This window comes from Pseudomonas sp. Choline-02u-1, from assembly GCF_002836515.1.
Taxonomy (GTDB): domain Bacteria; phylum Pseudomonadota; class Gammaproteobacteria; order Pseudomonadales; family Pseudomonadaceae; genus Aquipseudomonas.
This window is the reverse complement of record NZ_PJBC01000001.1, coordinates 112,458-168,111: the sequence shown is the minus strand read 5'-3', so window position 1 is coordinate 168,111 and position 55,654 is coordinate 112,458. Positions and strand designations below refer to the sequence as shown.

Genomic DNA, 55,654 nt, shown 5'->3' with positions numbered 1-55,654 from the left:
GCCGGCGATGCCGATCAAATGCGCCGGCGCGCCGCAAAAAGCCCTGTACCTGTCCTGCGACCATTGGCGCAAAAGCGCGGTGCTGCACAACATCAATGTTGAATTCAATCTCGCCGGCGCCGCACTGTTTGGCGTGCCGACCTTCGTGCCGCCGCTGATGAAATATATCGAACAGTACAACGCGCAACTCGCGTTCAACTCAAACCTCGTCAAGGTCGATGGCCCGGCGCAAACCGCGTGGTTTGAAGTCAAAGATGCCGATGACAACGTCAGCCGCGTAGCGAAAACCTTTGATCTGCTCCACGTCGTCCCACCCCAGGTGTCGCCGGACTTCATCGCGCAGAGCCCGCTGGCCGATGCCGGCGGGTGGTGTGAGGTCGATCCGCACAGCCTGCAGCATCCGCGCTATCGCGAAGTGTTCGCCCTGGGCGATATCTGCGGCACCAGCAACGCGAAAACCGCGGCCGCGGTGCGCAAGCAGGTTGTCGTCGTTGCGCAAAACCTTCTGGCCGCACGCAAAAAACAGCCGCTGCCACTCAAGTACGACGGCTACGGCTCGTGCCCGCTGACGGTGGAGAAGGGCAAGGTGATCCTCGCCGAGTTCGGCTATGGCGGCAAACTGCTGCCGACTTTCCCGCTGGATCCGACCGTACCCCGGCGGTCGGCGTGGTGGCTGAAAGCAACATGGCTGCCATGGTTCTACTGGCACGGCATGCTCAAGGGCCGCGAGTGGCTGACGCGTCTGTCCAAGGTCGACTGAGAAAACCCTATGTTGCTGGCAAGTCTGTTTGGCGTAGTGATGGGGTTGGTCCTCGGCCTGACCGGCGCGGGTGGCGGGATTCTCGCCGTGCCGGCGCTGGTGCTCGGGCTGGGCTGGACGATGACGCAAGCGGCGCCGGTGGCCCTGTTTGCGGTCGGCAGCGCGGCGGCGATCGGGGCCATTGACGGTTTGCGACGTGGTCTGGTGCGTTACCGTGCGGCGTTATTGATCGCAGCATTGGGCGCGGTGTTTTCGCCGCTGGGGATCTACTTTGCACATCAGTTGCCGGAGAAGGTTCTGATGATCCTGTTCAGCCTGCTGATGGTCCTGGTGGCCTGGCGAATGTTGCGTAAAGAGCGTCAGCAAGCGGGACCGAGCGATCACGGCCATGCCAGTTGGGGCCAGAAGAACTGCATGCTCAACGAGCAGACCGGACGCTTCGACTGGACCACCAAATGCACCGCCACGCTGGCTGCTCTGGGGGCGATTACCGGTGTGGTCTCGGGATTGCTCGGCGTCGGTGGCGGGTTCCTGATCGTCCCGGCCTTCAAGCAACTGACCGATGTGCAAATGCGCGGTATCGTCGCCACGTCCTTGATGGTGATCAGTCTGATTTCAGCGATCGGCGTGATCGGCTCGTTTCAGGCGGGCGTGCGCATCGACAACCAGGGCGCAGCCTTCATTGTCGCCAGCATCGTCGGCATGATCATCGGCCGCAGGCTGTGCGCGCAGGTGCCGGCGCGGGCGTTGCAGGTGGGGTTTGCCAGTGTCTGTCTGGTGGTGGCAGGGTACATGTTGTTGCGGGCGTGAAGAGCAAAAGATCGCAGCCTCCTTGCACGAGGCTGCGATCTTCTCAGCGGTTTACAACACCAGGTGCGGCAGCCACAGCGAAATGGCCGGCACGTAGGTGACGAGCAGCAGCACCATGAACAGCACGGCGTAGAACGGCAGCAGTGCTTTTACGGTGCTTTCGATGCTGACTTTGCCGATCGCCGAACCGACGAACAGCACGGCTCCCACCGGCGGTGTTATCAATCCGATCCCCAGATTGACCAGCATGATCATGCCGAACTGCACCGGGTCGACTCCGATCCCCAGAATCACCGGCATCAGGATCGGTGTAAGGATCAGGATCAGCGGCGCCATGTCCATCACCGTGCCCAGCAACAGCAGCATGACGTTGATGCACATCAGGATCACGTAACGATTGTCCGACAGGGTCAGAAACAGCGTGGTGATCTTCGCCGGGATCTGCATCAGGGTCATGACGTAGCCGAAGCTGGCAGCGAAACCGATCAGGATCATCACGATGGAAATCGTCCGCACGGTGCGGTGCATCAGCTTGGGCAGCTCGCTCCATTTGTAATCGCGATAAATGAACATGGTCACGAAGAACGACCACAGCACCGCGATGGCTGCCGATTCAGTGGCGGTGAAAATCCCCGAGAGGATGCCGCCAAGAATGATCACCATGGCCATCATGCCCCACAGCGCTTCACCGACGATTTTCAGCGCCTGGCGCATCGGGATCACTTCGCCCTTGGGGTAGTTGCGCTTTTTCGCGAAGATCAGGCACAGCACCATCAGGCACGCGCTCATCATCAAGCCCGGGACAATGCCGGCCATGAACAGCGAAGCAATCGACACCGTACCGCCGGCAGCCAGCGAGTAGAGCACCGAGTTATGGCTTGGCGGCGTCAGCAGGGCTTGCACCGAACCGCTGACGGTCACGGCGGTGGAGAAGTCTCGTGGGTAGCCCTTGCGTTCCATTTCCGGGATCAGTACTGAACCCACCGAAGCGGTGTCGGCCACCGAAGAGCCGGAGATCGCACCGAAGAAGGTTGACGCGACAATGTTGACCAGTGACAGGCCACCGCGCACGAAACCGACCAGCACCCCGGCACACGCCACCAGACGGCGGGACATGCCGCCCTCGGCCATGATCGCACCGGCCAGTACGAAGAACGGAATGGCCAGCAGCGAGAATTTGTTTACCCCCGAGGCAACCTGGATCATCACCGCCTGGAATGGAATGTCGATCCACCATGCACCGATCAGCGCGGCGGCGCCCAACGCGTAGGCGACGGGCATGCCAACCAGGATCAACACGATAAAACTGCCCAGCAGAATCAGAGCGTCCATTAAACGGCACCTTCACTTTCTTCAACCAGGTCGAACTGCACGACCCGACGTTTGCTCTGGTCACCGAGCAGGAGTTTTTCCAGGACGAAAATCAGCGTCAGCAAGCCGCCCAGCGGAATCGGCAGGTAGGTCACGCCAACCCGCAGATCGGGCAGGGCGGCCATGAACTGGTTCCAGGTGGACATGCACAACTTGGCGCCCCAAATGGTCATGAAGATGCAGATTGCCGCCATCAGCAGTTGGGAGAAAATCGCCGCTGCGGATTTCAGCTGCGCTGGCATACGGTCGGTGAGCATGGCCACGGCCATGTGCGCACCGGCGCGGTAACTGGCGGCAGCACCGATGAAGGTGAACACCATCATCAGCAGAATCGCCGTGGGCTCAGGCCAGCTCGAGCCAGTGCCGAGCACGTAGCGGGCGAACACGCCCCAGGGAATCATCAGGGAAATCGCCAGGACGGAAAGGCCGGCGACCCAGATGCACGTCATGTAGATCTTGTCGTTGATACGCAGCAGCAAATTCTTCATCGGGTTCCACCGTAACCGGGCGCGCCTGAGTCATCAGGTGCGCCGGGCCTTTTTCAAAAGTACGAGCGGGGGGCGTTACTGAACGGCTTCGATTTTCTTGATCAGGTCGGCGTATTTCGCGCCGTATTTTTCCCGTACTGGAGCGGTGGCGTCGTAGAAGGGTTTCTTGTCGACTTCGATGAACTCGACACCGGCGGCCTTGAGCTTTTCTTCACTGGCAGCGGACTTCTTGTCCCACAACACGCGTTCTTCAGCCTGGGCAGCCTTGGCGGCTTTCTTGACCAGGGTCTGCTGATCCGGGGTGAGTTTTTCCCAGGTGATTTTCGACATCACGATCGGCTCTGGCAGGATCAGGTGACCGGTCAGGCTGTAGAACTTGGCGTTCTGGAAGTGGTTGTGTTCGAGCAGGGTCGGCGGGTTGTTTTCCGCGCCGTCGATCACGCCGGTCTGCAGGGCGCTGAAGATCTCGCCAGTGTCCATGGCAATGCCGTTACCGCCCATGGCGTTCATCATGTCGATGAACATCGGGTTGCCCTGCACACGGATTTTCATGCCCTTGAGGTCTTCGAGCTTGCGCACTGGTTTTTTGGTGTAGATGTTGCGCGTGCCGCCGTCCATCCACGCAAGAGCCACCAGGCCGAATTCGGAGTTGGTGATTTTATCGAGGATCTCGTCGCCCACCGGGCCATCGATGACGTTACGCATGTGTTGCTGATCGCGGAAAATGAACGGCATGTTGAACACGTTCACGTCCGGCACCACCGGGCCGACGATCCCCAGGCTGACGCGCGACAACTGGACAGCACCGACCTGCATCTGCTCGATGACTTCCTTTTCCGAACCCAGCACGCCGCCCGGGAAGTATTGGAACGTCAGCTCGCCGTTGGTTTCCTTGGTCAGGGTATCGCCCATGGATTTTTCGGCCACTACGGTTGGATAACCGGCGGGGTGAATGTCAGCAAATTTGAGTTTCATTTCTGCCTGAGCGCCACCAGCAAAGGTGAACATCAGCGGGAGTGCAGCGGCGAGCAAGGTGCGTTTGAAGTTCATGGGGGTGAGTCTCCAGTCTTGTTATTTTTGTGTTCAGGGCGCAGCGGTGCAGCAGAGGGTCTAAAGCAAATCGTTGAATTGCGGTTCGGCGAGGCCCTTGACGCCAGGCTTCAGGGCGAACACGCCGCCGGCCAGGGATTGCGGATCATGGTCGTCGCCGGGACGAATCGAGGCGACGAACAGGGTGCTCATGTCGCTGCCGCCGAAGGCACACATGGTCGGTTTCTTTACCGGCACTTGCAGTGAAAAATCCAGGCTCCCGTCCGGGGCGAAGCGGTGGATCAGTCCCGCGTCGTTGGCGCAGATCCAATAGCAACCTTCGGCATCCACGGCGGCGCCATCGGGGCGGCCGGGGAAATGATTCATGTCCACGAAGATTCGGCGATTCGATGGCGTGCCGGTTTCGCTGTCGTAATCGAAAGCCCAGATCAGTTGCACGTTGGGGTGCGAATCCGACAGGTACATGGTTTTGCCGTCAGGGCTGAAGCCGAGGCCGTTGGGCACGATGAAGCCGTCGAGTTGCGCTTCGATCACGCCGGACTGGCCAGCGCTGTAGCGATAGAGCCGGCCTTCAGGCGCGTTGAGGCCCATGTTCAGCACCATGCTGCCGGCCCAGAAACGCCCCTGACGGTCGCAGCGGCCATCGTTGAGGCGCATGTCGGGGCGACTGTGCTCGACGGTTGCAAGCAATTCGCTGTCGAGGCTGCCATCACTGTGCGGGTGCAGGCGAAAGAAGCCGCTTTCCATGCCGGCCACCCAGCCACCGCTGCGGTGGGGCGTGATGCAGGCGAGCATTTGCGGGGCTTTCCACGACGCAACATGCCCGGTGTCGGCGCTCCAGCGTTGCAGTCCGCCGTTGGGGATATCCACCCAGTACAGCGCGTTTTCCTGCGGCACCCAGACCGGGCTTTCACCGACCGCATTGCGGGCGTCGACGATCAATTCGGCTTGCATACTCATTCCCATGGTTTTTATTGGAGGGGGATCAAGTCGAGCGGTCAATCGCCAAAAGGCCCTGCTGCAACAAAGGCGCCGCCCTGGTAGATCCGCGCTGGATCATCGTCGGCCGGCATCGGCTGCGCTTCGACCTTGTCGCGGAACACCTCGGAGGTGTCCTTGGCTTCGAAACCGAGGTGGTTGGCGTAGCGGTTGTCCCACCAAACGTCTTTGTTGGCTGACATGCCATAGATCACGGTGTGGCCGACATTCGGTGTGTACAGCGAGCGTTCGAGCAGTTGCGTGAGGTCGTCGAAACTCAGCCAGGTGTGCATCATCCGGCGGTTCTGCGGCTCGGGGAACGAAGAGCCGATGCGGATGCTGACAGTTTCGATGCCGTAGCGGTCGAAGTAGAAACTGGCCATGTCTTCGCCGTAGGACTTGGACAAGCCGTAGTAACCGTCGGGGCGGCGTGGAGACGTGGCGTCGAGCTTCTCGTCCTGCTTGTAGAAACCAATGACGTGGTTGGAGCTGGCGAAGATCACGCGCTTGACGCCATGGCGGCGTGCGGCCTCGTAAATGTGGAAGACGCCGCTGATGTTGGCGCCCAGAATTTCTTCAAACGGACGCTCCACCGAAACGCCGCCGAAGTGCAGGATCGCATCGACGCCTTCGACCAGTTGATGCACGGCTTGCTTGTCGGCGAGATCGCAGAGCACGACTTCCTCGTGTTCATCCACGGCCGGGGTGAGTGCGGCAATGTCGGACAGGCGCAACACGTTGGCGTAAGGGCGCAGGCGTTCGCGCAGGACTTTGCCCAAGCCTCCGGCGGCACCGGTCAGCAGCAGGCGATTGAAAGGAGCGCGGGGGGTAGAAGTAGACGTCATGGCAATACCTGAACACATTGTTATTAGGTTTGTTGTAGGTTGTCGTATGACTGCGCTGAAGTATCGGTAGGGTTTCCGGATCTTGTCAACGCGACTTTTGGTGTAGATGACGGAAGGGGTGATTCAATTTCCGTCGTCGACTGCGCTGCAATGCGATTCTCCTGTGGGCGCGGGCTTGCTCGCGAATGCGGCGTATCAGTGAACACATTCATGACTGACACGCCGCTTTTCGCGAGCAAGCCCGCTCCCACAGGGAGATGCGCGATTTTCGGACCCGTTACAACAGCGAAATCGGATAGCTGATGAAGATCCGGTTCTCGTCAAATTCGTTGGTGCTGAAGTCCCGGCGAATCGTCGCATTACGCCATTTCACGTTGAGGCTTTTCAGCGGCCCACTCTGCACTGTGTAGGCCAGTTCCGATTCGCGGCCCCATTCCTTGCCGTCATCGGTGGTGGCGGTGTGCACGTTATCACCGCTGATGTAGCGGTTCATCAGGGTCAGGCCAGGCACCCCGAGTGCGGCAAAGTTGTAGTCGTGACGCAACTGCCAGGAGCGCTCCTTGGCGTTGTCATAACTGGCGTTGTAGCTGTCGTTGGCCAGGGTGCCACCGCTGGTGCCGTTAACACGCATCCAGGCATCATCGCCGGTGAGTTTCTGCAGGCCGACGTAGAAAGTGTTGCCACCGTATTTGGCCGAGAGCAGGGCAAATGCGGTCTTGTTATCGAGGTCGCCGGCCTGGGCGCTGCCGTCTTCCTTGCCAGTGAAGAACCCGAGGTTGGCGCCAAGAGTCCAGTCGCCCATCGGCTGGCTGTGGCTGAGGTTGAAATACTGCTGCTGATAGATATCAGTCAGCTCGGCGTACCACACACCGACCATGGTGCGTTTTTCGTTGAAGCTGTATTCGCCACCGCCGAAGTTGAAGCGATCGGAGGTGAATGCACCGCGGCCGTTCATCGACATGTCTTCCATGCTCGCGTCGTTGCGCGGGCTGTTGCCACGGAACTGGCCGCCGTAAACGGTCAGGCCGTTGATTTCGGTGGACGTGATCTGGCCGCCGCGGAAGGTCTGCGGCAGGGAGCGGCCATCGTCGGAGCGCAGGATCGGCAACACCGGCATCCATTCGCCGACTTTCAGTTCGGTCTTCGACACCTTGGCTTTCAGCGCCACGCCGAGTCGACCGAAGTTGTCGGCCGGGCGGCCGTCATCGTGGATCGGCAACAACTGCGTGCCACCGGTGCCTTTACCGCCATCGAGCTTCTGCGAGTACATGCCAAGGATGTCCAGGCCGAAGCCGACCGTGCCTTGAGTGAAGCCGGATTTGGCGTCGAGGATGAAGCTCTGTGTCCACTCTTCAGCCTTGCCTTGCGGGTTGGCCGGGTTGACGAAGTTACGATTGAAGTAGGCGTTGCGCAGGTTCAGCGTGGCTTTGCTGTCTTCCAGAAAGCCTTCAGCACCGGCGCTCATCGGCAAGGCCAGGGCGAGGCTGCTGCAGCCGAGCAGGCTGAGGGTCGAACGCGGCTTGAAACTGGCAAAACGTGAAGGGCGGACGGAATTGCGGGCGAGTGGGCTCACTGTGATGCTCCCTGGATCGTTGTTGTTTTTATTATTTGTCATACGTCGTCGTACAACATCGATGCGGATATTTCCCAGATTTACAGGGAATGTCAACTGGAAGTTATACGACGACCCTGCAAATCGGCGCGTTCTCTTACAGACGTGACCTTTTACGGCAAGACCCGGCACTCGCTGATATGCGAGCCGCGTACGAAACCCTGTGGGAGCGGGCATGCTTGCGAAAGCGGTATGTCAGCCATAGACGAGTCGTATGACCTGACGCCTTCGCGAGCAAGCCCGCTCCCGCAGGGGTATTTTCAATGCCATGGAGTGTGTGTTGCTCGTGAAATTGCGGCAAACTTCCTCCACCCCCAGCACCAGGCCGAACCATGGATAAATACGCCCCGCGCAACTGGCAGCCCCACGAAAAGCCCAGCCTGCCCGGTTCTCCTTCGACGCCGCTGCACTCCACGCCCAAGCGCCTGGCCTACGCGGCGGTTGGTGTGCTGGTGGCGGTAACCGGTGGGCTGGGGAATTCACTGGTGGTAGCCAACCTGCCTTATCTGCAAGGCTCGCTCGGCGCGACCACAGCGGAAATGGCCTGGCTGCCGGCGGCGTACGTGATGACCAACGTGTCGATGAACCTGCTGCTGGTGAAGTTTCGCCAGCAGTTCGGCTTGCGGGCGTTCACCGAGGTATTCCTGGTGCTCTACGCGCTGGTGACCTTCGGCCATTTGTTCGTCAACGATCTGAATTCTGCGGTAGCGGTGCGTGCTGCCCACGGCATGGTCGGTGCGGCGTTGAGTTCGCTGGGTTTGTATTACATGGTCCAGGCGTTCCCGGCGAAGTGGCGGCTCAAAGCGTTGGTGCTCGGCCTCGGTACTTCGCAATTGGCGTTACCGCTGGCGCGGTTGTTCTCTGAAGACCTGTTGCAGATCGCCGAATGGCGCGGCTTGTACCTGTTCGAACTGGGCATGGCCCTGCTGTCACTGGGCTGTGTCTTGCTGCTGAAGCTTCCGCCCGGTGACCGCTTCAAGACCTTTGAAAAACTCGACTTCCTGACCTTCGCCATCCTCGCCACCGGGGTGGCATTGTTGTGCGCAGTGCTGTCGCTGGGGCGGATCGACTGGTGGCTGGAGGCGGACTGGATCGGCGTGGCGCTGGCGTGCTCGATCGCGCTGATCATCATGGGGCTGGCCATCGAGCACAACCGCAGTAACCCGATGCTGATGACCCGCTGGCTCGGCAGCGGAACGATGATCCGCCTGGCGCTGGCGGTGACCCTGATTCGCATGGTCACCTCGGAGCAATCGACCGGCGCGGTTGGCTTCATGCAGAACCTCAACATGGGCTATGAGCAGTTGCACAGTCTGTACGTGGTGATGCTGATCGGCAGCATTGCCGGGCTTGCCACCAGCGCGCTGACCATCGACCCGAAACACTTGTTGATGCCGTTGATCATCTCGCTGGCGCTGATGGCCACCGGTTCGGTGATGGACAGCTTTTCCAACAACCTGACCCGTCCCGCCAACATGTATTTCAGCCAGTTCCTGCTGGCGTTCGGCAGTACGTTTTTTCTCGGCCCGACCATGGTCTTCGGCACGCGCAACGTGCTGACCAATCCGCGCAACCTGGTGAGTTTTTCCGTACTGTTCGGGATCTGCAACAACCTCGGCGGACTGCTCGGCGCGGCGTTGCTCGGCACTTTTCAGATCGTGCGGGAGAAGTACCATTCCAGCCACATCGTCGATCATCTGGTGATGTCCGACCCGTTGGTGGCCGCGCGGGTGCAGAGCGGCGGCTCGGCCTTCGGTTCGTTGCTCGCCGACCCGAGCCTGCGCAATCTGGCCGGCATTCGCAGCCTCGCCAATGCGGCGACACGCGAAGCGAACGTGCTGGCCTATAACGATGTCTTCATGCTGATTGCGGTCATTGCCGTCCTGACCATGATCTGGCTTTCGATTCGTGCGTTGTGGCTGGTGAGCACCACCAAAGCCATTGAGCCGACACCTTCCGTACCACCCAGCGGTGCCACTTCTTCATGACCGAACCGACCACCACAACCACCAACGCCATCGCCGCCACACCTGAAGGGGAGGCGCCGCCTGCATCAGCCAACACCGCACCACGTTCGCTACGGGTGCGGATCATTTCTTCGCTGGGCTTTGCCGCGATCGCTATCGTTGGCGTGCTGATCGTGTTGTATGCCTGGCAATTGCCGCCGTTCAGCAGCGCTGTGGAAACCACTGAAAACGCCTTGATTCGCGGGCAGGTGACGATTATTGGCCCACAGCTCAGCGGTTATGTATTCGAGGTGCCGGTGCAGGACTTCCAGTACGTCAAGGCCGGGGATCTGCTGGTGCGTCTGGACGACCGCATTTATCAGCAACGCCTCGACCAGTCCCTGGCGCAACTGGCGGTGCAAAAGGCCGGGTTGGCCAACGTCGTGCAGCAGCGCAACAGCGCCGAGGCAACGATCAAATTGCGCCAGGCGGTATTGGCCGACAGCCAGGCGCAGTTGCGCAAGAGCGAGGCCGATCTGCGGCGTAATCAGGAACTGGTGCGCGACGGTTCGGTGTCCAGACGCGAGTTCGACGTGACCCTCGCTGCCAATGCGCAGAGCACGGCGGCGGTGGCGCAGGCCAAGGCCAATCTGGAAATTGCCCGCCAGGATCTGCAAACGGTGATCGTCAATCGCGGCTCGCTGGAGGCCGCCGTGGCCAGCGCGGAAGCGGCGGTGCAACTGGCGCGGATCTACCTGTCGAACACGCGCATCGTCGCCCCGCGCGACGGCCAGCTCGGGCAGATCGGCGTGCGCCTCGGCGCCTACGTCAACTCCGGCGCGCAGTTGATGGCATTGGTGCCGGATCAGAAATGGGTGATCGCCAACATGAAGGAAACGCAGATGGCCAACGTGCGTGTCGGGCAGCCGGTGCGCTTCACCGTCGACGCCTTGAACCACCGCAGATTCACCGGGCATGTGCAGCATATTTCGCCGGGCACCGGTTCGGAATTCGCCTTGCTTCAGGCCGACAATGCCACTGGCAATTTCGTCAAGATCGCTCAGCGCGTGCCGGTACGCATCACCATCGACCCGGATCAGGACGAGGAGGAACGTCTGCGTCCGGGGATGTCGGTGGTCGTCAGCATTGACACTGCCGCAGGCGATACCCAACCCCACTGAGCTCTACACCCGATATAGGGTTTTCGGCGATTTCAGGGGCGCCGCACGATCCCGAGCCGCTGCGGTCGTACTCATCACCTAGCCGCATCACAGTGTGGAGATCCAATGAGCCAGGAAGTCCTGACTACCGAAACCAACCGTCGCCAGTTGCAGCAGATCATCGCCGGGCTGTCGGACGGGGTGATTCTGCTGGAGCTCGACCAAAGCATCCTTTGGGCCAACGAAGCGGCGTTGACCATGCATGGCGTCAGCACCATCGGTGATCTGGGCACCAACGCCGACGAGTACGCAAAGCGCTTCACGCTGCGCTATCGCAACAATCATGTCTTGCCGCCCGAGAACTACCCGATCAGCCGCGTGGCGCGCTGCGAGGTGTTCAATGATGTGTTGATCGAAGTCTCGTCCGTGGCCGATCCGGAGCATGTCTGGGTACATAGTGTGCGCAGCATGGTACTGACCGACCGCGTGGGGCAGCCCGAGTCGCTGGTGCTGATCATGAGTGACGTCACCGACTGGGCCAACGCCGAACTGCGTTTCGAAAAAACCTTCAACGCCAACCCTGCGCCAGCGGTGATCTGCCGGCTCAGCGATCTGCGTTACATCAAGGTCAATCCGGGCTTTCTGGAAATGACCGGCTATACGCGCGATCAGGTGATTGGCACCTCAGCCTATGAAATCGACATCTTCGAACAGGCTGATCAGCGCGATCTGGCGATTCAGCGCTTGCGCGATGTCGCGACCATCCCGCAGATGCAGGCGCAATTGAGCCTTCCGGACGGGGGCAGCAAACAGGTGATCGTCGCCGGGCAACCGTTGCTGCTCAATGACGAGAATTGCATGTTGTTCTCTTTCGTCGATATGGAGCCACGGCGCCGTGTCGAACTGGCCTTGCGTCAGAGTGAGGAGCGGTTTGCCAAGGCGTTTCGCCTGACGCCGGTGCCGATTCTGATCTGTACGGCTGACAAGCAGGAGGTCATCGACGTCAACCAGGCGTTCCTCGATACCCTCGCTTACGACAGCGACGAGGTGCTCGGCAAGACTGTCACGCAGTTGAGCTTTATTCACGATGACGGCGCCCGCACGCGGCTGTTGTCGGCCCTGGCGAAGAACGGTCGGGTGGATCGCGTCGACGTGCCGGTGCGCAAGAAGGACGAGGAGTTGCTGGAATGCGCGGTGTCCGCTGACACGGTTAACATCCATGACACGTCCTGCTATCTGCTGGTGTTGATGGACATGACCGAGCGCAAGCGCACAGAGCTTGAATTGGTAGCGGCAATTGAAGAGGTGATGAAGGATGCTTCGTGGTTCAGCCGCACGCTGATCGAAAAACTGGCCAACGTGAAGAAAATCAATTCGCCGCAGCTGCCCAGCGCTTCGTTCACTGATCTGACGGCGCGCGAGCGCGATGTGCTGGGTTTGATCTGTGAAGGGCTGGCGGACAAGGAGATCGCCGCGCGGTTGAAACTGGCGCCCAATACCGTGCGCAATCACGTGGCCACGGTGTATTCGAAGCTCGACGTGCACAGCCGCAGCGAGGCGATTGTCTGGGCTCGTGAGCGGGGCTTGTTTTCCGGAGAGTGGAGCACCAAGGGGCAGCGCTAAGGGTGCAAATGCACTAATTGCATAGGTGCAAATTCATGTATTGGCGCAGGCGCTGTGTTCTTAGGCTGGTGGGGTGCGGTGTAAGCCATTTCGGGCTTGCGATCGCGCCCCCTTGAAGCAGCCATAGGAACAACGTCAATGATGAATCTTGCGCAGTTGCGCGCTCGGCTCGAGCACAGTTTTGCGCCGCTCGCTTGTGAGTGTTCGGTCGATGGTGACCATTCGCTGACGGTCAAGTTGTATCACCCGGATTCCGGGCAGGTGGATCTGGTGATCAGTGGCCTGGATCTGGCTTCGCTGCGTACGCCGCAGGCGCTTGAAGCGCTGGTGGGTGAGTTGCGGTATGAGCTTGAGAGCAATTCTTTGCGCTCCTCGCGGGATCCGGATCTGGCTTAGCGCGCTTTGGTCTTGGCGGCCTTTGGGCCGGCCATGCTCTGACGTCGGCTCGCTCGCTGAGGCTCGGGGTTCTTTCGCTCCGGGATCAATCTCTCCACTCAGCCTGCCGACGGGCTCTGAGATCAAGATCAAAAGCGGTACTCGAGCTCACGCTCATTGTTTTGAGTGGTGAAGCGCGGATGAGCTTTGCTTTTGCTTTTCTGTGGGAGCGGGCTTGCTCGCGATGAGTCCCTTGCCGGCAACGATGATCTCAATCCAGCCTTCTGCTGAAAAATCCCCGCAAAACCGACAGCCAATCCCCCAATCACCTCCATCCACTGGCGCTAACAAGGCGCTCAGCTATAAAGAATGAGTGGTCAGGTCTTCCGCGGCCGGTTGGGTTGCGGGAGTTTGTCTCTCATTACCGCGGATCGTCCTATGAATAATCCTGGGAAACGCGTCTTGCCGTTGGCTTTTCTTGCTGTGCTGTTGGCCGGTTGTGCCAGTGCGCCGCCTCCTGCGCCTGCCGCGCCGCCGCCACCGCCGGAACGCCGGTGTGAAGTGCTGGAGAATACTGAGGTGGTTGGGGACATGTATGTGGATGGGCAGGTGACACGCCAGATCACCACTACCCGTTGCATTACACAATAAGAATCGCGATTGCTCGATTCCACGAGGCCTGGAATCCTGCTGTGACCCTGTAGGAGCGAGCCTGCTCGCCAAGGCGTGGTATCAGTCGAAACCAGCTGACTGACGCGGCGCTTTCGCAAGCAGGCTCGCTCCCACACGGGTTAGCAATCTGCCGTGGAAATCAGGACAGGAACCCGCCATCCACATTCAGTGCCACACCCGTGGTGTAACTCGACGCATCGCTGGCCAGATACAGCACCGCGCCAGCCATTTCGCTCGGATCGGCCACGCGCTTGAGCGGAATCTGGGTCAGTGCCTGTTTCAGGATCGCATCGTTTTTGACCAGGGCCGAGGCGAATTTGGTGTCGGTCAGGCCGGGGAGCAGGGCGTTGCAGCGGATGCCGAATTGCGCGCATTCCTTGGCGAAGACTTTGGTCATGTTGATGACCGCCGCTTTGGTCACCGAATAAATGCCCTGGAAAATCCCCGGCGAGATGCCATTGATCGACGCGACGTTGATGATGCTGCCACCACCGTTTTCGCGCATCAGCTTGCCGGCCTCTACCGACATGAAGAAGTAGCCGCGAATGTTCACATCGACGGTCTTCTGGAACGCACCGAGATCGGTGTCGAGCACGTTGCAGAATTGCGGGTTGGTCGCGGCGTTGTTGACCAGGATGTCGAGGCGGCCGAACTGTTCCTTGATCCCGGCGAAGACCTGGCTGATCTGCTCCATTTCACCGATGTGGCAGGCCACGGCAGTTGCCTTGCCGCCGGCGGCGGTGATGGCGTCGGCGACGTGTTGGCAGCCTTCGAGCTTGCGGCTCGAAACAATCACGTGGGCGCCTTGCTGGGCCAGCAGTTTGGCGATGGCTTCGCCGATGCCACGGCTGGCGCCAGAGACGAAAGCGATTTTGCCGTCGAGGTCGAACAACTGAGTCTTGGACATGGGATTCCCTTGTAAAAAGTCATGTTATTGCCCGGATCAGAGGCTGGATTTCTGAATCACCTGCAGGCTCATCTGCTCCAGCAGTTTGTTCATGTGAATGAACTGCGCGAAGCGTTTGTCCTGGGTCTGGCCATGGTAAAAACGGTAGTAAATCTGCTGGACAATGCCGGCCAGGCGAAACAGGCCGTAGGTGTAGTAGAAATCGAAATTGTCGATGCTGATGCCCGAGCGCTCGGCGTAGTAGTCGACGAATTCGCGGCGCGTCAGCATGCCCGGTGCATGGCTTGGCTGGCGGCGCATCAATTGCACCGGCGCCGGGTCGCCGGCTTCGATCCAATAGGCGAGGGTATTGCCCAGGTCCATCAGCGGGTCGCCGAGGGTGGTCAGTTCCCAGTCGAGCACGCCGATGATCTGCATCGGGTTGTCCGGGTCGAGGATGACGTTGTCGAAGCGGTAATCGTTGTGGACGATGCTCGATGTCGGGTGGTCGGCCGGCATCTTGTCGGCAAGCCAGGCTTTCACGGCTTCCCAGTGCGGCGCATCCGGGGTCAGGGCTTTTTCGTAGCGCTCGCTCCAGCCTTTGATCTGCCGCGCGACGTAGCCTTCGGGCTTGCCCAGATCGCCGAGGCCGCAGGCATTGTAATCAACGCGGTGAAGTTCGACGAAACGGTCGATGAAGCTTTTGCACAGTGCTTCGGTCTTCGCTGAGTCCAGGCCCAGTTCCGGCGGCAGTTCGGCGCGCAGGATGATGCCCTTGACCCGTTCCATCACGTAGAACTCGGCGCCCATCACCGATTCGTCCGTGCAGTGCACGTACGCCTTCGGGCAATACGGGAAGCCGTCGCGCAGTTGATTGAGGATGCGGAATTCACGGCCCATGTCATGGGCGGATTTGGCCTTGTGGCCAAACGGCGGTCGGCGCAGGACAAACTCCTGTTCCGGGTATTCGAGCAGGTAAGTCAGGTTCGAGGCACCGCCGGGAAACTGGCTGATCTGTGGGCTGCCGGTCAGGCCCGGGATGTGCGCCTTGAGATACGGATCGATCAGGCTGGCATCAAGTTCTTCGCCAGAGCGGATCCGGGTGGACTGGTCAGTAAGCGCCATGCTTATCCCTTCTGCTTATTTTGGAGGCCAGACATCATTGGCTAATCTAATGGCGCGCTCGGGTGCTCACAAGTGCGGGTCGGTCTTATAGGTCAGCGTGTTGCCGGATAATCAACTCTGGGAATGGGCGAGGATCGGCGCAGACCTGGGAAGGCCGCGCCGGTTAGTGCACGCGCTGGTTTCTCAGTCTTGGCGGCAAAGCGACGGGCGTCAGCACCGGTTGCCCGGAGAAAAACGCCATCAGGTTCTTGCCAACCAGTTCCACCGTGCCTTGTGTAGCCTCAGGGGAGAGTCCCGCGACATGTGGCGTCAGGACAACATTGCTGAGACTTTTCAGGGCATCGGGCACTTCCGGCTCGTGATCGAACACATCCAGGGCGGCGCCGGCGATACGCCGTTGTTCAAGTGCGGTAATCAGGTCTGTCGTAGCGATCACACTGGCTCTTGCGATATTGACGATGAATCCATTTGGCCCGAGCGCATCGAGCACTGCTCGCGTCACCAGATGCTGCGTTGTAATGCCACCGGGCGTGGCGACCACCAGAAAATCCGAAGCTCGAGCCAGATCGGTCGGTGTCGAGCAGAAAGAATAAGGGACGTCGCTGCGCACTTGGCGGTTGTGGTAGCTGATCTGCATGTCGAAGCCCAGTTCAGCGCGCTTGGCGACCGCCATGCCCACTGCGCCCAGCCCGAGTATTCCGAGACGTTTGCCCGCCAACGATGGGCGCATGATTTTCGGCCATTCACCGCGGCGTACAGCTGCATCGCAGCGCGGGATATCGCGAACCAGCGCGAGCAGCAGCGCCATCGCATGATCGGCCACCGACGAGGCGTTGACCCCGGCGCCGTTGGTGACAGTGATGCCACGGTCGCTGGCGGCTTGTAGATCGACCTGTTCATAGCCTGCGCCGATTACCGTAATGATTTTCAAGGCGGACAGGGCGCTGATCTCGTCGGCAGTCAGGCCCAGCGGACCACGAGTGAGCACAGCGTCGATGCGACTGCCATGGGTGAAGATGGCCTGCGCCCGCTCGGCGGGCGTGGGTGCAAGGATCAGATGGAACCCCTGATGTTCGAGAATCGGCAGATAGTCATTGATCGTTTCAACCAGTACCAGAACGGTTGCGGGCATTGCGCGGCTCCTGTGATTGGCGGCGGGTAGGTCGCGAACGTCGGCTCAGAGTGCTGAATCCGCAGCGGCTTGGCAATCGTTGCATTCGTGCGGTGATGCTCTGATTCTGGACGGCTTCAAGCAAGAAGCAAGAACCCGCACACCGGTGATCCGGTGTGCGGGCGATCTCATTGGGCAGCTTGCGCTTTGCTCTGTTCGGCCAGGGCGATCGGTTTGAAATCATAGGTGGGGTAGAACTCGGTGCGGTAGGTCCCCCACGCGGTATTTTCCAGCGCCAGGTTCACTTCTGCGAGTCGAGAGGCCGGGAAGCGCACGGTAACGACCTGCCCGATGCCCATCATGATGTTCCAACTCACCACTTCGACGCCGGCTGGCGGGAAGGTTTTATAAAAGCCTTGCTGGGCAAGTTGTGCCTTGAGTTCGCCGAGCGGGCGCGACTGATCATGTTTGAGAAACACCGTGAGCATCATGGTGTTATGAGTGGCGGCTTCTTTGATCGGGGCCGTGGTGGCTTGCGCACTGCTGACAGCGACTAGGCTAGCGGCCATCAGTACCGTGGATAACAGCAGTGACTTGAATGTCTTTCTCATATTGAATTCCAGTAGTTACTTCGGCAGGGCTGAGTTTGTTTTTACGCTTCCGGTATAGGGCGCGTGAACTACATGAATGCGTACAGGTGGATTGCTTTCAATCATGTCGCGAGGCACTTCGCGAGAATAGGTAAATTCGTTTTTATTCAGGGTCTCCAGGCGTCGGACAATAGATTTGGTTGGGCCGATGTCCGGTACCAGAACATGCTTTTTCTGATCGCCGGTCACGAAGAAATAACCGCCACCACCGTTGTTGTATTTGGATTCGCCAGTGTCGGTATAGAAGAATTCGTAGCGGTTTGTTTCGGGGTCCCAAGTCGATATTCCAACGACGCCAGGGTATTTCTCTTTCACGTCAGTCTGCGGAGCGCCTTCGACGTACACCTTGGTGGTCAGCCAGCGGGGAGAGGAGCCTAGATCGCGGATGTCGGCCTGGGCGCTCGCAATGGGTATCAACAGCGCTGCAAATAGTAATCGGATTTTGTTGTGTTTAATCATGAGTCATCCTCGTTATCAGTTCGCGTGAATACAGAGTGTGGTCATTCAGGTTCAAGCGCAGGAAATATAGGCAGAGATTTGAAAGTAGCTCAAGAGTGAGGTAGCTGCTTGTAACAAACTAAGTGATCTGTGTTTTTTGTATTAATTTGTCTCTAAATTAATCGCGTTCTAATTTGTAGGATTAGTCTGAAAGTTATTGCTGGTAATGTTTCAAGTTGGTTCAAAATTTTATGTGACGTATTGCGCGACGCCATTGCCGAACGACCAGTTCTCTTTCTTTACCTCCAGCAAATTGATGAACACATCCTCCAGTCGGATGCCCAATTGCGCATGCAGACTTTCAGCAATGGTTTTGAACAGCAATTGTTTCTTCTCCACGCTGCGGCCTTCGCTGATGGTGATCTGGATGAACACCACGCCGTCGGTGCGCGGGATGCCGAGGTAGTGAGGGTCATACACGAAGTGCTGGCTGTCGTGCTCGTTGAGAATCTGAAAATTGTCGTGCTCCGGCACATCAATACAGGTGCGCAGGGCGGCGTAGATCTGTTCGCCGATGCGTCTGGCGAAAATGGGGTCGGGGTTTCGCTGGATATCAATACGAACCAGTGGCATGACAGCCTCCTTGGGTTGTGGCTTCTATCACGCTAGATCAACGGCGGGATTCTGGTAGGTGGTTGGTCCGGAATATGTCGGATTCCGTGTATGAAGCGGACTACGTGGAATTTGTAAGCGGAGTCGGAAAACGACATTTAACGTGGCTGAAAACGGCAAAAACATTGCTGAAAACGACTACCCATCAATCTGCTCCGCACAACCATTCCTCAGCTAAGTCTTTGCTTGTGTTGATTTATCACGGAGAATCGCGCCCCTGTTTCGGCCGGAGCATGTCTGTCGGTTTTTTCCGACGCGTCCTGACCGAGTGGCAAGTGACCGGAATGCGGAGATCCGACCGGATGAATGATCAGGCCAATAGCCTCGAAAAGCGCTTCGACGCAGCAGCACCTGCTGAACTTTCGAGCTGGAATCGCCAGGACACCACCTGGATGCTGGGACTGTTTGGGACGGCAATTGGCGCCGGCACCCTGTTTTTGCCGATCAACGCAGGGCTGGGGGGCTTCTGGCCGCTGGTGATCCTCGCGCTGCTGGCGTTCCCGATGACGTTCTACGCACACCGTGGCCTGACCCGTTTTGTGCTGTCCGGCCGCGAAGGCGCCGATATCACCGAGGTGGTCGAGCAGCATTTCGGCATCAAGGCCGGCGCGTTGATCACGTTGCTCTACTTCTTCGCTATCTTCCCGATCCTGTTGATCTACAGCGTCGGCCTGACCAACACGGTCGCCAGTTTCCTCGAACACCAACTGCACATCACGCCGCCGCCGCGCGTGCTGCTGTCGTTCGTGTTGATTCTCGGCCTGCTGGCCGTGGTGCGCTGCGGTGAACAGGCGATCGTCAAGGCCATGAGCCTGATGGTCTATCCGTTCATCGTTGCGCTGCTGTTTCTCGCCGTGTACCTGATTCCGCACTGGAACGGCGGCATCCTCACCACCGCCTCGCAAGTGCCGGCGCCGTCCGCGCTGCTGCACACGCTTTGGCTGGCAATTACGGTGATGGTGTTCTCGTTCAATCACTCGCCGATCATTTCGGCGTTCGCGGTTGATCAGAAACGCCGTTATGGCGAACACGCTGAAGAACGCAGCTCGCAGATTCTCGCGCGCGCGCATGCACTGATGGTGCTGATGGTGATGTTCTTCGTGTTCAGTTGCGTGCTGACACTGTCGCCGGCACAACTGGCTGAGGCCAAGGCGCAGAACCTGTCGATCCTGTCTTACCTGGCCAACCATTTCAGTAATCCGACCATCGCTTTTGCGGCGCCGCTGATTGCTTTTGTGGCGATCTCCAAGTCGTTCCTCGGTCACTACATCGGTGCCAGCGAAGGTCTCAAAGGGTTGATCGTCAAAAGCGGCAAACGCCCGGGGGCCAAAGCGCTTGATCGCATCGTGGCAGCGTTGATGCTGGTGATCTGCTGGATTGTCGCGACGCTTAATCCGAGCATTCTGGGCATGATCGAAACCATCGGGGGGCCGGTGATCGCAGCGATACTGTTCCTGATGCCGATGTACGCAATTCGCAAGGTACCAGCGATGGCGCGCTATCGCGGGCAGGCGTCGAATGTGTTTGTCACGGCTGTTGGTCTGGTGGCGATTTCAGCGCTGGTTTACAAACTGGCCGTGTGAGTGATCGTTCCCACGCTCCGCGTGGGAATGAAGCCCGGGACGCTCTGCGTTCCCAGGCGTGACGCGGAGCGTCACAGGAGGCGTTCCCACGCAGAGCGTGGGAACGATCAGCACAGGCATAAAAAAACGCCGCTCATCTCACGATGGGCGGCGTTTTTTATTGCGTTGCAGCGTTAGGCTTGAACGACCGGGATCTTGGCGTTCGCAGCAGCCTCACGGAACTCGGCGATCTGGTCGAAGGACAGGTAGCGGTAGACATCGGCCGCCATGCTGTCGATCTTGCCAGCGTATTCCATGTACTCCTCGACGGTCGGCAGGCGACCCAGGATCGAAGCAACGGACGCCAGCTCAGCCGAGGCCAGGTAGACGTTCGCGCCGTCGCCCAGACGGTTCGGGAAGTTACGGGTCGACGTCGACACCACGGTGCTGTTCGGCTCAACGCGTGCCTGGTTACCCATGCACAGCGAGCAGCCTGGCATTTCCATGCGTGCGCCAGCCTTGCCGTAGATGCCGTAGTAGCCTTCTTCGGTCAGTTGGTGAGCGTCCATCTTGGTCGGCGGCGACAGCCACAGACGGGTTGGCAGCTGACCCTTGACCTGATCCAGCAGTTTACCGGCAGCGCGGAAGTGACCGATGTTGGTCATGCACGAACCGATGAACACTTCGTCGATCTTCTCGCCAGCAACGCTGGACAGCAGACGGGCGTCGTCCGGATCGTTAGGCGCGCAGAGCACAGGCTCGTTGATCTCGGCCAGATCGATTTCGATGACTTCGGCGTATTCGGCGTCGGCATCGGCTTCCATCAGTTCCGGGTTGGCGATCCAGGCTTCCATCGCCTGAGCACGACGCTCCAGAGTACGTGCATCGCCGTAGCCTTCGCCGATCATCCAGCGCAGCAGGGTGATGTTGGACTGCAGGTACTCGGTAATCGACTCTTTCGACAGCTTGATGGTGCAACCGGCAGCCGAACGTTCGGCCGAGGCGTCGGACAGTTCGAACGCCTGCTCCAGGGTCAGACCTTCCAGGCCTTCGATTTCCAGGATGCGGCCGGAGAAGGCGTTTTTCTTGCCTTTCTTCTCGACGGTCAGCAGACCGTTCTGGATAGCGAAGTACGGAATGGCATGAACCAGGTCACGCAGGGTGATGCCAGGTTTCATCTTGCCTTTGAAACGCACCAGGATCGATTCCGGCATGTCCAGTGGCATTACACCAGTGGCAGCGGCGAACGCGACCAGACCGGAACCGGCCGGGAACGAGATGCCCATCGGGAAGCGGGTGTGCGAGTCACCACCGGTACCGACGGTGTCCGGCAGCAGCATGCGGTTCAGCCACGAGTGGATGATGCCGTCGCCCGGACGCAGGGAAACGCCGCCACGGGTCATGATGAAGTCAGGCAGCGTGTGGTGGGTGGTCACGTCGATCGGCTTTGGATAAGCCGCGGTGTGGCAGAACGACTGCATCACCAGATCAGCCGAGAAGCCCAGGCACGCCAGGTCTTTCAGTTCGTCACGGGTCATCGGACCTGTGGTGTCCTGAGAACCCACGGTGGTCATCTTCGGTTCGCAGTAGGTGCCAGGACGAACGCCTTGGCCTTCTGCCAGACCGCAGGCCTTGCCGACCATTTTCTGCGCCAGGGTGAAACCCTTGGTGCTTTCAGCCGGAGCTTCAGGCTTCTTGAACAGATCGAATGCCGGCAGACCCAGTTCGGCACGAGCCTTCTCGGTCAGGCCCCGGCCAATGATCAGCGGGATACGACCGCCGGCACGGACTTCGTCCAGCAGCACCGGGGTTTTCATTTCGAAGGTGGTGATGACTTCGTCGGTACCGTGCTTGCAGACTTTGCCAGCGTGCGGGTACAGGTCGATCACATCGCCCATGTTCATGTTCGACACGTCGAACTCGATCGGCAGGGCGCCGGCATCTTCCATGGTGTTGTAGAAGATCGGAGCGATCTTGCTGCCGAAGCAGAAACCGCCAGCGCGCTTGTTCGGCACGTACGGGATGTCGTCGCCGAAGAACCACAGCACCGAGTTGGTTGCCGATTTACGCGAGGAACCGGTACCGACCACGTCACCGACGTAGGCGATCGGGAAACCCTGGCCGCGCATTTCTTCGATCTGCTTCATCGGGCCGGTCTTGCCTTGCTCGTCCGGAACGATGCCGTCACGGGCCATTTTCAGCATGGCCAGGGCGTGCAGCGGGATGTCAGGACGCGACCAGGCGTCTGGCGCAGGGGAGAGGTCGTCGGTGTTGGTTTCGCCGGTGACCTTGAATACGCGCAGGCTGATCTTGTCGGCCAGCACCGGGCGCTTCTTGAACCACTCGCCGTCAGCCCAGGATTGCAGCACGGCCTTGGCGTGAACGTTGCCGTTCTTGGCTTTTTCCGCGACGTCGTGGAAAGCATCGAACATCAGCAGGGTGTGCTTGAGTTCTTCGGCGGCGACTGGCGCCAGCTCGGCGTCGTCCAGCAGTTCAACCAGAGTGACGATGTTGTAGCCGCCCTGCATGGTGCCGAGCAGTTCGACAGCGCGTTTCTTGTCCAGCAGAGGGGAGGAGGCTTCGCCCTTGGCCAGGGCAGACAGGAAGCCGGCCTTGACGTAGGCGGCTTCGTCCACTCCAGGCGGTACGCGATTGGTGATCAGGTCAACGAGGAAAGCTTCTTCGCCAGCCGGAGGGTTTTTCAGCAGCTCGATCAGGCCTGCTGTTTGTTCGGCGTTAAGCGGCTGGGGAACGATACCCAGGGCTGCACGCTCTTCGATATGTTTGCGGTAGGCTTCAAGCACAGTTATTACCCTCATCAGTGGTCCCAAATGGGTGTCCGGGACGCTCATCCCGAAATTGCCGTACTCATGCGCGTCACGACGTTGTGGGTCGTTCGGCCAGAATTACCGGCAATTCCTTACAGAAGCTGCTTTCAAAGTTTTACGCCTGCAGAACGGGGAGCTGATGAGGGTTGGCGTTGGGCTTTTCCCCGCTGGAAAAACCCTTCGCCAACACCGCTCTGAAGGAACGACTGTGCTCGTGACGCTTTGAAAACAGCTTCTAACGGACATTGGCGCCTTAAAAGGCTGGCTGATTCTACGGCAAAAAAAATTTAAAGGTAAGTCGCGCTCTATTGGACTTTCGTGGCAATAAGCGCGGCCGGAGCAAACGTGAGGCGCTGGCGAGACCTTGCTGTTTGAGGGGTGATCAATGCCCGACAAAGGGCTAACATGCCGGCCTGTTCCGCGTTTCAGTGTTCTGCCCATTTATGCCCAATCAGACCATCAAGACCCCCTGCGTCGGCCTCTGCTCCACCGTTTACGGTGACCTGGTGTGCCGTGGCTGCAAGCGTTTCCACCACGAAGTGATCCATTGGAATGGGTACAACGAGGAGGAAAAGCGCGCGGTCTGGCTGCGTCTGGAGCAATTGCTGTCACAAGTGATGGCGAGCAAGGTCGAGATCTTCGACCCGGCGCGGCTGCGCGAGCAGCTGGAGCAGCGCAAGATCCGCTTCGTACCGCATCAGTCGGAATATTGCTGGGCCTATCAGTTGATTGCCCGGGGCGCGCGGGTGATCGTTAATCTGGAAGCGTACGGGATGGTGTTGCTGCCGGAGTTCCGCGACTGGAACCTGCCGGAACTGCGTGACGCCATTGATCGTGAGTTCTTCCTGCTGTCGGAAGCGCATTATCAGCGCTACATCGCCCCCGGTTTCCTCAAAGACGCCTTTGGCGCCTGAACAGCAAAAGATCGCAGCCTTCGGCCGCTCCTACATGGGAATGCGTTCTACCCGCAGGAGCTGCCGAAGGCTGCGATCTTTTGCTTTTAATGTTTCACGGTCAATTCCACCAGATGATCCTCAACTTCCTGCGGCTTGAGCACCAGCACATCGCTCTCAAGCGCATCCAACACTGCTTCGGCGGTATTGCCGATCAACGCACCTGTCAGGCCGCTGCGCGCCACCGTGCCAATCACCGTTACCGCGGCCTGGAGCTTGTGCGCCATGAACGGGATCAGCACATCCGCCGGGCCTTCCTCGATGTGCAGGTGCTCGTCATCGACATCGAACTCCGCCTGGAACGCCCGACACTGTTCGCGATATTTGGCTTCTATGGTCGATTTGAGCTGAAACGTCGGATCGGCTGCCGAGAGCATCGGTGACGGATGCGCGGTTATCACATGCAGATGCGCCTTGGCCAGGCTGGCGATGTCGTAGCCATGATCAATGATGGTGCTGTGCAAATGCCGGTGCTCACCGTCGGCATTACCAACATCAACAGCCGCGAGGATGACCTTGTCCTTCCACGAACCAGCGGTTTTCACCAGCAGCACCGGAGTAGGGCAGTGGCGCAGCAACTTCCAGTCGGCCGGGGTCAGCAGAGCCTTTTTCAGTGAGCTGTCGGGAAAGTGCTGCTTGATTACCAGACCGCAACCCTCGGCCTGCTGCACATCGATGATGGTTTCGTGCAGGCTCTCGTTCCATGCCTGTTCGGTGGTCACGCTGTAGCCTTCGGCGAGCAATGCAGCCTTGAGCACGCTGAGCAGCCCAGCGTGATCATGCTTCTTGTCGCATACCAGTAGATGCAGGTGGGCCTGAGTGACGCCGGCGATCAGCTTGGCGCGCTTGAGCGCCAGGCTTTGCGCATGTTCAGGTTCGATGACCACCAGAATGCTGCGAATGGCTTGCATGAGCGGAGTCTCCAGCAAAGAAAAGGCACGGCGTTGCACAACTATAGTTGCTACCCGAACGTCTGCGACTTGATGCATATCAACAGCCGCTGCTGGTGGTCTGCGGGCAGGCCGGTATAATCGGCGCCTTTCGCTCGAACACCTTTTTACCGTGAGCCCCATGATCCTTCCCGAAATCCACGAATTCCTTGGCTGCCGCACGCCCGACGCCTGGGTCCAGGCGGCATTGGCCGACCAGGAAACCCTGCTGATCGATCACAAGAACTGCGAGTTCAAGGCCGCCAGCACGGCGCTGAGCCTGATTGCCAAGTACCACGCCCATGTCGACCTGATCAACATGATGTCGCGTCTGGCCCGGGAAGAACTGGTGCACCACGAGCAGGTCATGCGCATCATGAAGCGGCGCAAGATCGAGCTGCGTCAACTGCACGCCGGCCGTTACGCCTCGGGCCTGCGCAAAGTGGTGCGCAGTCACGAACCGGTGAAACTGGTGGATACGCTGGTCGTCGGTGCCTTCATCGAAGCGCGCAGTTGCGAACGCTTCGAAGCACTGGTGCCGCATCTGGATGAAGAACTGGGCAAATTCTATTTCGGTCTGCTGAAAAGCGAGGCGCGGCATTTTCAGGGTTATCTGAAACTGGCCTATCAGTATGGTGATGCCAAGGATGTCGCGCAGGTGATCGAGCGCGTCCGCGCGGCCGAGCAGGAACTGATCGAATCGCCGGACGAGGAATTCCGCTTCCACAGCGGTGTTCCGGTCGCCGCATGACGGGGCAGCTCCTACAAAAAACGAACATCATCGTCTGATTGTAAAAAACTCTTAAGAGAATGAAACATCACCGAAAACCGGCCCGCGTGGCCGGTTTTTGCTGTCTGCCGTCATCGCCTGTTCGATGAATGCCCGCATAATATCGGCCCTTCCACGTTTGGCTTGGCAACGGTCGTTATGGATAACCTGGGTTTCGGCAAAGTTCTGCTGGTCGAAGACGACGAACGTCTCTCCGCACTGATCGCACACTTTCTTGAGCAACACGGCTACGAGGTACGCACGGTGCATCGCGGCGATCTGGCCGTGGCGGCGTTTCTCGAATTCAAGCCGAAAATGGTGGTGCTGGATCTAATGTTGCCGGGGCAGAGCGGGTTGCAGGTCTGCCGGGAAATTCGCAGCGTGTCGGATACGCCGATCGTCATCCTCACGGCCAAGGAAGACGACCTCGATCACATTCTCGGCCTGGAATCAGGCGCTGACGATTACGTGATCAAACCGATCAAACCGCCGGTATTGCTCGCGCGGTTGCGGGCGTTGCAACGGCGACAGATGCCGGACACCAGCGTGGTCAGTTCGCTTGAGTTCGGGCAATTGAGCATCGACCGCAGTTGCCGTGAAGTGCGCTTGGCCGGTGAGCTGATCGAGCTGACCACCATGGAGTTCGAGCTGCTCTGGTTGCTCGCCAGCGCGGCGGGCAAGATTCTTTCGCGTGACGACATACTCAACCGCATGCGCGGTATTGCGTTCGACGGGCTCAACCGCAGCGTCGACGTCTACATCAGCAAATTGCGCAACAAACTCAAGGACAACCCTCGCGAGCCGGTCTGCATCAAGACCGTGTGGGGCAAGGGCTATCTGTTCAATCCATTTGCGTGGGAATTGTAGATGCTGCGCTTATTCCTCGGCCTGTTTCTGGTGATGACAGTGGGGCTGGTGCTGGCCTTGCAGACGGTCGAGCACACCTTCAACGCGTTGCTCGACAGCCAGACGCAGGATTACAACCGTGAAGCCGTGCGTGGTCAGGCGTGGTCGCTGGTCGATCATCTGCAAGGTCGCCAGGGCGCCGAGCGTGAACAGAAACTCGATTCATTGCGCGCGCATTACGGTCTGTCGCTGAGTCTGGTCGAGGCCGATCAACTGGCCCTGACGCCGCAAGAAAAGGCCGAACTGGCGCAGAATCTGCTGGTGATCCGCGACGATTACACACAGTTCATCAGCAATATCGATGGTGGCGCGCAGTTGCTCAGCATCAAGCTGCCGCCGGAGCCGAGTCTGATGCCGTTCTACATCACCGCAGCCTACATGATGCTCGCAGTGCTGATCGGCATCGTTCTGTTTTTCTGGGTGCGTCCACACTGGCGCGACCTGGAAAAGCTGCGGCTGGCCGCCGAGCGTTTCGGCGCGAACGATTTGTCGGTGCGCATCCAGTTATCGCGGCGCTCGAACATCCGCGATCTGGCCGAGCACTTCAACCTGATGGCGGCGCGCATCGAGGGGCTGATCGCCAACCAGCGCGAACTGACCAACGCCGTGTCCCACGAGTTGCGCACACCGATCGCACGGCTTTCGTTCGAGCTCGATCAGCTAAAGCAACAGCCGGACCCAAGCCGGAATCGCGAGCTGATCGCCGACATGTATGCCGACCTCGGAGAGCTTGAGGAAATGGTCTCGGAGCTGCTGACCTACGCCAGCCTCGAGCACGGCGCGACGGTAATCAAACGCGAGAAAATTCACGCGGCCGACTGGCTCGACAGCGTTGTCGGCAGTGTCGCGTTGGAAGCTGAAGCGGCGGGTGTGCAGTTGTCGATCTCAGATTGCCAGGTTGACATCGTGAGCATTGAACCGCGTTTTATGGCGAGGGCGGTGATCAACCTTTTGCGCAACGCCATCCGCTATGCCGAGCAGCGCGTTGAGGTGTCTCTGCTGCGCAACGGCGATGACTATGAAGTGCGGGTCAGCGATGACGGGCCGGGCGTGCCGCTGAATGGACGGGGAAAAATCTTCGAACCGTTTTCGCGACTCGACGCCAGCCGTGACCGGCGCACCGGTGGTTTCGGGCTGGGTCTGGCGCTGGTACGGCGGGTGTCGCAGTCCCATGGTGGGCAGGTTGAGGTTGGCGATTCGGTGTGGGGTGGAGCGTTGTTCAGGATGACCTGGGCGCATCTGGACTGATTGATATTGCCTGCTCGCGAAGGGCGCGGTATTCAGCGGGTCACGCCGAGTCGCTCATGCCACTGGGCGATCGATTCTTCGGGATATTCATCAAACTGCTGATCCTTCGGCTTGGCCTCGAGCTCAACCCACGGCGCTTTCGAACCAAGCATCAGGTGCGTGTGTTCCGGCGGCACCGGCAGTGGCGTGTCGATCGCCGAGGCGAATGGATGAATCAGCTCTGGCCACTCCGGGCTGAACAGCCAAAGGCCGCTGCCGCACAGCGCACAGAAGTGGCGTTCGGCGCTGCTGCGATGGGCGCGTTTATCGCTTTCAGCTTTCATCTTCGCGTGATAGATGCTGATGTTTTTGCGTCCGCGAACCTTGAGGGTAGTCGCATCGCCGCCGAGATTGATCGCATAACCGCCACCGCCCTGCGTCTTGCGACAGATCGAGCAGTAGCAGCGTTGATAGGGATAAGGATGGGCGCTGTCAAGGCTGAACGTGACTTTGCCGCAATGGCAGGAGCCTTCGAGGTGCATGGTGCTCTCCTGTGTCTGAATGGTCCGCTTGAGCCTAGAACATTTTGCGCCGCGCTTGCCGGTGTGATGCGACCGGCGGGCGCAGCGTCTAGCTCCAGTGTCCCCGCAATCCCATGGGGCGAGACTTTCGGAACCCGGCATGCAAGCGCTGTTGAACGAGATCCTTGACGCGGTCCGGCCCCTGATCGGGCAGGGCAAAGTTGCTGACTATATTCCCGCCCTCGGCACCGTGCCGGCCAACCAATTGGGCATTGCCGTGTACAGCAACGATGGCGAAATGTACTGCGCCGGCGACGCTGAAACGCCGTTCTCGGTGCAGAGTATTTCCAAGGTGTTCAGCCTGGTACAGGCCATCGATCATTCCGGCGAAGCGATCTGGGAACGGCTTGGCCACGAGCCGTCCGGCCAGCCATTCAACTCGCTGGTGCAACTGGAATTCGAGCGCGGCCGCCCGCGCAATCCGTTCATCAATGCCGGGGCACTGGTCATCTGCGACATCAACCAGTCGCGCTTCGCCGCACCGACACTGTCGATGCGCGACTTCGTCCGACGCCTGTCGGGCAACCCGCAGATCATGATCGACGGCAAGGTCGCCGACTCCGAATACCAGCACCGCGCGCGCAATGCGGCGATGGCGTATCTGATGCAGTCGTTCGGCAACTTTCACAACGATGTCGAAGCAGTATTGCGCAGCTATTTCAGCCATTGCGCGCTGCGGATGAATTGCATCGATCTGGCCCGGGCGTTCTGCTTTCTGGCCAATGACGGGTTCTGCAAGCACAGTGGCGAGCAGATCCTGACGCGCCGCCAGACCCAGCAGGTGAACTCGATCATGGCGACCAGCGGTTTGTATGACGAGGCAGGTAACTTTGCTTATCGCGTTGGTCTGCCGGGCAAGAGCGGGGTAGGTGGCGGGATTGTTGCGGTAGTGCCGGGGCAATTCAGTGTGTGCGTCTGGTCGCCGGAGTTGAACGCGGCGGGTAATTCGCTGGCGGGGATGGCGGCGCTGGAGTTGCTGAGCTCGCGGATTGGCTGGTCGGTGTTCTGACCCACCTGAACACCACAGGTTTGTTTAGTGTTTGTAGAGGTGTATTTGAGCCCGTATTGCGCTACATTTTCCGGCCGCCCTCTGCATGGTGAATCCGCTTCATGTCTCTTGCGCTCGAACGTCTAGTCGCTGGCACGCCGATCCCTTTCGCTGGTAACCGCGTCACCGTGGTCAGCCCCGAACTGGCCGCGCGGTTTCAGCCCGGAGACCATTTGCTGGTCGAGCAAGTTACAGGCGAGTTGTTGCTGATCCCTGTGGCCGATCAACAGGCCGCCTCGGTGGCGATCGAGCGTGCGGCTGCGGCATTCAGCGCTTTGTCGACAGTGCCCGATGAAGCCATCGGTCAATTCTTCGACCTGTTCGCTCAGCGCCTGGAAAATCCTGAATGCTGGACGCAGATCGAAGCTGCCAACCGCGCGGACATCGAGCGGGCCAAGGCGCGCGGTCGTTCGACCACACGCTTGCTCGCGGATGAACGCATGCGCCGCGACATGATCGCCGGGCTGCGCGCCTGGCGTGATGCGCCACCGACGCGTGGCAAAGTCATCAGCAGCGTCGAGCACGACGGCTGGAAGGTTGAGCAAGTCGTCTCGCCGCTGGGCATCGTCGCATTTGTCTTCGAAGGCCGACCCAACGTATTTGCTGACGCTGCCGGGGTGTTGCGCACTGGCAATACCGCTGTGCTGCGCATCGGCAGCGATGCGTTGGGCACCGCGCAAGCCATCGTCACCCATGGATTGAACCCGGCACTGGCCGAAGCCGGCTTGCCGGTTGGCGCGGTGTCGTTGGTCGAAAGCGTCAATCATGCCGCCGGTTGGGCGATGTTCGCCGACCGGCGTCTGTCGCTGGCGGTGGCGCGTGGCTCGGGGCGCGCGGTCAGCCAGTTGGGCAGCATTGCCCAGCAGGCGGGCACCGCCGTGAGCCTGCATGGCACCGGCGGCGCGTGGCTGGTCGCCGACCGTGACGCAGACGCCACACGCTTCGCGGCGGTGGTGCGCAACTCGCTGGATCGCAAGGTCTGCAACACCCTGAATGTCTGCCTGATTCAGCGTGAACGCGCCGCTGAACTGGTGCCGCTGTTTCTCGATGCGTTGAAAGGCGCAGGCACGGCGCGCGGCCAAGGCTGCAAATTGCACATCATCGAGGGCAGTGAAAGTTGCCTGCCAAGCGAATGGCGGAACGCGACGGTCGAGGTTTATCGTGCGCAGGGTTACCGGACCGAAGCGCTGGCCGAATCCTTGCCCGAGTCGGACCTGGGCCGCGAGTGGGAATGGGAGGAAACCCCGGAAGTCAGCCTGATGATCGTCGAGGACCTGGATCAGGCAATCGCGCTGTTCAACCGTTACAGCCCGCAATTCACCGTGTCGTTGATCAGTGAGGATGCGGCGGCTCAGGAGCGTTTCTATAACGCCGTGAATGCGCCGTTCGTGGGCAACGGCATCACGCGTTGGGTCGATGGCCAGTACGCGCTGAACAAGCCGGAACTGGGCCTTTCAAATTGGGAGAGCGGGCGCCTGTTTGCGCGCAGTGCAATTCTCTCCGGCGATGGCGTTTTTACCGTGCGCAGTCGCATGACTCAGATTGATCTCACGGTGAAACGCTGATCTGTTGATCGTTCCCACGCTCTGCGTGGGAACGCCTCTAGGGACGCTCCGCGTCCAGTGACGCAGAGCGTTACGGCCTGCATTCCCACGCAGAGCGTGGGAACGATCACCGGCCCGGGCGTCAGGCTGCGTTGGAAGTCCTAGCGCTGATCGCGCAAGTGGTTGGTTGCTCGGCCAACGGTACAAAGGTGCGACGATCGGAAGTGAGCGCGTCGATCGAACCGGTCTCGATGTCATAGACCCAGCCATGCAGATTCAGCCGCCCTTGCTCCTGGGCCAGGCGCACACTCGGGTGGGTCTGAATATTCGCCAGTTGCGCGATCACGTTCTCGCGCACCATCGAGCTCAACTTCGCCGCGTCGCTGCCATGCACGCGCGCTTCGTTCATCACCTTCGCCGACTCGGCATGCTGCAACCAGCCGCTGACGGCTGGCAGGTGATCCATGCATTTGCACTGGGCAATCGCGGTCATCGCGCCGCAATCGGAGTGGCCGCAAATCACGATATCGGTCACTCCCAACACCGCCACCGCATACTCCACCGTCGCTGACACGCCGCCCGGATGCGGGCTGTAGGAGGGCACGATATTGCCGGCGTTGCGGATCACGAACAGCTCGCCGGGTTCCTGCTGGGTCAGCAGCTCAGGCACCACACGGCTGTCGGAACAAGTGATGAACAGCGTGCCGGGTTGCTGAGTCGTGGCCAGATGTTTGAACAGTTCGCTGCGTTGCGGGAAGGCTTCGTTCTGGAATTTCAGGAAGCCGTCGATCAAGGCTTTCATGGGGCGTGTCCTCTTGGCGGAAATCGGATGGCCCGCACGCAGGGTGCGGGCCGGCGCATCAGAACGGGCGCAGGGGCAGAAACTTGCCGTCGAGGGTCACCACGGCGCGGGAGCCGCCTTCCGGGTCTTCGACTTTCTTGATGTCCAGTTTGAAGTTGATCGCGCTGATGATCCCATCACCAAACTGCTCATGGACCAGCGCTTTGAGGGTGGTGCCGTAGATCTGGATCATTTCGTGAAAACGGTAGATGGTCGGATCGGTCGGCACGCCGCTGAGGCTGCCACGCAGAGGAATGATCTGCAGGGCGGCAACGTCATCCGCGCTGAGGTCGAGTTTGTCGCCGACCACCTTAGCAGCGTTTTCCGGCAACGGATGCTGGCCGAGCAGGGCGGCAGTGACGTAGGCCAGGCTGAGGCCGGTGCCGTCAGCAAGATCCTGCCACGACAGATCTTTTTTCGCCTTGGCGTCGAGAACGCGGGTGGTCAGGGCCAGGCTGTTGTCGTTGTAGGCGTGGGACTGTTGCATGGTGTCACTCCTTTCAGGGGTTGGCTTGCTTGTGTGGAAACAATGTTGCGCCGGTCGATTCATAGCGTCCAAGACCGATATACAATGCTTCGCATAAGTCCTGCCTATAGATGGTGCCCTCATGCTGTTGCGACATTTGCGTTATTTGCTCGCCGTTGCCGATCACGGTGGCTTCACCCGCGCCGCCGAAGCGCTGCATGTGTCGCAGCCGACGTTGTCGCAGCAGATTAGGCAACTGGAAGAGACCCTCGGCGTGAGCCTGTTCGATCGCACCTCGCGCACGGTGAAGCCGACGGATGCCGGCGCGGCTTACATCGAATGCGCGCGGCGCGTGCTGGTGGAGCTGGAAGCCGGGCAGCGCGCCTTGCACGACGTGAAGGACTTGTCCCGCGGCACGCTGCGCCTGGCGATGACGCCGACGTTCATGGCGTATCTGGTCGGGCCACTGGTGCGCGACTACGGGGCACGGTTTCCCGGGATTCATCTGGAGATCTTCGAGTTGTCGATGGACGACATCGAGGCCGGGCTGACGGATGACTCGCTGGATGTCGCGATCGCGTTTACGCCGGTGCGCAATGCCGATATCGAATGCATACCGGCGTTTACCGAGACGCTGGGGATCATGGTCGGGCCTGGGCATCCGCTGTATGACAGCCATTCGGTGTTGACGCCGGTGGAGGTTGCTTCACTGGATTTCGCCTTGCTGGCGCCGGGCTTCATCACGCGGTTATCGGTTGATGAGTATTTCCGCGAGCAGGGGATTACGCCGCAGGTGCGGATCGAGGTGAACTCGGTGAGTACATTGCTGGAAGTGGTGCGGCATGCGCCGCTGGCGACTATGTTGCCCGAGGCGATTGCCAGCGATGACCGGGCATTGCGCCGCTTGCGGGTCGAAGGGGAGGCGCCGCAGCGTGGAGCGGCGTTGTTGCGGCGCAGGAATAATTATCACAGCGCGGCGGCGCTGGCGCTTGTTGACCTTGTTCTGCAAACGCATAACGCATGAACATCTTTGCGCGCGTTCTGGATGTAAAAAGGGCCTGCTCCACCTTGGAAGCAGGCCCTTTCGTGATTGCAGCGCTTACTCAATAAAACCGATCAATCACCCGAACTTCATTTTTGTTCTGCATCGAATCCCACGCCTGCTTCAGCGTCTGCAGCACGCTGCCAATGAAGTCCTTGTCGGCCGCTGCCTTCTTGCCGACATAACCGTGGCCGCGGCGATACATCTTCAGGCGGGCCAGCAGGTTCTGATGGTTGCGGTCGAATTCTTCTTCGCCAGCGTGGGGCGACAGGCAGTCGATATGCACCTGACCCGACTTGCTGATCCAGAGAATGTGGCTGTCGTGGCTGTCTTTTTGCGCCGCGAACATCCGAGCCAGTTCTTCGATGGTGGGTTGATTATTCAGATTCATTGTTATGCCCCTTGACCAGTCTGGTGATCTTTCAAAGTTGATTCGCTAATACAGGTAGCCCATCGGTTAGTTGATCCCTGGCACCGAAACCAGGACGTCAGCGCTCGCCCGTGTGAAGTACGGGGTCGTGCATCTGTTGCATGTAGTCGTGTTGAATAACTGCTACGCAATAGCGTCACAACGAGGAGAAGCAGCGAAAACCGGGAGGCTCCTTGACGACATGTCCAGTGTCGACCACAAGCGTCTTGAGAATTTTCGCCAGCGCTTCTCGTCCTTGTACTGGACGTTCAGGCCAGGTCAGCTTCTTCAATCTGCCTTGTGGGCAGCGTGTATCCGGAAAAAACAACTCGGCGGTCAGACGAGTTTGCTCAAGCGTGTTACCAGCGCTCCCGATCGGGGAACGTCTTCATCATGCAAAAGCAAAACGACGCCGTCAACGGTTTTGTAGTGATTATTTTCGAGCACTACATATTGTCGGACAAAGCTGTTTTGGAATGAGAAAAGATACGTTTCAGCAACCTGCAGAAGGCACCCCTAAGGGTTTCAGCGGGTCGCCGGCCGTGTCGTGCGTTTGCGCGGACCGGCGGTTTTGCTGGCCGTCGACTTGCGTTTTTTCTTCCACGGCGCTGCGGCTTTGCCGGCGGGAGGCGGGCCGCTGATGGTCAGTCTGAGGGCGGAGCAGCGGGTGACCTGCTTGCTCATCCACGCGGCCTGTTTGGTGACAAATTCTTCCAGACTCATCTCGCCGCTTTGCACCATGTCCAGCGCTTGTTCCCAAATGGCTGTGGTGCCCGGATCGGCGATTGCCCGTGGCACTGCGTCGATCAGGCTGAAAGCGGCCGGCGTCGCAGCCAGCGCCTTACCGTTCTTCACCAGATAACCTCGATCAAGCAGACCCTGGATAATCGACGCGCGGGTGGCTTCGGTGCCGATGCCGGTGGTGTCTTTGAGTTTCTGTTTGAGCAGCGGATCTTCGACCAGTCTGGCGACGTTCTTCATTGCCTTGATCAGATCGCCTTCGGTGTAGGGTTTTGGCGGTTGCGTCCACAGATCCTTGAGATTCACCTTCAACACAGCGCATTCGACGCCCTGGCTCAGAGCCGGCAAGGTTTGCGGCGCGGGCGCTTCGCGGCCCTTGGCCGGGGCCAGTGCCTCGGGCAATGCGCGCTTCCAGCCCGGTTCCATGATCTGCTTGCCCACGGCACGCAACGCCTGCCCGTTGCAGTCGAAATCGGCCTGGGTACGATCGTATTCGTGATTGGGCAGGAACTGCGCCAGGTAGCGCGCGCGAATCAGCGTGTACACCGCGCGATGCTTGCCGGTTAGACGTTCGAGGTTCTTCGCGGCGATGGTGGGGATGATGCCGTGGTGAGCGCTGACCTTGGCGTCATTCCAGGCCCTTGAGCGCCGCTGCGGTTCGAGAAAACCCTGCAACGCTTCAAGGCTCGGATCGGCCTGGCGCAACGCTGTGAGGATCGACGGCGCCTCACTGTGTTGGCTCAACGGCAGGAAGCCGCAATCGCTGCGCGGGTAGGTGATGACTTTGTAGGTTTCGTAAAGGGCCTGGGCGATGTCGAGGGTTTCCTGGGCGCCAAGGCCAAGCTTCTTCGAGCAGACTTCCTGCAACGTGCCGAGATCGAAGGGCAGGGGCGCGACTTCGCGCATGCGCTCGGTTTTCAGCTTGATCACCCGTGCGCTGTCTGCACTGCTGATCGCCGCCGCTGCTTGTTGCGCCAACGCCTGATTCAGGCAGCGATCCTGATCATCACAAACATCCGCAGGTGCGCGCCATTGCGCGGTAAACGCCGTGCCGTTGTGCAGCAAATCCACGTCGATTGCCCAGAACGGTACGGGGACGAAATCGGCGATGCTGCGGTCGCGGTCCACCACCAGTCGCAAGGTCGGCGTCTGTACTCGGCCCACCGGCAAAACGCCCTGATAACCCGACTGCCGGCCCAGCAAGGTGAACAGTCGACTCATGTTCATGCCGATCAGCCAGTCCGCGCGTGAACGGCCCAGCGCCGAGTGATACAGGCTGAATGTTTCGGCTCCCGGTTTCAGCGCGGCCAAGGCCTTGCGAATCGATGCCTCGTCCAGCGCCGACAGCCACAAGCGGCGGATCGGCCCGCGATAGCGGCAATGTTCGACCAGTTCCCGGGCGATCATCTCGCCCTCACGGTCGGCGTCGGTGGCGATGATCAGTTCGCTGGCCTCGCCAAGCAGGCGCTTCACCGATTTGTACTGACTGGCGGTGCGGGGCTTGACGGTCATTTTCCATTTGTCGGGAATGATCGGCAGATCGGCCAGCACCCAGCGTTTGTAGCGCGCGTCATAGGCATCCGGCGGAGCAGTTTCGAGCAAGTGGCCGATGCACCAGGTCACTGTGACGTCCGTCCCCAACCAGCAACCGTCGCCGCGACGCCTGGCGCCGAGCACGGCCGCGATGTCTTTGGCCTGGGAAGGTTTTTCACAGAGGTACAGCCGCATAGCTACCATCGCTGATTGGTTTGTGGGAGCGCACAGGATGGCTGGAGTCTGCGGCGCGAGCAACTTTTATCTGTATGGATATACAGATAAAACGATTGCCAAAGATTTTCGCCGTTCGGCTGCAATCTCAACCAGACCCGAGCCCATCGGCTATACCTGAACCGGTCTCTTCGCCGTCTTCAGGAGAATTCCCATGAAAAGCCCCAGCCCCGTGATCAGCGTCGAACAACTGAGCGGCTGCCTGCTGGTGAAATTCCACGGCATTCAGGTCGCCGCTTCCTCCCACGCGCTGATCCTCAACGAAGCCAACTACCCGCCGGTGTACTACATCCCCCGCGAAGACATCGACGGGAAATATTTTGCCCGCACCGACCACAGCAGCTATTGCCCATACAAGGGGGACGCCAGTTATTTCACCCTGCAGGTGCCTGGGCATGAGGTCGCCAACGCAGCGTGGACTTACGAAAATCCGAAAGTGTCAGTCGCGCCGATCCGCGACTACCTGGCGTTTTATCCGGACCAGGTGAAATTCGAAGTGATCAAAGCGGACATCTGAGCCAAAAAAATGGCGAGAGGATCGCGTCCCTCGCCATTGTTGTCAGCGCGTTTTCAGTTCTTGTCGAGATCGATATTCTTCGTCTCACGCAGGCAAATCATCCCCACCACCAGGCTCACCCCGGTAATCAGCACCGGATACCACAGCCCGTAGAAAATATCCCCGGTGTACACCACCAGCGCAAACGACACGGTAGGCAGGAATCCGCCAAACCAGCCGTTGCCGATGTGATACGGCAGCGACATCGAGGTGTAGCGAATGCGTGTCGGGAACAGTTCGACCATCAGCGCGGCGAGCGGGCCGTAGCACATAGCGGAAATGATAATCAGCGCGACGATCAGTGCGACGATCATAGGTTTGTTGATTTGCTGCATATCGGCTTGTTGCGGATAGCCGGCGAGGGTGATCGCGCCGCGCAGTGCCGCCTCATCGAAACCATCCAGCTTCACGTCGCCGACACTCACCTGCACGGCGCTACCCGCCGGCGCAGCAACGCTGGAGTAGGGCAGGCCTTGCTTGACCAGGAAGGTCTTGACCTTGTCGCAGGGACTGTCGAATTTGGCCTTGCCCACCGGATCGAACTGGAAGGTGCAAGTCGCCGGGTCGGCGAGCACGGTGATCGGTGCCTGACGGCTGGCCAGATCAATCGCCGGGTTGGCGTAGTGGGCCAGGGATTTGAAGATCGGGAAGTACAGCGCGGTTGCCAGCAGCAGGCCGAGCATCAGCACCGGTTTGCGCCCGACCTTGTCCGACAGCCAGCCGAAAAAGATGAAGAACGGCGCGCCGATCACCACGCTGATGATCAGCAGACTGTTGGCCACTGCCGGGTCCATTTTCAGGAACTGCGTGAGGAAGAACAGCACGTAGAACTGCGCGGCGTAGAAGGTCACCGCTTGCCCGGCGTTGATGCTGAACAGGGCGATCAGCACGACTTTGAGGTTTTCCCATTTGCCGAAGGATTCGCGGATAGGCGCCTTCGAGGTTTTGCCTTCTTCCTTCATTTTCAGATAGGCCGGCGACTCGTGCAGGCTCAGGCGAATCCAGGTGGAAATGCCCAGCAGCACGATCGACAGCAGGAACGGAATGCGCCAGCCCCAGACTTCAAACTGATCGCCGGTGAAGTAGCGGCAACCGAGCACTACCAGCAGCGACAACAGCAGGCCGAGGGTCGCGGTGGATTGAATCCAGCTGGTGTGGAAGCCGCGTTTGCCGATGGGAGCGTGTTCGGCCACGTAGGTCGCCGCGCCGCCGTATTCGCCGCCGAGCGCCAGGCCCTGAAGCATGCGCAGCACCACTAGAATGATCGGCGCCGCGATGCCGATGCTGGCGTAGGTCGGCAGCAGTCCGACGCAAAACGTCGCCACGCCCATCAGAATGATCGTCGCCAAAAAAGTGTATTTGCGCCCGATCATGTCGCCCAAGCGGCCAAACACCAATGCGCCGAACGGCCGCACGATGAAGCCGGCGGCGAACGCCATCAGCGCGAAGATGAACGCGGTGGTGTCGTTGACTCCGGCGAAAAACTGCTTGCTGATCACCGCCGCAAGGGCGCCGTAGAGGAAGAAGTCATACCACTCGAACACCGTCCCGAGTGATGAGGCGAAGATGACTTTCTGTGTCGCATTGCCGGTCTCGGCGCTACCCGCGGCGTCCAGCGGCTGAGCGTGGTCTGACATATCGGTATCCCTCACAGTGATTGTTTTTGTTGTTCCACTGGTGTTGCGTGTCCGGGTGAAGCGCGATGCCTTGAGTCTGCTGCAAAAAACTGTGGGAGGGGGCTTGCTCCCGAAGGGGCCGGCTCGGTCACATCAAGGGTGAATGACACTCCGCTTTCGCGAGCAAGCCCGCTCCCACATTAGAACTGTGTACAGGTTTGGCCAAAATCAGTTGAGCAGCCTTCTCGGCAATCATCAGCGTAGGCGAACAGGTATTGCCCGAGGTGATTTTCGGCATGATCGACGCATCGGCAATGCGCAAACCCGGTACGCCGTGCACGCGAAGTTGCGCATCGACCACCGCGTCGCCGTCGTTGCCCATGCGGCAAGTACCGACCGGGTGGAAAATCGTCGTACCGATTTTTGCCGCCGCTTCGTGCAATTGTTCTTCGCTTTGCAGGTCGGCGCCGGGCAGGTATTCCACCGGTTTGAACGCCTCCAGGGCAGGGGCACTGACGATGCGCCGGGTCAGGCGGATCGCATCGGCGGCGACGCGCAAGTCTTGCGGGTGGCTGAGGTAATTGGGCTGAATCAGCGGTGCCGCTTGCGGATCGGCCGAGCGAATCTCGATGCGCCCACGGCTCTGCGGGCGCAGGTCGCACACCGAGGCGGTGAACGCCGGGAAGCTGTGCAACGGCTCACCGAAACGCTCCAGCGATAAGGGCTGCACGTGGTATTGCAGGTTCGCCGAGGTTTGCTCCGGACCGGAGCGGGCGAATGCGCCCAACTGACTCGGCGCCATCGACAGCGGCCCGCTGCGGTCGTACAGATAGCGCAGGCCCATGCCCATCTTGCCCCACACGCTGCCGGCGATCTGGTTCAGGGTGCGAGCGTTTTCCAGCTTGTAGATCAGGCGCAGTTGCAGGTGATCCTGCAGGTTGCCGCCGACGCCCGGCAGCTCATGAATCACGCCTATCCCTAAGCGTTCGAGCAGCGGCTGCGGACCGATGCCGGAGCGCTGCAGAATGCTCGGCGAGCCGACTGAGCCGGCGCACAAAACAATCTCCTTGCGCGCCTTGAACTGTCTGGTCTGGCCTTCATGCTGCGCGCTGACTTTCGCCGCGCGGCCATTCTCCAGCAACACACGATCAACCTCGACGCCGGTCAGCACGGTCAGGTTCGCCCGGCTGCGCAGCGGTTTCAAAAAGGCCTTGGCCGCGTTCCAGCGCACCCCGGCTTTCTGGTTGACCTGAAAGTAGCCGCAGCCTTCGTTGTCGCCCTGGTTGAAGTCATTGATGCTGGCGATGCCGCTTTGCTCGGCAGCGCTGCGAAAGGCATCGAGAATCGGCCACGACAGACGCTGTTGCTCGACTCGCCATTCGCCCTGATCGCCATGAAATTGAGCGCCGCCAGCAAAGTGGTTTTCGCTCTGTTTGAACAGCGGCAGCACGTCGTTCCACGCCCAGCCCGGATTGCCAGCCGCCGCCCAACCGTCATAGTCGCCGGCCTGGCCGCGCATGTAGATCATGCCGTTGATCGAGGAACAGCCGCCCAGCACCTTGCCGCGCGGATAACTCAGCGCGCGGCCATTGAGGCCCGGTTGTTCTTCGGTCTTGAAGCACCAGTCGGTGCGTGGGTTACCGATGCAGAAGAGGTAACCCACAGGAATGTGAATCCACGTGTAGTTGTCGCGGCCGCCGGCTTCGAGCAGCAACACCCGCTGCTGGGGATCCGCTGAAAGCCGATTGGCCAGCAGGCACCCGGCGGGGCCGGCGCCGACCACGATGTAGTCGAATTCATCCAGGGACGTGTGCATGCCCTGACCTCGCTTTTTGTTTTTATTGTCGGACACTCTAGTTGTTAGCTTTCGTTAAAAGAATGTTAGTTTTTGCGCAGCCGCTGTGCGTTTTCAAACAGCCTGAAACGACGATAGCCGACAAGGAACCGCCATGTTCGACTGGAACGACCTGCGCTTTTTTCTCGAACTGCAACGCAGCGGTCGCCTGCTCACTGCCGCGCGTCGGCTCAACACTACCCACGCGACGGTCGCGCGGCACATCGAGTCGATCGAGAAAAGCCTCGGCACCGCGCTGTTTGTTCAGCACGCACAGGGCTATGAGATGACCCCGGCGGGGGAGGCGCTGCTCAAACACGCCGAAGCGATGGAAAACGTCGCGCTGCTGGCGCAGGAAGAAATCACCCAGTCCACCGCGCCGCTGGGCAAGATCCGCGTTGGCGTCACCGAAGGCCTCGGCATCAAATTTCTCGCTTCCCGAATGATCGGGCTGTTCGAGCGTTATCCCGGGCTGGAAGTGGAACTGGTCGCCGTGCCGCGCTTTGTCAGCATCCTCAACCGCGAAGCGGAAATCAGCATCCACCTCGAACGGCCATCCGCCGATATGCTCGTCACGCGCAAGCTCACTGACTATCGACTTGCGCTGTATGCCAGCCAAACCTACCTCGACAACGCGCCGCCACTGCAAAGCCGCGAAGACCTGGGCCGACATGCGTGGATCGGTTACGTTGACGACCTGCTGTTCAGTCAGGAACTGATGTTCCTCAACAGCTTCTGCCGCAGCCCGCGCGTGGTGTTTCACAGCACCAGCGTCATTGCCCAGCAGGAAGCGGCGCGCTCGGGGTTGGGCATCGCCGTGCTGCCGTGTTACATGGCCGCGTCCGACCCGGATCTGGTGGCACTGTTGCCGGATGAAAGCATCGAGCGCAGCTACTGGATCAGCACCCGCCGGGAGCTGCATAAATCGGTGCGGCTGCGGGTGGTCTGGGATTATGTGGTGGGGTTGTGTGAGGCCGAGCAGGGGCTTTTACGCGGTTAAACCTGGCGCATCCAAATCGCCCTGTGGGAGCGAGCCTGCTCGCGAAAGCGGTGTATCTGATACGCAAACCTCGCCTGACCCACCGCCTTCGCGAGCAGGCTCGCTCCCACACGTTTATTCACCGTGGCTGCTTTCACGGGTTGATAAACATATGGATATCCGTATATTCGATTTCCCGCATATGGCGAGCCGATCACCATGATCACCCCCACCGAAGTCTTCAAAAGCCTCGCCGATGAAACCCGCGTCCGCGCCATCCTGCTCATCGCCGAGCAAGGTGAACTCTGCGTTTGCGAGTTGATGTGTGCGCTCGACGACAGCCAGCCGAAAATCAGCCGCCATCTCGCGCAACTGCGCAGTAATGGTTTGCTGCTCGACCGCCGTCAGGGCCAGTGGGTGTATTACCGCCTCAATCCGGAACTGCCGGCATGGATTGGCGAAATCCTTCAGCTGACATCCAAGGCCAATGCCGATTGGCTCAAGGACAACGCCGCGCGCCTGCAAAACATGGATGGCCGTCCCGTGCGCGAACGCGCCTGCTGCTGAATCTTCCACTATCTACGGAGCGCATCGATGCGAGTCCTGTTCATGTGCACGGCCAATAGCTGCCGCAGCATTCTTTCCGAAGCCATGTTCAATCACCTGGCTCCCGCTGGTTTCCAAGCGGTGAGTGCCGGCAGTTTTCCCAAAGGCCAGGTTCTGCCGCGCAGCCTGTCGACGTTGCAAAAGCACGGCATCGCCATCGACGGGTTGCACAGCAAAGGCAACGATGCCTTCGCAAACAACCCGCCGGATATCGTCATCACTGTCTGCGACAAAGCCGCCGGCGAAACCTGTCCGGTGTATTTCGGTCCGGCACTGAAAACGCATTGGGGACTGGAAGATCCGTCCGAAGTGCAGGGCGACGAAGCGGCAATCGACGGGGCATTCCAAGCCACTCTGATGCGCATCGGTGAACGCTGCCAAGCCTTCCTCGATCTGCCGTTTCACTCGCTCAGTCGTGAGCAACTGAAAGCCGAACTCGATCGCATCGGCACGCTGTAAGGAGGCTTCATGACAAATCATTTGCCCAACCTCGACGCCAGCCTGATCGACGCTGTTAAGCCATCGAATGTCGGCGAACACAAACCGCGCATCCTTCTTCTCTACGGCTCGACCCGTGAACGCTCCTTCAGCCGCTTGTTGGTGGAAGAGGCCGCGCGCCTGCTCGAACACTTCGGCGCCGAAACGCGGATCTTCAACCCATCCGGTTTGCCATTGCCCGACGACGTCCCGGTCGACCATCCCAAGGTCCAGGAATTGCGCGATCTGGTGTTGTGGTCGGAAGGCCAGGTCTGGTGCTCGCCAGAACGCCACGGCGCGATGTCCGCCGTGTTCAAAGCACAGATCGACTGGATCCCGCTGGAACTCGGCGCTGTGCGCCCGACCCAAGGCAAAACCCTGGCGGTGATGCAAGTCTGCGGCGGCTCGCAGTCGTTCAACGTGGTCAACCAACTACGCGTCCTCGGCCGCTGGATGCGCATGTTCACCATCCCCAACCAATCCTCGGTGCCGAAGGCCTATATGGAATTCGACGAAGAAGGGCGGATGAAACCCTCGCAGTTCTACGACCGTGTGGTGGATGTGATGGAAGAACTGGTCAAGTTCACCGTGCTGCTGCGTGGGCAGCAGGCGCACCTGGTGGACCGCTATTCCGAGCGCAAGGAAAGTGCTGAACAGTTGATGGCGCGGGTGAATCAGCGGTCGATTTGACCCGCCATCCCCAGCCAGGCTCATTCCTTTTTGGGAGTGAGCCTGCTCGCACTGGCGCTCCATGGCTGGCACACCGCCACGGCTTGCACCGCTCCCTCCCGGCTGTCACCCTTCTGGCCGTTCTTCAAGGATCAGAAGGAATCAAGGATTGAGTGGCTACGTTCCAAACCCGCCGAAAAACTATCGCTACGAAGAAGCCAAACCCGTCGACATACACGCCCAGCATTGGGCCGAGTATGAGAAGCATGGGAAAGAGCCTGCGCGCGAACCTGAGAAAATCGGGATTGCGTTGAGGATCGGGGTGTTCTTTGATGGCACGGGCAACAATGCGAACAACTCTGCTGCGGGGTTGTTGTGTGGCGCTCAGCATCCGATTGCGCCTGAAGATATTCCCGCCAGTTGCCAGCCTTATATGGGTGATCCGGATAGTAGTTATGGCAACGATGTCAGCAATGTGAAGAAGCTGAGCGAACTGTATGGAGCAACACGACTCGCTGAGGGAGAAGGGCCACGAAAGAGAGCTTTCGGTATGGTCTACGTCGAAGGTATAGGTACCCGTTCAGGTGAAGAAGACAGTAAATTCGGCGCCGGTACAGGACGTGGTGAAACCGGCGTTGCAGGGCGAGTCCAATCCTGTTTCGCGGTGATCGAGCAGCGTATCACTGAAGTATTGGACAAAAATCCCGGTAGTGAAATTGCTTCGTTGACTTTCGACACGTTTGGCTTTAGTCGCGGTGCCGCAGCCGCCAGACATTTCGCCAACGAGATAGTGCGTGGCAAACAAGGGCCTTTAGGCGACATTCTCCGCAGTATGTCCGATGCCCTCAGTTCGACCTTTGTTGATCAGTATCACAGCGACATCAACGTGGGCTTCATTGGGCTGTTCGACACGGTACCGTCGATTGCTGGATGGTCCAATCTGGGCAACATAAAAAGCGCAGTCGCAACGGGGGTCAAACTCTATCTCGATCGACGTTATTTCACCGACGTTGTGCAGTTGGCTGCGCGGGATGAATGCAGGGCTAACTTTGCTCTCAATCGAGTAGCGATGGATCATCCGGAAATCGTCTTGCCGGGTGTGCATTCCGATGTGGGAGGGGGTTACCTTGAGGACGCTGAAGAGTGTGTTCTCGTTAGCCCAATGCAGACGCTAGAGGTCGGTACGTATACTGACGTCGCTACCACATCGATCTACCAGGATGCGATCAATGTGAGAAATCAGTGGCTAGCCAAGGGTTGGCCGCTCGAAAATCTCGAGATCGTTACGCCACCGCCATTACTGCTCCCGGTCAGCCCTCAGGATCGACTTAGTCCTCAAGTCAAGCGAGTCTATGCGGCCGTCCAACTCAAGTGTCCGGTGAGTGGATTACTGTCGAGAGTGAGCCTGCGCGTGATGCATCAACTCGCCAGAGCTAAAGGCGTTCTCTTCGAAGACATTCCCGAGACGCCAGACTTCGCCGTTCCTGAAGAACTCAAGCCCATGTGTGATCGTTTTGTCTCCGGCGACTACAGCACCACGCCAGAGGAGGAGCAAATACTCAAACTCAAGTACATTCACACGTCCGCCAACTGGAACCATCCGCTTGGCAGGAGAGATGGGAGTGGCATCAGAGCTGTTTACATCAACGCCCCCACGGAAGATGCAATCCGAGTAAAGCACCCACACGTACCTGACTGGACGCTTTGGTAATGAAGTTATTTACAGCACTGCTGTGTACGCTTTTTGTGGCTGGTTGTAATGCCGACCCGCTGTCAGCAAAAAACGACCCTAAATCCCCTTGGTGGGAACTCGGTTTCACCGAACCCAACTACATGAAGGTCTGGGTTGAAGACACTGCTGTGGAAGATATAAAGGGAAAAACATTTCTGCGTACCGGTGGTGGATCGGCATCGGGCGGGCAACCTGAAGACGGCACCGAATCGGCCCGTGGTTGGGGCGGAGTGGGCGCGTCCGCAAAAGCCGTGGTCGGCGCTGATCTCCCAAAAAGAATTTTTGTTCGCTGGCAGTCCATCGTAGAGCCTCAAACTTATCGGGCTTGGGTAGATATACCCGAAGAAGCCAGGCAAATGATGCGGACTTCGGTCGCGCAGCGCTGCGCGAAAACACCAGAGCGGCGGAGTACCTATATTTCATCGGTCTATCTGGGCCTGGCGCCTGGCGGCGTTGTGCAGGTTTGGGTCAGAGACGAGTGCCACCATCCGATCAAAGTCGCCAGAGCACAGGCAGAGATCGAGCCTTTAGGACCGAGTCAGGGTAAGAACCAAGGACGCTACGCCTATCCCGTCAGCGAAAAGTCCAAGCGCTATATCGAGAAATTCGGCATCCCGTACGGAAGTTGGTAAGCGCTGAAGCCGTGAGTCGTCCACTGTGCCGCCGCGCGCAATGTCGAAGCACGGCTGCCAGTGCACTGATCCGCTACCGGCTGTTTTGGTAAATAAACAACTCACGCCTCAAATCAAAACCTCAAACGCCGCACTACCCAACACCTCCCCATTAACCATCACCTGCACCCCATGTCGCCCGGCAAAATGCTTGCGCGTAGTAAAATCCTTGATGACTTGATTCCGTCGCACTACCTCAGTCCCGAAACCCGCTAATCCCAAAGTCTTCAACTTGAAAACCTTCCTCGAAACCCCGCCATTCGCCTTCACATACTCAATCGCATAATCAATCACCAGCCTTTGCTCGTGCGCCACCATGGACTTCACCGTAAACGACAAAGTAATCGCTTCCCCCAACCTCACCACCGCAGGCTCAACCCGCACATCCAACAACTCAACCTCAGCCTTCGCCCCTGCGCCGATCACCGTCAGCGCGCGCACGTCGCCCTGTTTGATCAAACTGCGCAGCGCATGCTTGGCAATCCAGGCCGTGTGCTTGTTCTCCAGCGACCAACCTTCAATCGTGTCCAACACCCACTGCGGATGCACCTTCGTCACGTCATTCAAATGATTTGCCACGGACTTGCGCACGTACAAGCTCTCATCCGCCTTCAACTGATCAAGTATCCCGGCGGCCAGCTGCGGATCAGCCTGCACCGCTTCCAGGCGGAACGACCACGGCAGGCGAGGGCGGCTGCCTTCGCTGGCGAGGCGGCGGACGTGGTGGTTTTCGTCTCGGGTCCAGTCATGCATTCGTTCCAGCGAGCGCTCGAGGTCGCTGCGCAAAAAGTAGCGGATGGCGAATTCGGAGGAGCCGAAGGCGGTGAAGTACTTCAGCGCGTCTATTGAGGTGTCGAACGCATGGGCGCCGTAGCTCGCGACGTAGTGTGGCAGGCACATGCTGACGAAGCCGCTGTTCAGCCGTGGCGCGAGTTCGAACAGCACTTCAAGGGAATCTTCGTAGTCCAGCGGCAGCACGGCATGCAGGCTTTTGCTGACACGCGCCATGCGTTGCATTACTGATAGTTCAGCGAGTCCGTCCTGGGCGTGTTTGAGAAACGTCTTGGCCTTGAACGCCGGGTACACCGCGCTCATTTCGTCAGCGATGTGCTGCAAGCGCTCGGCGTTGAAGATTTCCTTTAACGCCGGGGCGGCGGTGTCGGTGGTGCTCATGGTCAGTTCATCGGAGTGCTGACGAACGCGTCGGTGCCTTCTGCGTAGGCGGTGTATTGGGCGATACGTGGATAGCGCGCGGCGTCGATCTGATCCGGCACGACAAGGTGCGTGAAGCTCCAGGCAACCGCCAGACTGATGCCGTCCTGGGCGAGGGAGCCGTCGACAGGCAAGTCGCTGTGTTCAAGCTCTTTTTCCAGCGCGGTAAACGCGGCGGCGAGTTGGCCTTCAACGCGTTCAACCCAAGGTTGATATTGGATCTCGGCCGGCCGCAGGTTGCGTTCGTAATACAGCTGCACGGCTTTTTCGCAAGCGGTGAGGCTGAGGCCGATCATGCGCAGGGCTTGAGCGCGTTGTTTGAGATCGCTTGGCAGCAGGCTTTTGCCGGAGCTGGCTTCGAGGTAATCGAGGATGAGGGTCGAGTCCATCAGGACCACGCCGTCGTCGAGGATCAATGTGGGCGCCTTGACCACAGGGTTGATCTGCTGGAATCGTTCGAAGTGGCGGAACACCGAGACCGACTCGTGTTCGAGGTCGATCCCTAGGCATTTGGCGGAGATTGCTACGCGGCGCACGTAAGGGGAGTCGAGCATGCCAATCAGTTTCATGACGCGTTCCTTCAAGTCGAACCGGTGGGAAGGCATAACCTAGTCGAGCCTGAGGCAATTGTCAGTCCCTGGTGTTCGTTGGCGTGCGAAGCGCAGGCAGTGCTGGCTATCCTGCGTTACGGTTAGCCGTTTGTCTTCTATATACAGCCGCTCGACTGAATTTCTTGCTATAAACGCACTCCGATGGCCGTGTGGCACCTGTGTCAGAGCAGTTTCCGGGTCCTGTCGGACAAATTCCCTGTATTTACAGTTGCTGAGGCTTTGATCGGGCCTTAGACTGCCGCCCCTCGTAAATTGAGTGCCGGGTGGCGTTTGCAATAAAACGATGCCTTTTCGACGGCCCGACACGGTTCGCCGAAACGCTCCCTTATTCGCCTTAATGCACGTTTTTTTATAGAGATATCAATGACAAAGGACAAGTTGCTGGCCATGCCGGCAGATGACTACATGAATGCTGAGCAACACGCTTTCTTCACTGAGCTGTTGCAGAACATGAAAGTCGAAACCCACGAGCGCATTGAGCAAAATCGTATCGCCATTGAAAGCCTGGACACCCCGGCTGACCCGGCGGATGCGGCTTCGGTTGAAGAAGAGCGCACCTGGCTGGTCAACGCGATCGATCGCGACCAGCGCATGCTGCCGCAGTTGGAACAAGCCCTTGAGCGCATCAAGGACGACAGCTTTGGCTGGTGCGACGACAGCGGCGAGGCCATTGGCCTGAAGCGCCTGCTGATCAGCCCGACCACCAAATACTGCATCGAAGCTCAAGAACGTCACGAGCAGATCGATAAGCACCAGCGTCAGGCCTGATTCTGTGGGGTGACCCTCTCAAAAGAGGGCACCTTGAAAAGATCGCAGCCTTCGGCAGCTCCTACACGGGCGTTGCTGAAGGCTGCGATCTTTGTTTTTGCTCGTCTGCATTTTGCCCAAGCGGTTTTCATTGACCTGCCACAAACCCCCACGACTAACGGACCATGGATAATGGCGTTGTAGTGGCGTTTAATGCAGTCACAACAATGACAACGAGCGTGGGGTGATGAACATGACGAGAGACGGATCTCTGGTTGGGGTGCTGCCTGCACCAGTGCTTTTGCCGAAAAACCGCTGGATTGCGCCAACCCTGCAAAGCATCGCCCTGATGCTATTGCTCGCTGGCATGGCCATGGCCGAATGGTCGCTGTACATCGGCATGCCGCTGGCGGTGCTGATCGTCTGGCTGCCGCGCCTGCGTTCGCGCAGGGTTGCTGATGCAGCGCCGGTCGATACTGCCGGCGAATTATCTGCACTGACTCGTGATCTTTCCTACACCACCAGTCACAACGCACTGTCTGCGGCCGGCGTCGCGTTCTCGGTCAAGGCCCTGGCGAGCAAGCTTGAATCGCAACTCGACGCGGCGGCGCAGATCGTCAGCAACGCCGAGGTGATGATCGCTACCGAACAGGCGACTTCACAGCTCAGCCGCGAGGCGCTCGATGCCGCCAGCGAAGCGCATCACAGCAGCGCGGCGGGGCGTAGCGAGCTGCTCGATTCGATTTCGCGCATGCAGCAACTCAGTCAACGCGCCAATGCCAGTCGCGAGCTGATCGAAGCCTTGAGTGTGCGCAGCGACGACATTCAGCGCGTGACGCTGGTAATTCAGTCGATTGCCAGCCAGACCAATTTGTTGGCATTAAACGCTGCGATCGAAGCAGCCCGGGCCGGTGAGCACGGTCGCGGTTTCGCTGTGGTCGCCGATGAAGTGCGCGGATTGGCCGCGCGCACGGCGGCGGCAACGGGCGAAGTCGGGGAGATGGTTGCCGACATTCAGCAACGCACCGCGCAAGTGGTGGCGCAGATTCGCGAGCTGTCGAGTGATCTGCACACTGGCGTAGAACAGGTCGAGCACACCGGTCAGCATCTTGAGAACATTGCACGACTGGCGGCCGGCGTTGAAACCCAAGTCAGCGAAATCGCCCGGGGCGCGCAAACCAATCGCGAGCAGCTCGACGCGCTGTTCAACGCGATTGAGCAAATGCGCGGCGATTTGGCGATCAGCGATCAACAGACCCGCCGCCTCGCCGAGGCAGCGGTGCAGATGGAAGGGCAGGCGGAGACCATCAGTGAGCGTCTGGCCGAGGTGGGGCTGGACGATTATCACCAGCGCATCTATGACCTGGCCCGCGAAGGTGCGAGCCAGATCGCAGCGCGCTTCGAGGCAGATGTCGAGCAGGGCCGAGTCAGCCTTGATGATTTGTTCGATCGCAGTTACCAGCCGATCCCGGGCACCGAGCCAGCCAGGTTTCAGACCCGGTTTGATCGATACACCGATCAGGTCTTGCCGGCAATTCAAGAGCCTCTGTTAGCGCGTCATGAAGGTTTGGTGTTCGCGATCGCCTGCACGCAGCAGGGGTATGTTCCGACGCATAACCAGGCATTCAGCCAGCCGCTGACCGGTGATATTCAGATCGACACAGTGAACAATCGCACCAAACGCAAATTTGCCGACCGCACCGGCATCCGCTGCGGCAGCCATCAGCAACCGGTGCTGTTGCAGACTTACACGCGTGACACGGGTGAACTGATGCATGATTTGTCAGTGCCGATCACGATCAAGGGCCGGCATTGGGGCGGGTTGCGGCTGGGCTACAAACCTGAAGCCCCGCGCTGAGATTATTACCGTTGACGCAATGAATCTGTGCGCGGCGATTGCTGTTTCCATCCGCAGGAAAGCATTAATCTTCCGACTTAGTTAGGTAGCTAATTACTTCGGAGAAGACATGCAGTGCAGGTTAGACGTGGCAGTGATGATCGGCAGCGGTGTTCCGGCCGGATTACGAGCGATGGGGCGCAGTGTGTGCTGGGTGGTTTTGCTCAATGGTGAGCGACGCGGCACAGCGTTCGCCAGTCGCGATGAGGCGGAGGAGTGCAAGGCTGCCTGGCTCGAACAAATGAACATCGAGCCCGGCGACAGCCTGCACTGATCGCCTTATTTGCCGCGATGCAAACGTACGTTCAGCTCATCGACGATCGGCGCTTCTTCGCCATCCGCACGCAGCCATTCCTTGAGCAATTGCGCCTGCTGGGGCGTCCAGAAATCGGCATCAATGAGTTTCGTGTCCTGGTCCAATGGATGGGCCTCGACAAAATCGTTGATCGACGCTTCATCAGACGGTAGGCCCAGCTGTTCGAAAAGGGTGGTCAGGTTGAGCTCGGTTGGCAGTTCCATCATCTACTCCTGGGTCGGTGCCGGTGCGGCTTGTTCATTTCACTCCCCTTATCAGAGGCAGGTGCTGGCGTGGAGTTCGATTTTTGATTCAAGCGAGCGGGCGAGGGCGCATGCTTCGTTGTGATTGCCGCGGAAACCTCTGACACGGCCGGTGGATATTTCCTTGATATGAAAGAAGGCGATGCCCGCCGGCACCACCTGAAAGTGCGGAGTCTGCTGATTGTTAGAAGATGTCGGTGGGTTATGGAGGTCGGTTACTTGCATTGCCAGAGATGGGTTGATTCGCGCGTCAGCCGACGTGGCAAAATGAGTCAAAGTGCACATATGAAGTCCTTTTCATCAGTCGGGCCGGGAATTAGCGGCCGTTGCGGGTAGTCGTAATGAGCATCGCTGCTCTAAAATCGCCAGAACCTGCTGACGACGTGGCTTATCTAAAGCAATTTTTCGCCAGCGATATGTCGGAAAAGTGCTTTTTTTCGTGAGAAATTTCCCTAAAGTTCGTAGTCAGATTTGCTCTAGTCGTACTTGAGGCTTTTTCCTTCAGGCTTTGGCGATTTCAGAGCAGATTTCACTCATGACAATCCAGTAGTCTACGAACCTCGCGATTGGAGAGCGCTTTGCTCGCGTCAGGTTTTTGAGTGTTTTGCAATTTTCATCGGCCTTGCCGTTTCTTTGCCGTGGGCGTTTTTCGCAGCGGTTTTTCAAATGTGGGGATGTTTCTTTGGCAGTCAGTAACCTCGATATGCATGCTTTGTTCGTGCTGGGTGATTTGCGTGCAAAGCTGGTCAAGCAATTCCAATCACGTTTTGTTTACATCACCGAGCAAAACGCCGAAGGCATTTACATCGCCGAAATCGATACCGAAAGTGCGTTGGTGGTCGATGACAAACCGGGACTCAAACTAAAGGTAGGCGACCATTTCATTGCATCGGTCCTCCCTAGTCGTGAAGGCGGCAAGTTGGACATTCGCTTTCGCGACATCAAGCTGTCGGTTTACGGATTGGGCGACTACGCGTTTGTCAGTACGGCCGACGGTCACGCGATCCTGTTCAAGGAAGGCCATAGTGTCGTTACCGTGTTCGCCGCCAATGAGCAGCTGCAGGACGGCCTGACCAAGACCTTGAAAGCGGTTACCGCCAAAGCCGCCAAATGGCGCAAGGGCGAACTGGTGACCTTCAAGGCCAGCGAGTGAATCGAGCAGACTTCCATTTGCAAAACCTCGACAGCGCACGCGAAGAAGCGCAGCGGTTGTTCGCCCGAAAGGCCGATTTGCAAGGTGCCTGGCTGAATTGGGTGGCGACGCAAATTTATGCATTGCAACCGGCGGCTTACGCCAGCATGGTCAGACGTGAGCTGCACAGCCTGCAGGAAAAGTCTGAAACGTAACCTTGCGCGCATCCCATCCCGAAAAAAGCAGGAACCTCGGCTAAAGTCAGTTGACTGAGTCATTCAGAGGCTTGCGTTTCTGTCAGGCCAACTGCCATTGCTGTGAACAGCACGAGGTGCGATGCATGAACGGATTTCGACGGTTACTGGCCGCCAGCGTGGCCACCTTCGGTTTGCTGACGTCGGCGCAATCGCTGCAGGCGGCACAGACGCCGATCCACTTTGCCGACCTTAACTGGGAAAGCGGCAGCCTTATTACCGAGGTGCTGCGGGTGATTGTCGAGAAAGGCTACGGCTTGCCGACCGATACACTGCCGGGCACTACCATTACCCTTGAGACCGCACTGGCGAATAATGACATTCAGGTAATTGGCGAAGAGTGGGCCGGGCGCAGTCCGGTCTGGGTAAAGGCCGAGGCCGAGGGCAAAGTCGTTGGCCTGGGCGATACGGTAAAAGGCGCCACTGAAGGTTGGTGGGTGCCGGAATATGTAATCAAGGGCGACCCGGCCAAAGGCATCAAGCCGCTGGCGCCAGATCTGCGCAGTGTCACTGATCTGAAGAAATACAAAGACGTGTTCAAGGATCCTGAAAGCCCGGGCAAAGGGCGTTTCCTCAATAGCCCTATCGGCTGGACGTCGGAAGTGGTCAACAAGCAGAAGCTCACCGCGTATGGCTTGCAGGACGATTACACTAACTTCCGCAGCGGTTCGGGTGCCGCGCTGGATGCCGAAATCAGCTCTTCGATTCGTCGCGGCAAACCCGTGTTGTTCTATTACTGGTCGCCGACGCCTCTGCTTGGCAAATTCAAACTGGTGCAACTGGAAGAGCCGCCGTTCGACGCCGAAGCGTGGAAGACGCTGACCGACGCCGATAATCCCAATCCTGAACCGACCCGCTCGCTGGCATCGAAGCTGTCGATTGGTGTGTCTACGCCGTTCCAAAAGCAGAATCCGCAGATCGCCGAGTTCTTCAGCAAGGTTGATTTTCCAATCGAGCCACTGAACAAAGCACTGGCAGACATGAGTGACAAGCACACCGCGCCCCGTGAGGCGGCGGTAGCCTTCATGAAGGCGCATCCGGATGTGTGGCAGGCGTGGCTGCCCAAGGATGTGGCTGACAAAGTGACGGCTGATCTGAAATAACACGGTCAGGCCACCGTACCGCCGACCGGTCGTGCATGGTTGGAAAACCCGACTACGATGGTTTGTTCAAATCCCTTTGAAGGATTTCAACCATGACCTTTGTGTTGGCTCAATGGCTGGTAGCTGTCTTCGCAGTAATCGGCCTGATGCACGTGTATTGGGCTTTGGGTGGGCAATGGGCGGCTGCTGTGGTGGTACCGCAAGTGCCGGTGTCGGGCTTCGTTGCCACAGTGCGCCCGGCGTTCAAGCCGTCAGGCGGGCTGACCTTGTTAGTGGCGGCTGCGCTGCTGGTGATCGCGGCGCTGGTTTGCATGCGGGTCGGTTGGGGAATGCCGGCTGTGCGGCACAAGGCACTGCAATGGGTCATCAGCGCGATTGCTTTGCTGATGTTTGCCCGAGCCATCGGTGACTCGAATCTGGTCGGCTTTTTCAAGGAAGTGAAGGATTCGCGATTTGCGCGACTGGACACGTGGGTGTACTCGCCGTTGTGTGCGCTTTTAGGAGCGGGGCTTTTGGCGGTGGCTTGGGTCTGAAAGGCAGGAGCAAGCGATCGTCCGATCACGGCCCAAACCTTGGCGAGCTACCGCTCTCAGTCCGACGGCTACTAACCTCAGCCGGCACATCATCTCCAGCCATACGCTTGCGGAACAACGCTGCCCGCGCCAGCAAAAGGGTGGTCACCGGCACGGTGATGGCCAACAGGACCGGGATCAGCCAGGCGTGCACCACCGGCGCGGACTTCAGCGCTGAAAAACAGATGATCGACGCCAACGCCACACACCAGGCGCCGATTGTCGAGGCCAGTGCTGGCGGATGCATGCGCTGGAAGTAGTCCTTCATGCGCAGCAATCCGGTCGCGCCCAGCAGCGTGAACAAGCCGCTGAGCACCAGCAGAGTCGCCACCGGAATCTCGATCCATAAAGACAATTCGGCATTCATTCGATGACCTCTCCACGCAGCAGGAATTTTGCCAGTGCAAACGAGCCGACGAAGCCGAACAGAGCGATCAGCAGCGCCGCTTCGAAATAGGTATCACTGGCGTAACGAATGCCCAGCGTCAGCATCATCAGCATGGCGACGATGTACAGGTAATCCAGGGCCAGTACACGATCCTGAGCTGACGGTCCCTTGAACAGACGCACCAGGGTCAGCGCCATCGCTACGCAGTACAGGAACAGCGTCAGCAGGATCGCATTCGACAGCAATGGGCTCATTCGAAAATCTCCATCAGCGGGCGCTCGTAAGTGCTCTTGAAGTGCTCGATGAACTGCGCTTCGTCGTTCAGGTCCCAGACGTGCAGCAATAGAACGCTGCGGTCCAGCGCCAGTTCCGACCACACGGTGCCGGGTACCACGGTGCAGATCATCGCCAGCGCCGCCAGGCCATGAGCATCGCGCAGGTCCAACGGCACCTTGATAAAGCGTGAGTTGGGCGGGCGACGTCCGGCGTTAAGTACGCCCCAGGCGACGATCAGGTTGGACATGATCACGTCACGGCCGACCAGGAGGAACAGGCGCAGGATGGCCATGGGGTTACGGATGCGCGCACGTTTTGGTCGCAACTTGCGCATCATCAGCGGCGCGGCGAAACCCAGTGCGGCGCCGAGTAACAGGTTGCCCGGGCTGACCGACAGGTTCAGGGTCAGCCACAGAATCCACAGGGCCAGCGATAACCACGGCGCCGGAAACAGTCGATTCATGGCTGCACCTCGAGCATGTCGACTCTGGCTTGCGGGCTCGGTACGGCTCGAGTGCCAAGGACCGCCAGCACATATTGCTGCGGATTGTTCAGCGCTTCGGCCGTGGCCTGGGTGTAGCGCAGCAGCGGTTCAGCCTTGAAAGTCAAGGCGATGCTCAGCCCGAGCAACAGGAAAATCGGCGCGCATTCGAGTTTGCGCAGCAACGGTGACGGACGCTCTTCCGGCGTCCAGAAACGCTGGATGCCCAGGCGAGAGAAAGCCATCAGGGAGGCCAGACCAGTCAGGATCAACAGCGCCAACAGTCCCCATGCGCCGGGAGACAGTGGCGCCTCGGTACCCAGTCCCAAGGGGTTGAGCAATGCGCCGATCAGACTGAGCTTGCCAATGAAGCCGGACAGCGGTGGCATGCCGATGATCAACAGGGCGCAAGCGATAAAGCTCAAACCGAGAAAGGCCATGGTCCACGGGATGACTTGGCCGACCACGGCTTTCTGTTCGTCGTCGAGGTTGATGCCCTTGGGCGGCTGCAGCGATTCCTGCGGACGCGGCAGCAGTTCGCTTTCGTCCTCAAGTGGAATTTCATTGGCCGAGCGCGAGCGCTCGATCAGTTCGGCGAGCAGGAACAGCGCGCTCAGCGCCAGGGTAGAGCTGACCAGATAGAACAATGCAGCGCCAATCAGGTTTGGTTGGGCGAAACCGGTCGCCGAGAGCAGGATGCCCGCCGACACCAGAATGCTCAGGCTGGCCATGCGCTCAAGGCGTTGCGCGGCAAGAACTGCCAGCCCTGCGCAGGCCATGGTCGCCATGCCGCCATAAATCAGCCAGTCGCCGCCAAAGAACGCCGAAGCGCCGGCCTGACCTGAAAAGAGCAGGGTCCACAGGCGCAGCAGCGTATAAACACCGACCTTGGTCATGATCGCGAACATTGCCGCCACCGGCGCGCTGGCCGAGGAATAAGCCGGCACCAGCCAGAAATTCAGCGGCCACATGCCAGCCTTCGCCAAAAACGCCACCGCAAGAATCCCTGCCCCCGCATGCAGCAAACCACGGTCGGCTTCCGGCACCAGCGGGATTTTCATCGCCAGATCGGCCATGTTCAGCGTGCCGGTCACGCCG

At 59.2% G+C, this 55,654-nt stretch carries 57 protein-coding genes (2 of these 57 only partly in view); 28 read left to right on the top strand and 29 right to left on the bottom strand.

Annotation, left to right across the window (positions count from 1 at the left end; all coding sequences use genetic code 11):
* Together CXF97_RS00830 and CXF97_RS00825 are read left to right on the top strand one after the other, a co-directional pair.
* Positions 1–760 carry the 3' portion of an FAD/NAD(P)-binding oxidoreductase gene (locus tag CXF97_RS00830; protein ID WP_101155266.1) on the top strand. The gene continues 485 nt to the left of window position 1, outside the view, so only the last 760 of its 1,245 coding nucleotides appear in the window; its start codon lies beyond the left edge, outside the window; the stop codon is at positions 758–760.
* Positions 761–769: 9 nt separating this feature from the next.
* Positions 770–1,570, top strand: coding sequence for a sulfite exporter TauE/SafE family protein (locus tag CXF97_RS00825; RefSeq protein WP_101155264.1), 801 nt, complete (start codon positions 770–772; stop codon positions 1,568–1,570).
* A 51-nt stretch (positions 1,571–1,621) separates the two neighbouring features.
* Here CXF97_RS00825 and CXF97_RS00820 read toward each other — a convergent pair whose 3' ends face one another.
* The 6 genes from CXF97_RS00820 to CXF97_RS00795 form a co-directional block, all read right to left on the bottom strand.
* A complete protein-coding gene (locus tag CXF97_RS00820; protein ID WP_101155262.1) occupies positions 1,622–2,902 on the bottom strand; it encodes a TRAP transporter large permease in 1,281 nt (426 codons plus the stop codon).
* Positions 2,902–3,429 carry a TRAP transporter small permease gene (locus CXF97_RS00815; protein ID WP_101155260.1) on the bottom strand — a complete coding sequence of 176 codons (528 nt, stop codon included), beginning with the start codon at positions 3,427–3,429 and terminating at the stop codon, positions 2,902–2,904. The genes CXF97_RS00820 and CXF97_RS00815 overlap by 1 nt, the downstream gene beginning before the upstream one ends.
* A gap of 75 nt (positions 3,430–3,504) precedes the next feature.
* Positions 3,505–4,479, bottom strand: a complete 975-nt coding sequence (locus CXF97_RS00810) for a TRAP transporter substrate-binding protein (RefSeq protein ID WP_101155258.1) — start codon at positions 4,477–4,479, stop codon at positions 3,505–3,507.
* Between the two features lie 60 nt (positions 4,480–4,539).
* Positions 4,540–5,433 carry an SMP-30/gluconolactonase/LRE family protein gene (locus CXF97_RS00805; protein ID WP_101155256.1) on the bottom strand — a complete coding sequence of 298 codons (894 nt, stop codon included), beginning with the start codon at positions 5,431–5,433 and terminating at the stop codon, positions 4,540–4,542.
* A gap of 44 nt (positions 5,434–5,477) precedes the next feature.
* Complete coding sequence (locus tag CXF97_RS00800) at positions 5,478–6,302, bottom strand: NAD(P)-dependent oxidoreductase (RefSeq protein WP_101155254.1); 825 nt, start codon at positions 6,300–6,302, stop codon at positions 5,478–5,480.
* A gap of 277 nt (positions 6,303–6,579) precedes the next feature.
* Entirely contained in the window at positions 6,580–7,875 is a 1,296-nt protein-coding gene (locus tag CXF97_RS00795) for an OprD family porin (protein WP_101155252.1), read from the bottom strand.
* Positions 7,876–8,246: 371 nt separating this feature from the next.
* Here CXF97_RS00795 and CXF97_RS00790 point away from each other — a divergent pair, with 371 nt between their 5' ends.
* The 4 genes from CXF97_RS00790 (at position 8,247) to CXF97_RS00775 (ending at position 13,039) form a co-directional block, all read left to right on the top strand.
* Positions 8,247–9,902, top strand: a complete 1,656-nt coding sequence (locus CXF97_RS00790; protein ID WP_101155250.1) for an MFS transporter — start codon at positions 8,247–8,249, stop codon at positions 9,900–9,902.
* Positions 9,899–11,041, top strand: a complete 1,143-nt coding sequence (locus tag CXF97_RS00785) for an HlyD family secretion protein (protein ID WP_101155248.1) — start codon at positions 9,899–9,901, stop codon at positions 11,039–11,041. The genes CXF97_RS00790 and CXF97_RS00785 overlap by 4 nt, the downstream gene beginning before the upstream one ends.
* Positions 11,042–11,146: 105 nt before the next feature.
* The gene (locus CXF97_RS00780; RefSeq protein WP_101155247.1) at positions 11,147–12,643 is read left to right on the top strand and encodes a helix-turn-helix transcriptional regulator; all 1,497 of its coding nucleotides are present in this window, start codon (positions 11,147–11,149) and stop codon (positions 12,641–12,643) included.
* Positions 12,644–12,781: 138 nt separating this feature from the next.
* A complete protein-coding gene (locus tag CXF97_RS00775) occupies positions 12,782–13,039 on the top strand; it encodes a DUF1652 domain-containing protein (RefSeq protein WP_101155245.1) in 258 nt (85 codons plus the stop codon).
* A gap of 790 nt (positions 13,040–13,829) precedes the next feature.
* On the opposite strand, the gene CXF97_RS00765 is transcribed toward CXF97_RS00775, so the two are convergent.
* The 6 genes from CXF97_RS00765 to CXF97_RS00740 all read right to left on the bottom strand — a co-directional run bounded on the left by CXF97_RS00765 (position 13,830) and on the right by CXF97_RS00740 (position 18,533).
* Entirely contained in the window at positions 13,830–14,597 is a 768-nt protein-coding gene (locus CXF97_RS00765; RefSeq protein WP_024013283.1) for an SDR family oxidoreductase, read from the bottom strand.
* A 36-nt stretch (positions 14,598–14,633) separates the two neighbouring features.
* Positions 14,634–15,701: a phosphotransferase family protein gene (locus CXF97_RS00760; RefSeq protein ID WP_101155241.1), complete on the bottom strand. Its 1,068-nt coding sequence runs from the start codon at positions 15,699–15,701 to the stop codon at positions 14,634–14,636.
* Between the two features lie 163 nt (positions 15,702–15,864).
* Positions 15,865–16,833 (bottom strand): 2-hydroxyacid dehydrogenase, encoded by a 969-nt coding sequence (locus CXF97_RS00755; protein WP_101155239.1) that lies wholly within the window; start codon positions 16,831–16,833, stop codon positions 15,865–15,867.
* 167 nt (positions 16,834–17,000) lie between these two features.
* Positions 17,001–17,423 (bottom strand): hypothetical protein, encoded by a 423-nt coding sequence (locus CXF97_RS00750; RefSeq protein ID WP_101155237.1) that lies wholly within the window; start codon positions 17,421–17,423, stop codon positions 17,001–17,003.
* 15 nt (positions 17,424–17,438) lie between these two features.
* A complete protein-coding gene (locus tag CXF97_RS00745; protein WP_101155235.1) occupies positions 17,439–17,921 on the bottom strand; it encodes a DUF4822 domain-containing protein in 483 nt (160 codons plus the stop codon).
* Positions 17,922–18,149: 228 nt separating this feature from the next.
* Positions 18,150–18,533, bottom strand: a complete 384-nt coding sequence (locus CXF97_RS00740; RefSeq protein WP_101155233.1) for a tautomerase family protein — start codon at positions 18,531–18,533, stop codon at positions 18,150–18,152.
* A gap of 341 nt (positions 18,534–18,874) precedes the next feature.
* Here CXF97_RS00740 and CXF97_RS00735 point away from each other — a divergent pair, with 341 nt between their 5' ends.
* Positions 18,875–20,155: an HAAAP family serine/threonine permease gene (locus tag CXF97_RS00735; RefSeq protein WP_101155231.1), complete on the top strand. Its 1,281-nt coding sequence runs from the start codon at positions 18,875–18,877 to the stop codon at positions 20,153–20,155.
* Positions 20,156–20,328: 173 nt separating this feature from the next.
* On the opposite strand, the gene acnB is transcribed toward CXF97_RS00735, so the two are convergent.
* The gene (gene acnB / locus CXF97_RS00730; RefSeq protein ID WP_101155229.1) at positions 20,329–22,938 is read right to left on the bottom strand and encodes a bifunctional aconitate hydratase 2/2-methylisocitrate dehydratase; all 2,610 of its coding nucleotides are present in this window, start codon (positions 22,936–22,938) and stop codon (positions 20,329–20,331) included.
* 467 nt (positions 22,939–23,405) lie between these two features.
* On the opposite strand from acnB, the gene CXF97_RS00725 reads away from it, so the two are divergent.
* Complete coding sequence (locus tag CXF97_RS00725; protein WP_101155227.1) at positions 23,406–23,876, top strand: DUF1289 domain-containing protein; 471 nt, start codon at positions 23,406–23,408, stop codon at positions 23,874–23,876.
* A gap of 86 nt (positions 23,877–23,962) precedes the next feature.
* Here the strand turns inward: CXF97_RS00725 and CXF97_RS00720 are convergent, their stop codons facing one another.
* Positions 23,963–24,826, bottom strand: a complete 864-nt coding sequence (locus CXF97_RS00720; protein ID WP_101155225.1) for a universal stress protein — start codon at positions 24,824–24,826, stop codon at positions 23,963–23,965.
* 160 nt (positions 24,827–24,986) lie between these two features.
* Between CXF97_RS00720 and CXF97_RS00715 the strand changes: the two genes are divergently transcribed.
* The 3 genes from CXF97_RS00715 to CXF97_RS00705 all read left to right on the top strand — a co-directional run bounded on the left by CXF97_RS00715 (position 24,987) and on the right by CXF97_RS00705 (position 27,767).
* Positions 24,987–25,595: a tRNA-(ms[2]io[6]A)-hydroxylase gene (locus tag CXF97_RS00715; protein WP_041480839.1), complete on the top strand. Its 609-nt coding sequence runs from the start codon at positions 24,987–24,989 to the stop codon at positions 25,593–25,595.
* Positions 25,596–25,772: 177 nt separating this feature from the next.
* Positions 25,773–26,480, top strand: a complete 708-nt coding sequence (locus CXF97_RS00710; RefSeq protein WP_101155223.1) for a winged helix-turn-helix domain-containing protein — start codon at positions 25,773–25,775, stop codon at positions 26,478–26,480.
* Positions 26,481–27,767, top strand: a complete 1,287-nt coding sequence (locus CXF97_RS00705) for an ATP-binding protein (protein ID WP_101155221.1) — start codon at positions 26,481–26,483, stop codon at positions 27,765–27,767.
* Between the two features lie 32 nt (positions 27,768–27,799).
* Here the strand turns inward: CXF97_RS00705 and CXF97_RS00700 are convergent, their stop codons facing one another.
* A complete protein-coding gene (locus CXF97_RS00700) occupies positions 27,800–28,288 on the bottom strand; it encodes a GFA family protein (RefSeq protein WP_101155219.1) in 489 nt (162 codons plus the stop codon).
* A 139-nt stretch (positions 28,289–28,427) separates the two neighbouring features.
* Here CXF97_RS00700 and glsB point away from each other — a divergent pair, with 139 nt between their 5' ends.
* Positions 28,428–29,336, top strand: coding sequence for a glutaminase B (glsB, locus tag CXF97_RS00695; protein ID WP_024013269.1), 909 nt, complete (start codon positions 28,428–28,430; stop codon positions 29,334–29,336).
* Between the two features lie 101 nt (positions 29,337–29,437).
* On the top strand, positions 29,438–30,940 hold the full coding sequence (locus CXF97_RS00690) for an aldehyde dehydrogenase family protein (protein ID WP_101155217.1): 1,503 nt from the start codon (positions 29,438–29,440) through the stop codon (positions 30,938–30,940).
* Between the two features lie 121 nt (positions 30,941–31,061).
* Here CXF97_RS00690 and CXF97_RS00685 read toward each other — a convergent pair whose 3' ends face one another.
* Together CXF97_RS00685 and cynS are read right to left on the bottom strand one after the other, a co-directional pair.
* Positions 31,062–31,721: a carbonic anhydrase gene (locus tag CXF97_RS00685; RefSeq protein WP_101155216.1), complete on the bottom strand. Its 660-nt coding sequence runs from the start codon at positions 31,719–31,721 to the stop codon at positions 31,062–31,064.
* 58 nt (positions 31,722–31,779) lie between these two features.
* Positions 31,780–32,247 carry a cyanase gene (cynS, locus tag CXF97_RS00680; RefSeq protein ID WP_101155214.1) on the bottom strand — a complete coding sequence of 156 codons (468 nt, stop codon included), beginning with the start codon at positions 32,245–32,247 and terminating at the stop codon, positions 31,780–31,782.
* A gap of 121 nt (positions 32,248–32,368) precedes the next feature.
* Between cynS and cynR the strand changes: the two genes are divergently transcribed.
* Positions 32,369–33,250: a transcriptional regulator CynR gene (cynR, locus tag CXF97_RS00675; protein WP_101155212.1), complete on the top strand. Its 882-nt coding sequence runs from the start codon at positions 32,369–32,371 to the stop codon at positions 33,248–33,250.
* A 79-nt stretch (positions 33,251–33,329) separates the two neighbouring features.
* Here cynR and CXF97_RS00670 read toward each other — a convergent pair whose 3' ends face one another.
* Both CXF97_RS00670 and CXF97_RS00665 read right to left on the bottom strand, forming a co-directional pair.
* Positions 33,330–33,659 carry a hypothetical protein gene (locus CXF97_RS00670; RefSeq protein ID WP_073471181.1) on the bottom strand — a complete coding sequence of 110 codons (330 nt, stop codon included), beginning with the start codon at positions 33,657–33,659 and terminating at the stop codon, positions 33,330–33,332.
* A 543-nt stretch (positions 33,660–34,202) separates the two neighbouring features.
* Positions 34,203–36,146, bottom strand: coding sequence for a DNA topoisomerase III (locus tag CXF97_RS00665; protein ID WP_101155210.1), 1,944 nt, complete (start codon positions 36,144–36,146; stop codon positions 34,203–34,205).
* Between the two features lie 193 nt (positions 36,147–36,339).
* Here CXF97_RS00665 and CXF97_RS00660 point away from each other — a divergent pair, with 193 nt between their 5' ends.
* The gene (locus CXF97_RS00660; RefSeq protein WP_101155208.1) at positions 36,340–36,702 is read left to right on the top strand and encodes a DUF427 domain-containing protein; all 363 of its coding nucleotides are present in this window, start codon (positions 36,340–36,342) and stop codon (positions 36,700–36,702) included.
* A 53-nt stretch (positions 36,703–36,755) separates the two neighbouring features.
* On the opposite strand, the gene CXF97_RS00655 is transcribed toward CXF97_RS00660, so the two are convergent.
* Positions 36,756–38,378 carry an MFS transporter gene (locus tag CXF97_RS00655; protein WP_101155206.1) on the bottom strand — a complete coding sequence of 541 codons (1,623 nt, stop codon included), beginning with the start codon at positions 38,376–38,378 and terminating at the stop codon, positions 36,756–36,758.
* Between the two features lie 127 nt (positions 38,379–38,505).
* Complete coding sequence (locus CXF97_RS00650; protein ID WP_101155205.1) at positions 38,506–40,173, bottom strand: GMC family oxidoreductase; 1,668 nt, start codon at positions 40,171–40,173, stop codon at positions 38,506–38,508.
* A 133-nt stretch (positions 40,174–40,306) separates the two neighbouring features.
* On the opposite strand from CXF97_RS00650, the gene CXF97_RS00645 reads away from it, so the two are divergent.
* From CXF97_RS00645 to CXF97_RS00615, 6 genes are all read left to right on the top strand, one after another.
* Entirely contained in the window at positions 40,307–41,191 is an 885-nt protein-coding gene (locus tag CXF97_RS00645; protein ID WP_101155203.1) for a LysR family transcriptional regulator, read from the top strand.
* A gap of 198 nt (positions 41,192–41,389) precedes the next feature.
* The gene (locus tag CXF97_RS00635) at positions 41,390–41,737 is read left to right on the top strand and encodes a metalloregulator ArsR/SmtB family transcription factor (protein ID WP_016775103.1); all 348 of its coding nucleotides are present in this window, start codon (positions 41,390–41,392) and stop codon (positions 41,735–41,737) included.
* 27 nt (positions 41,738–41,764) lie between these two features.
* Positions 41,765–42,235 (top strand): arsenate reductase ArsC, encoded by a 471-nt coding sequence (locus tag CXF97_RS00630; RefSeq protein WP_101155199.1) that lies wholly within the window; start codon positions 41,765–41,767, stop codon positions 42,233–42,235.
* Positions 42,236–42,244: 9 nt separating this feature from the next.
* Positions 42,245–42,943: an arsenical resistance protein ArsH gene (arsH, locus tag CXF97_RS00625; protein WP_101155197.1), complete on the top strand. Its 699-nt coding sequence runs from the start codon at positions 42,245–42,247 to the stop codon at positions 42,941–42,943.
* A gap of 148 nt (positions 42,944–43,091) precedes the next feature.
* On the top strand, positions 43,092–44,633 hold the full coding sequence (locus CXF97_RS00620) for a DUF2235 domain-containing protein (protein WP_101155195.1): 1,542 nt from the start codon (positions 43,092–43,094) through the stop codon (positions 44,631–44,633).
* Positions 44,633–45,286: a DUF2931 family protein gene (locus tag CXF97_RS00615; RefSeq protein ID WP_101155193.1), complete on the top strand. Its 654-nt coding sequence runs from the start codon at positions 44,633–44,635 to the stop codon at positions 45,284–45,286. Before CXF97_RS00620 ends, CXF97_RS00615 begins: the two co-directional genes overlap by 1 nt.
* A 108-nt stretch (positions 45,287–45,394) precedes the next feature.
* Here the strand turns inward: CXF97_RS00615 and CXF97_RS00610 are convergent, their stop codons facing one another.
* The gene (locus CXF97_RS00610) at positions 45,395–46,498 is read right to left on the bottom strand and encodes a DNA alkylation repair protein (protein WP_101155191.1); all 1,104 of its coding nucleotides are present in this window, start codon (positions 46,496–46,498) and stop codon (positions 45,395–45,397) included.
* 2 nt (positions 46,499–46,500) lie between these two features.
* The gene (locus CXF97_RS00605) at positions 46,501–47,106 is read right to left on the bottom strand and encodes a glutathione S-transferase (RefSeq protein WP_101155189.1); all 606 of its coding nucleotides are present in this window, start codon (positions 47,104–47,106) and stop codon (positions 46,501–46,503) included.
* Between the two features lie 405 nt (positions 47,107–47,511).
* On the opposite strand from CXF97_RS00605, the gene CXF97_RS00600 reads away from it, so the two are divergent.
* From CXF97_RS00600 to CXF97_RS00590, 3 genes are all read left to right on the top strand, one after another.
* Entirely contained in the window at positions 47,512–47,916 is a 405-nt protein-coding gene (locus CXF97_RS00600; protein WP_016775095.1) for a TraR/DksA family transcriptional regulator, read from the top strand.
* Positions 47,917–48,142: 226 nt separating this feature from the next.
* Entirely contained in the window at positions 48,143–49,753 is a 1,611-nt protein-coding gene (locus CXF97_RS00595; protein ID WP_371918354.1) for a methyl-accepting chemotaxis protein, read from the top strand.
* 109 nt (positions 49,754–49,862) lie between these two features.
* A complete protein-coding gene (locus CXF97_RS00590; protein WP_101155187.1) occupies positions 49,863–50,066 on the top strand; it encodes a hypothetical protein in 204 nt (67 codons plus the stop codon).
* A gap of 5 nt (positions 50,067–50,071) precedes the next feature.
* Here the strand turns inward: CXF97_RS00590 and CXF97_RS00585 are convergent, their stop codons facing one another.
* Positions 50,072–50,311: a DUF2789 family protein gene (locus tag CXF97_RS00585; protein ID WP_101155185.1), complete on the bottom strand. Its 240-nt coding sequence runs from the start codon at positions 50,309–50,311 to the stop codon at positions 50,072–50,074.
* 51 nt (positions 50,312–50,362) lie between these two features.
* On the bottom strand, positions 50,363–50,575 hold the full coding sequence (locus CXF97_RS00580; protein ID WP_256589658.1) for a hypothetical protein: 213 nt from the start codon (positions 50,573–50,575) through the stop codon (positions 50,363–50,365).
* A 478-nt stretch (positions 50,576–51,053) separates the two neighbouring features.
* Between CXF97_RS00580 and CXF97_RS00575 the strand changes: the two genes are divergently transcribed.
* The 4 genes from CXF97_RS00575 to CXF97_RS00560 all read left to right on the top strand — a co-directional run bounded on the left by CXF97_RS00575 (position 51,054) and on the right by CXF97_RS00560 (position 53,372).
* Positions 51,054–51,503 carry a hypothetical protein gene (locus CXF97_RS00575; protein ID WP_178081130.1) on the top strand — a complete coding sequence of 150 codons (450 nt, stop codon included), beginning with the start codon at positions 51,054–51,056 and terminating at the stop codon, positions 51,501–51,503.
* Entirely contained in the window at positions 51,500–51,697 is a 198-nt protein-coding gene (locus CXF97_RS00570) for a hypothetical protein (RefSeq protein ID WP_101155179.1), read from the top strand. The genes CXF97_RS00575 and CXF97_RS00570 overlap by 4 nt, the downstream gene beginning before the upstream one ends.
* A gap of 125 nt (positions 51,698–51,822) precedes the next feature.
* Positions 51,823–52,839: an ABC transporter substrate-binding protein gene (locus CXF97_RS00565; protein ID WP_101155178.1), complete on the top strand. Its 1,017-nt coding sequence runs from the start codon at positions 51,823–51,825 to the stop codon at positions 52,837–52,839.
* A gap of 92 nt (positions 52,840–52,931) precedes the next feature.
* Positions 52,932–53,372 carry a DUF3995 domain-containing protein gene (locus CXF97_RS00560; RefSeq protein WP_101155176.1) on the top strand — a complete coding sequence of 147 codons (441 nt, stop codon included), beginning with the start codon at positions 52,932–52,934 and terminating at the stop codon, positions 53,370–53,372.
* 25 nt (positions 53,373–53,397) lie between these two features.
* Here the strand turns inward: CXF97_RS00560 and CXF97_RS00555 are convergent, their stop codons facing one another.
* The 4 genes in view from CXF97_RS00555 to CXF97_RS00540 are tightly spaced (each overlapping or abutting the next) and all read right to left on the bottom strand, a layout consistent with a single transcriptional unit that may run on beyond the window.
* A complete protein-coding gene (locus CXF97_RS00555; RefSeq protein ID WP_101155174.1) occupies positions 53,398–53,778 on the bottom strand; it encodes a Na+/H+ antiporter subunit G in 381 nt (126 codons plus the stop codon).
* Positions 53,775–54,053: a K+/H+ antiporter subunit F gene (locus tag CXF97_RS00550; RefSeq protein WP_016775085.1), complete on the bottom strand. Its 279-nt coding sequence runs from the start codon at positions 54,051–54,053 to the stop codon at positions 53,775–53,777. The genes CXF97_RS00555 and CXF97_RS00550 overlap by 4 nt, the downstream gene beginning before the upstream one ends.
* Entirely contained in the window at positions 54,050–54,538 is a 489-nt protein-coding gene (locus CXF97_RS00545; protein WP_101155172.1) for a Na+/H+ antiporter subunit E, read from the bottom strand. Before CXF97_RS00545 ends, CXF97_RS00550 begins: the two co-directional genes overlap by 4 nt.
* Positions 54,535–55,654 carry the 3' portion of a monovalent cation/H+ antiporter subunit D gene (locus CXF97_RS00540; RefSeq protein WP_101155170.1) on the bottom strand. The gene runs 560 nt beyond the window's last position, so the window shows 1,120 of its 1,680 coding nt (coding positions 561–1,680); its start codon lies beyond the right edge, outside the window; its stop codon occupies positions 54,535–54,537. The genes CXF97_RS00545 and CXF97_RS00540 overlap by 4 nt, the downstream gene beginning before the upstream one ends.

Bases quoted from the DNA above. Each gene is read 5' to 3' on its own strand.
- CXF97_RS00545 (WP_101155172.1), bottom strand. From the start codon at position 54,538: ATGAATCGACTGTTTCCGGCGCCGTGGTTATCGCTGGCCCTGTGGATT.
- CXF97_RS00585 (WP_101155185.1), bottom strand. From the start codon at position 50,311: ATGGAACTGCCAACCGAGCTCAACCTGACCACCCTTTTCGAACAGCTG.
- CXF97_RS00555 (WP_101155174.1), bottom strand. From the start codon at position 53,778: ATGAATGCCGAATTGTCTTTATGGATCGAGATTCCGGTGGCGACTCTG.
- CXF97_RS00690 (WP_101155217.1), top strand. From the start codon at position 29,438: ATGTCTCTTGCGCTCGAACGTCTAGTCGCTGGCACGCCGATCCCTTTC.
- CXF97_RS00630 (WP_101155199.1), top strand. From the start codon at position 41,765: ATGCGAGTCCTGTTCATGTGCACGGCCAATAGCTGCCGCAGCATTCTT.
- cynR (WP_101155212.1), top strand. From the start codon at position 32,369: ATGCTGTTGCGACATTTGCGTTATTTGCTCGCCGTTGCCGATCACGGT.
- CXF97_RS00735 (WP_101155231.1), top strand. From the start codon at position 18,875: ATGAATGATCAGGCCAATAGCCTCGAAAAGCGCTTCGACGCAGCAGCA.
- CXF97_RS00565 (WP_101155178.1), top strand. From the start codon at position 51,823: ATGAACGGATTTCGACGGTTACTGGCCGCCAGCGTGGCCACCTTCGGT.
- glsB (WP_024013269.1), top strand. From the start codon at position 28,428: ATGCAAGCGCTGTTGAACGAGATCCTTGACGCGGTCCGGCCCCTGATC.
- CXF97_RS00715 (WP_041480839.1), top strand. From the start codon at position 24,987: ATGATCCTTCCCGAAATCCACGAATTCCTTGGCTGCCGCACGCCCGAC.
- CXF97_RS00665 (WP_101155210.1), bottom strand. From the start codon at position 36,146: ATGCGGCTGTACCTCTGTGAAAAACCTTCCCAGGCCAAAGACATCGCG.
- CXF97_RS00705 (WP_101155221.1), top strand. From the start codon at position 26,481: ATGCTGCGCTTATTCCTCGGCCTGTTTCTGGTGATGACAGTGGGGCTG.
- cynS (WP_101155214.1), bottom strand. From the start codon at position 32,247: ATGCAACAGTCCCACGCCTACAACGACAACAGCCTGGCCCTGACCACC.
- arsH (WP_101155197.1), top strand. From the start codon at position 42,245: ATGACAAATCATTTGCCCAACCTCGACGCCAGCCTGATCGACGCTGTT.
- CXF97_RS00605 (WP_101155189.1), bottom strand. From the start codon at position 47,106: ATGAAACTGATTGGCATGCTCGACTCCCCTTACGTGCGCCGCGTAGCA.
- CXF97_RS00755 (WP_101155239.1), bottom strand. From the start codon at position 16,833: ATGCCCGCAACCGTTCTGGTACTGGTTGAAACGATCAATGACTATCTG.
- CXF97_RS00660 (WP_101155208.1), top strand. From the start codon at position 36,340: ATGAAAAGCCCCAGCCCCGTGATCAGCGTCGAACAACTGAGCGGCTGC.
- CXF97_RS00745 (WP_101155235.1), bottom strand. From the start codon at position 17,921: ATGATTAAACACAACAAAATCCGATTACTATTTGCAGCGCTGTTGATA.
- CXF97_RS00685 (WP_101155216.1), bottom strand. From the start codon at position 31,721: ATGAAAGCCTTGATCGACGGCTTCCTGAAATTCCAGAACGAAGCCTTC.
- CXF97_RS00615 (WP_101155193.1), top strand. From the start codon at position 44,633: ATGAAGTTATTTACAGCACTGCTGTGTACGCTTTTTGTGGCTGGTTGT.
- CXF97_RS00595 (WP_371918354.1), top strand. From the start codon at position 48,143: ATGAACATGACGAGAGACGGATCTCTGGTTGGGGTGCTGCCTGCACCA.
- CXF97_RS00550 (WP_016775085.1), bottom strand. From the start codon at position 54,053: ATGAGCCCATTGCTGTCGAATGCGATCCTGCTGACGCTGTTCCTGTAC.
- CXF97_RS00600 (WP_016775095.1), top strand. From the start codon at position 47,512: ATGACAAAGGACAAGTTGCTGGCCATGCCGGCAGATGACTACATGAAT.
- CXF97_RS00780 (WP_101155247.1), top strand. From the start codon at position 11,147: ATGAGCCAGGAAGTCCTGACTACCGAAACCAACCGTCGCCAGTTGCAG.
- CXF97_RS00815 (WP_101155260.1), bottom strand. From the start codon at position 3,429: ATGAAGAATTTGCTGCTGCGTATCAACGACAAGATCTACATGACGTGC.
- CXF97_RS00610 (WP_101155191.1), bottom strand. From the start codon at position 46,498: ATGAGCACCACCGACACCGCCGCCCCGGCGTTAAAGGAAATCTTCAAC.
- CXF97_RS00740 (WP_101155233.1), bottom strand. From the start codon at position 18,533: ATGCCACTGGTTCGTATTGATATCCAGCGAAACCCCGACCCCATTTTC.
- CXF97_RS00710 (WP_101155223.1), top strand. From the start codon at position 25,773: ATGGATAACCTGGGTTTCGGCAAAGTTCTGCTGGTCGAAGACGACGAA.
- CXF97_RS00720 (WP_101155225.1), bottom strand. From the start codon at position 24,826: ATGCAAGCCATTCGCAGCATTCTGGTGGTCATCGAACCTGAACATGCG.
- CXF97_RS00800 (WP_101155254.1), bottom strand. From the start codon at position 6,302: ATGACGTCTACTTCTACCCCCCGCGCTCCTTTCAATCGCCTGCTGCTG.
- CXF97_RS00760 (WP_101155241.1), bottom strand. From the start codon at position 15,701: ATGGCGCTTACTGACCAGTCCACCCGGATCCGCTCTGGCGAAGAACTT.
- CXF97_RS00655 (WP_101155206.1), bottom strand. From the start codon at position 38,378: ATGTCAGACCACGCTCAGCCGCTGGACGCCGCGGGTAGCGCCGAGACC.
- CXF97_RS00790 (WP_101155250.1), top strand. From the start codon at position 8,247: ATGGATAAATACGCCCCGCGCAACTGGCAGCCCCACGAAAAGCCCAGC.
- CXF97_RS00700 (WP_101155219.1), bottom strand. From the start codon at position 28,288: ATGCACCTCGAAGGCTCCTGCCATTGCGGCAAAGTCACGTTCAGCCTT.
- CXF97_RS00645 (WP_101155203.1), top strand. From the start codon at position 40,307: ATGTTCGACTGGAACGACCTGCGCTTTTTTCTCGAACTGCAACGCAGC.
- CXF97_RS00750 (WP_101155237.1), bottom strand. From the start codon at position 17,423: ATGAGAAAGACATTCAAGTCACTGCTGTTATCCACGGTACTGATGGCC.
- CXF97_RS00765 (WP_024013283.1), bottom strand. From the start codon at position 14,597: ATGTCCAAGACTCAGTTGTTCGACCTCGACGGCAAAATCGCTTTCGTC.
- CXF97_RS00725 (WP_101155227.1), top strand. From the start codon at position 23,406: ATGCCCAATCAGACCATCAAGACCCCCTGCGTCGGCCTCTGCTCCACC.
- CXF97_RS00650 (WP_101155205.1), bottom strand. From the start codon at position 40,173: ATGCACACGTCCCTGGATGAATTCGACTACATCGTGGTCGGCGCCGGC.
- CXF97_RS00820 (WP_101155262.1), bottom strand. From the start codon at position 2,902: ATGGACGCTCTGATTCTGCTGGGCAGTTTTATCGTGTTGATCCTGGTT.
- CXF97_RS00590 (WP_101155187.1), top strand. From the start codon at position 49,863: ATGCAGTGCAGGTTAGACGTGGCAGTGATGATCGGCAGCGGTGTTCCG.
- CXF97_RS00580 (WP_256589658.1), bottom strand. From the start codon at position 50,575: ATGCAAGTAACCGACCTCCATAACCCACCGACATCTTCTAACAATCAG.
- CXF97_RS00560 (WP_101155176.1), top strand. From the start codon at position 52,932: ATGACCTTTGTGTTGGCTCAATGGCTGGTAGCTGTCTTCGCAGTAATC.
- CXF97_RS00775 (WP_101155245.1), top strand. From the start codon at position 12,782: ATGATGAATCTTGCGCAGTTGCGCGCTCGGCTCGAGCACAGTTTTGCG.
- CXF97_RS00635 (WP_016775103.1), top strand. From the start codon at position 41,390: ATGATCACCCCCACCGAAGTCTTCAAAAGCCTCGCCGATGAAACCCGC.
- CXF97_RS00785 (WP_101155248.1), top strand. From the start codon at position 9,899: ATGACCGAACCGACCACCACAACCACCAACGCCATCGCCGCCACACCT.
- CXF97_RS00825 (WP_101155264.1), top strand. From the start codon at position 770: ATGTTGCTGGCAAGTCTGTTTGGCGTAGTGATGGGGTTGGTCCTCGGC.
- CXF97_RS00670 (WP_073471181.1), bottom strand. From the start codon at position 33,659: ATGAATCTGAATAATCAACCCACCATCGAAGAACTGGCTCGGATGTTC.
- CXF97_RS00575 (WP_178081130.1), top strand. From the start codon at position 51,054: ATGCATGCTTTGTTCGTGCTGGGTGATTTGCGTGCAAAGCTGGTCAAG.
- CXF97_RS00810 (WP_101155258.1), bottom strand. From the start codon at position 4,479: ATGAACTTCAAACGCACCTTGCTCGCCGCTGCACTCCCGCTGATGTTC.
- CXF97_RS00805 (WP_101155256.1), bottom strand. From the start codon at position 5,433: ATGCAAGCCGAATTGATCGTCGACGCCCGCAATGCGGTCGGTGAAAGC.